The organism is Falsiroseomonas ponticola, assembly GCF_016805305.1.
In the GTDB taxonomy this organism is placed as follows: Bacteria; Pseudomonadota; Alphaproteobacteria; order Acetobacterales; family Acetobacteraceae; genus Falsiroseomonas; species Falsiroseomonas ponticola.
Genome location: NZ_JAERQN010000010.1, coordinates 111,749 through 165,473 on the forward strand (window position 1 = coordinate 111,749; position 53,725 = coordinate 165,473).

A 53,725-nucleotide genomic window follows, 5' to 3' on the forward strand; every position below is an offset into this window, starting at 1 on the left:
GCGGCGTTGAGCGTCGAGCCCTCCGGCAGCGGGCGCACATCCATCCCCGGCGGGAGTTCGAGGGGCAGGCGTTCGCGGCGTCCCGCCTGGTTGGTGCCGGCGGTGCGCCAGCGGATCCCGTTCACATCGACGCCCTGGTCATCGGCCAGGATGCCGCGCAGCCAGAGGCCGAGGGTCATCTGGTACTCGGGGATTCCGACGCGCCGGCCCTCCAGCCCCTTGGCCTCCGTGATGCCGGCATCGGCGCGGAGATAGATGCAGCCGTGGCGGAAGGCGCGGGAGACGAAGGCGGGGATGGCGTCATAGGCGGCCTCGCCCCGCGAGACCTGGATGAGCTGGGAGGAGAGCGAGAGCTCCGTCACGTCGAATTCGGCGCGGGAGAAGGCGCGGGGGAAGCTCTGCTCCGAGTGGATCGGCACCGGCACCAGGCGGATGCCGGGCAGTGTCACGCGCCCGTCGAAGAGGGCGCGGACGCGGTCATAGGGGGCGCAGGCAACGGTGAGAATCAAGCCATGTCTCCTGGGGGCAGCCTGCGGCCGCCGAAGGCGGACGAGCGGCCGGATGGCTGCCGCCGCTCATGCGGCGAAGCCAGGCGAAGCGCCGGCGTCTGAGGGCGGATCGGCGACGATCCGCGGAGCCAAGGGCATCAGGTCGGGCGGGCGACGCGGCGGCCGATCTCCTGCGCGATGCGGGCCTGCTCCGCCACGAAGGGCGCGAAGCGGTCGGGCGGCATGGCGACGCCCTCCAGCCCGAGGTTGTCAAATTGCTGCATCACCTCGGGGTCCCGCACCGCGCTCGCGACGGCGCCGTGCAGGCGGTTGACCAGGGCGGGGGCGGCGCCGGCGGGCAGCCAGAGGCCGAACCAGTTCACCACCTCGAACCCCGCCAGGCCCTGTTCCTGCAGGGTCGGCACATCCGGCATGCCCTTCCAGCGCCGCGCGCCGGTCAGCGCGATGGCGCGCAGCCGCCCGGCCTGCACGTGCTGAAGCGCGATCTGCGTGCCGACGAAAAACATGTCGATGCGGCCGGCGAGCAGGTCCGTCGTCGCCTCCGCCACCCCGCGATAGGGGACGGAGAGGATATCCGTGCCCGTCATGGTCTTCATGAGCTCGGCCGGGATGTGGCTGGCGGTGCCGTTGCCGGCATTGGCGTAGGTCAGCGCGCCGGGCCGTGCCTTCGCCAGCGCCACCAGCTCCGCCAGGTTGGTGGCGGGGACGGAGGGGTGGACCACCAGCGCCTGGCCGAAATTCTGCGCGGCCAGCGTCACATGGGTGAAGTCCCGCACCGGGTCGTAGGTCACGTTGTCATTGAAGGGCGGGATGTTGGTGTGGCTGGCCGTGGTGAAGAGCCAGGTGAGGCCATCCGGCGGCGTGCGCGCGACATAGGCGGTGCCGACCAGCCCGCCGCCGCCGGCGCGGTTTTCCGTCACCAGCGTCTGGCCCAGCGTCGCCGACATCTTGGGCAGGATGGCGCGCAGGATCAGGTCCGGCGGGCCGCCGGGGGGCGAGGGCACGACCACGCGGACGGGGCCGCGCGCTTCCTGGGCGCTCGCCGTGCCGGCCAGCAGCGTGGCGCCGGCGAGGAGGGATCGGCGTCGGATCATCGTCTCGTCCTCAATCCGCGCGGATGCCGGCGCGGGCGATCAGGCCGCGGAAACGCTCCAGCTCGCTGGCGATCAGCGCGCGGAAGGCGTCGGGCGTGCGGGGGGCGGCGTCCGCCCCTTCCATCACCAGGCGCTGCTGGAGGTCCGGGTCGTTGAGCTGGCCGTTCACCGCCTCATTGATCCTCGCGATGATCGCGGGGGGCGTGGCGGCGGGGGCGACCAGGCCGTGCCACTGCACCATCTCGTAGCCTGGCAGCGCCTCCGCCACCGGGTTGATGCCGGGGATGGAGGCGGAGGGGCGCGCGGCGCTCATGCCCAGCGCCACCAGCAGGCGGTCGCGCACGCCGGGCAGCACCACGGGCGCGCCGGCGAAGGCGACCTTCAAGCGGCCGGCGAGCAGGTCCGCCAGCATCGGGCCGTTGCCGCGATAGGGAACGTGGATGAGGTCGATCCCCGCGGCGTCGCAGAAGCTGGCCATGGTGATGTGGGAGGCGCTGCCATTGCCGGCGCTGCCATATTCCAGCGTGCCGGGCCGCGCCTTGGCCAGCGCGATGAACTCCGCCGTGGTGCGGGCGGGGACGGAGGGGTGGATGGCGAGCACGCCGGGCAGGGTCGCCACCAGCGCCACGGGGGCGAAATCCCGCAGCACGTCATAGGGAATGTTGGGGTAGATGAAGGGGTTGACGGCCAGCGTGCCGACATGGCCCCACATCAGCGTGTGGCCATCCGGCGCGCTGCGCGCCACCTGGGCCGCGCCCACCGTGCCGCCGGCGCCGCCGCGGTTCTCCACCACCACGGGATGGCCGCCGAGTGCCTGCTGGAGCTTCGCCGCCAGCGGCCGCGCCAGCAGGTCGTTCGACCCGCCGGGCGGGAAGGGGACGACGATGGAGATGGGCCGGGACGGCCAGGACTGCGCCAGCGCCCGGTCGCCGATCGGGATCGTCGCCAAGGCGGGGGCGGCGAAGAGCAGGGACCGGCGGGCAAGCATGCGAATTCCTCCTTCTATCCCGGAAGAATTGCGGAGGACCCCGGGCCAGGGGAAGCCCCGGGGCGGGGTGGAACGTGACGGGTGTGACATTTAAGTCGCTAACCCGTTTAAGCCGATTATGCCGATTAGCCGCCTTTAGCACCGTTTTCGGGGGGGGTGCCGGGCGCGATGGGGCTGGTGGCGGAAGGAACATAGCCGGAACAGGGCGCCCCTGGCCAGCCTTTTCCGCCGCCTACCCAGGCCGCCGCCGCGTTGCTAGCATCGCCGCCCCAACCTCACAGGTGCGCCCATGGCCAAGATGCGGATCGAGGGATCCTTCGTCGCCCTCATCACCCCCTTCAACGCCGATGGCAGCGTCGATTTCGGCGGCTTCCGCACGCTGATCGACTGGCACGCGAAGTCCGGCACCTCCGCCGTGCTGATCATGGGCTCGACGGGCGAGGTCTCCATGCTGACGCCGGATGAGCGGCGGGAGATCGTGGAGAAGACCGCCGCCATGAAGGTGCAGGGCATGAAGATGTTCTATGGCTGCACGGGCACCAGCACGGCGGCGACCATCGCCTACCTCAAGCACGCCAAGGCCGCCGGCGCCGATGGCGCGATCCTCGCGGCACCCGCCTATATCTGCGCACCGGAAGATGACATCGAGGCCTTCTTCGCGGAATGCGCGGATGCGGTGGAACTGCCCATCGGCATCTACAACAACCCGCCGCGGGTGAAGTCCGACCTGCATTGGGACCACCTGCTGCGGCTGATGAAGCACCCGAACATCGTGGTGCTGAAGGAAAGCACGACGCGCGTCGGCCAGGTGGCGCAGGTCTGCGCCGCGAACCCCGATGCGACGATCATGTGCTGCGACAGCCCGAACCTGGGGCTGGTCGTGCCGACCATGTCGCTGGGTGGCCATGGCACGGCGAACATGACGGGCAATATCGACCCGGCGGGGATGGCGCGGCTCTCCACGCCCTGGGCGACGCCGGAGCAATCCGTCGTGTTCCGGGAGACCTACCTGCGGCTGCTGCCGCTGCTGCACTTCACCTACAGCGCCATCAACCCCGTGGCCGTGAAGTCCCTGATGAAGGCGGTGGGCCTGCCGGCGGGCGACCTGCGGCGGCCGCTGACGGGCCTCAAGCCGGACCACCTGGCGCGGGGCGTGGCGATCGTGAAGGCGCTGGGCCTCGATGCGCAGTATGGCTGGCGCTTGCCCGGCCAGGTGATGCCGCTGGCCGCGGAGTAGCCATCCGGCGTGCCTGACGGGGCTGCCCTTTCCCGCGCGCCGCTGCTGGCGGCGCTGGCGGCCCCGGACCTCGCCGCCCTGGCGGCGGTGGCGGAGGCGCGGCGCGTGCCCGAGGGCGCCGCCCTGTTCCGGCGGGGGGATGCGGGCGATGGCCTCTGGGTGCTGACGGCCGGCGAGGTGCGCATCCGCGTGGAAAGCGCGGAGGGGGCGGAGGTGGTGCTGAACCACCTCGGCCCCGGGGAGGCGGTGGGGGAGGTGGCGCTGCTGGATGGCGGCGCGCGATCCGCCGATGCGGTGGCGGCCAGCGCCGTGGAGGCCGTGTTCCTGCCGCGCGAGGCCGCGATGGGCGTGCTGGCGCCGCGCCCGGATGCGCTGCTGCGGCTGCTGGGGGTGCTCTGCGGCAAGCTGCGCGCGGCGAGCCGCCAGGTGGAAAGCGCCGCCGATGGCGCGCTGCGCCAGGCCCGGCTGCATGACGCGGCGCTGGAGGAGGCGACCGACCGCAACCCGCTGACCCGCCTGCCGGGCAACCAGGCGGTGCGCCAGGCGGTGGAGCGGCTGGGCGCGGCGGCGCCGGTGCCGCGCGCGCTCTGCTACCTCGACCTGGATCACTTCAAGCCGTTCAACGACGCCTTCGGATTCCGGACGGGGGACGAGGCGCTGTTCCTCTGCGCCACCGTCCTGCGGCGGCATTTCGCGGGGGTGCCGGGGTGCTTCATCGGGCACATCGGCGGGGACGATTTCTTCGCGGGATTCGAGGAGGTGGAGGGGGCGGCGCTGGCGGCGCGGCTTTCGGCCTTCCGCGAGGCCTTCATGAGCGAGGCGGCGGGGGCGTTCTACAGCGCGGCAGACCGCGCCGCCGGGAGCATCGCGGGGAAGGACCGGGAGGGGCGGGCGCGGCGGTTTCCGCTGCTGGGGTGCTCGATTGCGGTGCTGGAACTGTGCGCGGGAGAGGGGGCGGGGGCGGAGGTGATCGGGGCGCGGATTGCGGGGTTGAAGACGGCGGCGAAGGGGGCGGTGGGGGGGATTGCGAGAAGCGGGGTGTGAGGGGGTGACTGTGGGTGGTCAGGCAATGTCTGGGTTGGGCGGGAAGCAGACGTTCCGGTGTCATTCAGAGACGGGCTGTAAGCCGCCCCCCCCTCGCTCCTCGGCCTGACACCGCACTTATCGGTTGCCGACGAAACGACCTCGTGGTGCGATGTGCCTGGCGCGGGAGGACGTTTTCCATGAGGTGGCTGGTCGCGTTGTTTCTTGTAGGCGCATCGCTTCAATGCGCGCCATCTTTCGCGCAGCAAGGCAACTCGTCCGGCATCGTTCGACTGCCACCAGTAGCGGGTAGTGGGAATGCAGTTTGTCCAGACGATGCAACACTTCGAGGAATGGACATTGTCCGGGGCACGGTCCAATGCTCAATCGACGGCAATGACTGCTATATCAGCATTGATACTGGACAAGGCGCCGGCATTCGACGGACCACAGACGCTCATCTGTGCTCCGCGTGGCTCGCGGTACCGCAGAATAGGCCGGCAAGCCCATTAGATCGCCTCCTCCGGGAGCACGCCGGATATTTTACACAGAATGGATACGTGCCGCTTTCCACCTCTGCCGGCGAGATGGTCGGAAACATATACGACGGTCGGACAAGGCGTTTGTTGGCGTTTGGGACTGACTGCTTTCCCGGGCTCTCGCCTCGGGTCGATTACCACGAGATCCCCAACATGAGCGGCTTCACTACCAGAGCTCTCGCCGCCTCCCTCGGGGTCGGCGACCGCGCTCAGGTAGCCGGAAGTGGCTTGGAGGATCGAAGGTATGAGATATCGTTTTCGGAGGCGCGCAGGGTATCCGCATCGCCCGTTCAGCTTCGCCTCGCGCTGCGGGAGCGTGGCATTCGCGAATGCGACTTCGCACGCGCCTTCCTGAACGCATTTAATCCAAACTCCTCATCTGCCAGGACGATGAGCTTCTTGAACACACGCGACGCGCCCATAGTCATCGGCGCAGTCATTTACGCGCGCCGCACCGTAAAGGTGTTCGCGCGCAGCCGCGCGGACGCGGAAGTGCAACTGACCCTCTTCCAGCGGTTCTTGCAATTTGTGGGACTACGGGCGGCCGTTAATCTTGCGCAGGGAGATCAAGTCGAAATCGTTGCGGATGGAGTGGTGCCGGTGGCGTATCAGCCTCTCTTTGCGGCAACGATCGCCGACACGGGTTGGCCGATCCGCGTGCAGGTGAACTTCGAGCCGGGGTCGGACAGCTTCCGGCGGGCTTTCCTCGATCAGATCGGGGTCGAGGACTAGGGCGCATCTCCTCACCTGCGGGCAACAGCGAGGTGCGCCGCCACCATCCGAGCGAAGTTGCCGCGCGAGAAGTCAGCGAAGGTCGCCCGCCGATGCCGCTTGCATGGCGGGTGCAATGGCTTCGGCGGAGACCGGGTTCGAGGCCTTGCAGACCTGCGAAGCTGGCCGGCGATCTCCTGACGGCTTGGGCCCGGGATCGCCGAGGGCCGCATGCAGGCAGTGCCGATTGCATCGGCCTCGGCACGCGTGCACTGGCGACACTGCGCGAAGCGGTCGCTCACCTTCGACAGCGCGAGGGCCAGCGCGAAGCGCATCAGGATCACCATGCTGCCGCGATGCTCATCGCGCCGACGTTGCGGCGAACTACCAGAGGGGCGCGCGCAACATCAAGACGATGGCGAACCGGCCTGCCCGAGCCCAAGGGCGACGAAAGAACCCATCACCGTGAACTTGCGTCTAGGTCCGCTTCGGGTCGAAAGCTGACGCTCCTCGATTGTCGAAAGGCGGCCCCTGGGCCCATGCTGCCCCCCAAAGGAGACGGGGGAAGCGACAAATGCGCAAGATGTTGACCGTCGCGTTGGCCGCCGCATGCTTAACGACCCCCACCGCCGCCCAGGACTGGCCCACCCGCCCCGTCCGCCTCCTCGTCGGCTTCCCCGCCGGCGGCCCCACGGACATCCCCGCCCGCATCATCGCCGACCAGCTTCGCGCCCGCCTCCCGCAGCCCGTGGTGATCGAGAACCGCACCGGCGCCGGCGGGCGCATCGCGCTGGACCATGTGATGTCCCAGCCGAGGGACGGGCACACGCTGCTGGTCTGCACCTATATCGATGCGCTCAACACGCTCGGCACCGCGCGGCCCTATCCGCTGTCGGACCTCGCGCCGATCTCCCAGATCACGCGCGCCTATTACGCGCTGGTGGTGCCGAACAGCCTGCCCGCGCGGGATGCGCGGGAATTCGCGGCGCTGGCGGCGGCGCGGCCGGAGGCGGTAGCCTTCGGGCATGTCGGCGGGGCCTCCATGCCGAACCTGGTGGCGCGGATCTTCGAGGGGCTGGTAGGCGCGCGGATGGTGGAGGTGCCGTATCGCGGCACGCCGCCGGTGCTGCAGGATCTCATCGCGGGGCGGTTGCAGCTCTTCGTCGGGCCGCTGGTGAACACCATGCCGCTGGCGCAGGCGGGGCAGGTGAGGGCGATCGGGATGACCAGCCCCGAAAGGCTGGCGGTGGCGCCGGAGGTGCCGACACTCCGGGAACAGGGGATCGACTTGGTGGCGCAGGGCTGGCTCGGCATGTGCGGGGCCAGCGGCATCCCGGCGCCGGTCGTCGCCACGGTGAACCGGCTGGTGGTGGAGGCGGTGGCGAGCCCGGAATACCGGGCGGCGGTGGAGGGGACCGGGGCGGGGGCGGTCTCCTCCTCGCCGGAGGCGCTGGGGCGGCTGATGGAGGAGACGGTGGCGCAGTACCGGGGGGTGATCCGGGGGTTCAACATCCCGCTGGACTGACGTCAGCCGCCCCGCTGGTCCACCGAAACTGAAGAAAATCCGCGATCCAGGCGGTCCAGTTGGAAGCGGGTGGGGGCGTCCTCGGGCAGCAGCGCGGCGAGGCGGGTGAAGGCGGCGCGGGCGGCGGCGGCGTCCCCGGCCCGCAGCGCGGCCATGCCCTCCTCCCAGGCGGCGCGGGCCTCCGCCGGGGCGTCCCAGGGGGAATGGACATCGACGGCGGCGGCGCGGCCGCGGGCGGCCAGGCGGCCGAGGTGGCGGAAGCGCTCCGGCGGCTGCGCGGCGGCGGTTTCCGCATCCAGCAGCACCGTGGTGCCGAAGATCTTGTTGGCCTGTTCCAGGCGCGCGGCCAGGTTCACCGCATCGCCATGCGCGGTGTAGTCCAGCACGCGGCCGCCGCCGACATCGCCGACGATCGCGACGCCGGTCGCGATGCCGACGCGCGTGATGCCGAAGCCCTCGGCCTGGTGGCGGCGGGCGAAATCCTGGCCGTATGCGGCCAGCGCGATGCCGCAGGCGGTGGCCTGGCGCTCATGCCCCGGCTGGTCCAGCGGCGCGCCGAACATGATGTGCAGCGCATCCCCCACCACCTTGTCGAGCGTCCCGCCATGGCGGCCGATGATCTCCGCGGCACCGGCGATGTAGGCATCGAGAAGGGCGATGAGGGCGGCGGGGCCGCTGCGCTCCACCAGCGTGGTGAAGCCCGCGATGTCGGTGAAGACGAAGCTCATCCGCCGCGCCTCGCCGCCGATGCGCACCAGGCCGGGTTCGCGGGCGATGCGGGCGACGAGGGCCGGGGGCAGGGATTGCGCGAAGCGGGCGACCAGGCGCGCGCGGCTGGCGCGCGTCGCGATGAAGGCGGCCAGCGCCGCGGCGCCGGCGGGGGCCAGCAGCGCGGCCAGCGGCAGCAGCGGGTCCGCCAGCAGCATGGTGCCCGACAGCAGCGCCAGCACGGCGGCCGGCACGCCCAGCAGCGCCGCGAATGCCAGCCCCGCGAGCGCCAGCGGCGGCAGGGCGGCCCCGGCGGCGGCGGCGGCCAGGCCGAGCGCGGCGGCGGCGGCGATCTCCGCGCCGGGCAGCCAGGCGGGGCGAAGGGGCAGCCACAGCGTCAGGGCCTGGGCCAGCGCCTCCGCCTGGATGCGGATGCCGGGCACCAGGGGGGCGAAGCCGGTCTCCCGCAGCGCGCCGAGCTCGGGGGCGGTGCCGCCCAGCAGCACGATCCGGCCCTGGATGGCCTCGGGCGGGACGCCGCCCGCCAGCAGCGCGGCGGCGGAGACGCCGGGCAGCGGCGCGCCGGGATGCAGGCGGATGGAGAGCGTGCCGTCCAGCGGCAGCGCCACGCCGGGCAGGCGCAGCGCGGGATCCGCCGCCGCCAGCAGGGGCGTCGATCCGCCGAGCGCCAGGCGCAGCGCCTCCAGCACCAGGCCCGGGCGCCATTCGCCGCCCGCCTGCACCAGCAGCGGCACGCCGCGCACGCGCCCGCCTTCGAGGGAGGCGGCCCCATGGCCCGGCGCGGCGCCGACCAGCGCGGGCAGGGCGGTGGCGGCGCCGGGGGCGGAGAGGGGCGCGAGGGCGCCGGGATCGCCGAGCAGGGCGAGGCCGCCGGGCGCGGCGGGGGGCGGCGTCGGCTCCGGCGCCAGCAGGAAGCCGATGGCAATGGGGGCGCGGGCCAGGGCGGCGGCGAGCGTCGCGTCATGGTCGGGCAGCGCAGCGGCACGCTGGCGGAGTGATTCGGACTCCTCCTCCGGCAGGCTCTCCGCCAGGCGGCGGGCGAGGGCGGCGGGGGCGGCGCGGTCCGGGCCCTCGAACAGGATGTCGGTGGCGATGGCGGCGGCGCCGTGGAGGCGATCGAGCAGCGCGGCGATGCGGTCCCGCGGCCAGGGCCAGGGGCCGAGGCTGGCCAGGCTCTCCCGGTCGATCGCCACCACCAGCACGGGGGGCGCGGGGCCGGGGCGGGGCCAGGCGGCGAGCAGCGCATCCAGCGCCAGGTCGCGGGCGGCGCCGAAGGGCGCGGGCAGCAGCAGGCGGAGCGCGAGGAGCAGCGCGGCGGTGGCGGCGCCCCAGCGGAAGGCCCTCAGGGGGAGAGGCCCACCTGCGCCAGGGCGCGGGCGATGCGGGCGGGCGCCCAGGGCGCCGGCGCTTCGGGCACGCCGCCGGTGATGTCGGTGCCGAGACCCGCGGGCAGCGTCACCAGGCGCCCGCCGGCGGAGACCGCGGCCTCGCCCCGCGCGACGAAGACGGCGAAGGTTCCGTCCATCTCGCCCGCCCAGAAGGCGGTGCCGCGCACGCCGATCAGCGCGGCGGGGGAGATGATGGCGACGGGGGCGCGGGGGGCGGTTTCGGGCCGGCTGAACCAGAGCGAGCCGGCGGCGCGGCGCAGCACGGTGCCGGCGCCGTCGCGGGGCGCTTCCGGCACGCTGTCCAGCAGCAGGCGGGAGAGGGCGCCGAGGCGGAGTTCGATGTCGCCGGCCAGCCGCGCCAGCAGCCGCGACTCGGCGCCGGTGACGAGCGTATCGCCCTCCCCCAGCGGGGCGGCGGGGGCGAGGGGGCGGGTGGCGCCGGGGCGTTCGGCGCGGGCGGTGCCGGTGACTTCCACCGCTTCCCCGATCCGGCGGGGCGCGGGGCCGGCGGCGCCGAGCAGCAGGGCGGCGGCGGCCAGGCCTCGGCGACGGAGTGGGTGCAGCATGGATGCAGCCTTGCCGTTGCGGGGGCGGAGTATCGCGCGGAAGGCGCGGCGCGGCCAGGGCTGCCGCTTGCGGGAGGGCGGCTTGCCGCTGCCCGGTTTTGTCGATAAAAATTCGGGGCGGGGGCGCTTTGCCGCCCAATCCGGCACGCCCCCCTCCTTCACGCCGCACTCCGTCACGAGGAACCGTCGCATGCGTCTGCTCAGCTTCATCGAGAACGGGCGCAGCGCGCCGGGCGTGCGGATCGGGGATGAGGTGGTGCCGGTGGGCGACCTCGCCGGCTTCCCGACGGACATGCTGGAGATCCTGGGCCTGGGGACCGAGGGCCTGGCGAAGCTGGCGGCGGCGGCCGCGGCGGCGCCGGCCTCCGCGCGGCGGAAGCTGTCGGGCCTGACGCTCGGCATGCCGATCCCGCGGCCGGGCAAGGTGGCCTGCATCGGGCTGAACTACGCGCTGCATGCGAAGGAGGGGGGCAACCCCATCCCGGACTACCCCGCGATGTTCCTGCGCGTGCAGACCAGCCTGGTGGGGCCGGACCAGCCCATGCTGCGGCCCAAGGTCTCCGACAAGCTGGACTACGAGGCGGAGCTGGCGATCATCATCGGCAAGCGCGCGCGCTGCGTGAAGCAGGCGGATGCGCTGGACTACGTCGCCGGCTATTCGCTGTTCAACGACGGCTCCGTGCGCGACTACCAGCGCAAGTCCACGCAGTGGACCATGGGCAAGAACTTCGACGCCACGGGCGCCTTCGGGCCGGAGATCGTGACGGCGGACGAGCTGCCGCCGGGCGCCAGCCCGCTGCGCATCTGCGCGCGCGTGGATGGCCAGACGGTGCAGGACAGCACGACGGGCGACATGATCTTCAGCGTCGCGCGCGCCGTCGAGATCATCTCCGAGGTCATGACGCTGGAGCCGGGCGACGTGATCGCGACGGGCACGCCGTCGGGCGTCGGCTATGCGCGCAAGCCGCCGCTGTTCCTGGCGCCGGGCAAGGTGGTGGAGATCGAGGTCGAGGGCATCGGCGTGCTGCGCAACACCATCGCGGACGATCCCGCCTTCGCCTGAGACCAGCGTCCGGGAAGACCGACCGGCGGCCGGCGTCAAGCCGGCCGAGGCCGCGACTGCGGCCCGCCGCCAGTGCGGCGAAGCCAAGCCGGCGGAGCCGGCGCATCACGCCGCAGGCGTGCCTTCGGCACGGCGTCTGAGGGCATGCCAAAGGCTTCGATCCCTTCCCCGCGCGCGCGGGGTGGGGATATGCTTCGCTCCCTCAACGAAGAACGATGATGGGGGGAGCGTGACCATGGGGCGCATCATCATGGGCCGCCGCGCCGTGTTCGGGGCGGCGTCGGGCCTGCTGGCGGCGCCGGCGTCGGGATGGCTGGCGGCGCCGGCCCTGGCGCAGGCGCCCTGGCCGGACAAGCCGGTGCGCATCCTGGTGGCCTTCCCGCCCGGCGCCAGCACGGATGTGCTGGCCCGCGCGCTGGCGAATGCGCTGGCCCCGGTGCTCGGCCAGCCCGTGGTGGTGGAGAACCGGCCCGGCGCGGGCGGCAACATCGCCACCGTCGCCGTGAAGCGCAGCGCGCCGGATGGCGGCACCTTCCTGGCCCATTCCGTCGCCTACGCCGTCAACCCATCCCTGTTCCGCAACGCGGGCTACGACGCGGTGGCGGATCTGGAGCCGGTGGCGATGCTGGCCAGCACGCCCAACATCATCACCGTGAACCCCGACAGGCTGCAGGTCGCGAATCTCGGCGAGCTGGTGGCGGCGGCGCGGACGCGGCCGCTGGACTACGGCTCCTCCGGCATCGGGACGACGACGCATCTCGGCATGGAATTGCTGTTCCGCAGCCTGGCGCGGGTGGAGGTGCAGCACGTCCCCTTCGGCCCCGCCCAGGCGGTGACGGCGGTGGTGGGCGGCCAGGTGCCGATCGGCAGCACCAGCCTGCCGCCGGCGCTGCCCATGGTGCGGGATGGCCGCCTGCGCGGCATCGCCGTGACCAGCCTGCGGCGCGACCCCGCGCTGCCGGAGGTGCCGACGGTGGCGGAGCAGGGCTATCCGGGGTTCGAGGCGCTGACCTGGTTCGGGCTGATGGCCCCGCCCGGCACGCCCGCCGCCATCACCGACCGCATGAATGCCGAGATCAACAAGGCGCTGACCGCGGCGGAGACGCGCGGGCGGCTGGATGCCATGGGCTTCGTGCCGGATGCGCGCAGCCGCGCCGCCTTCGCGGCCTATCTGGGGGAGGAGGTGACGAAATGGGCGGGCGTGGTCCGCGCCTCCGGCGCCTCCGCGGAATGAGGGAAGGCGGCCGGGCTTAACCGGCGCTTCACCGCTGCATGGCTAAGCCGCCTGGCCCAAGCGCCAGAAAGGCCAATCCATGTCCGAACGCCCCACCCGTGGCCCGCGCCGTGCCGGCCGTGCCGCGTGGCTGCTGCTGTCCGTCTCCGCCCTTGCCATCCTCGCCGCCGGGCCGCGCGATGCGGCGGCGTCGATCGCCACCTTCTTCGACAGCATCGCCGAAGGCCGCACGGATTTCGACAACCGGGTGACGGCGGCCGGCGGCACGGTGAACATCGACCTGCTGAGCGGGCTGACCACCAACCAGACGAGCTGGGCGCGCAGCGCCTTCACCATCACCTCCGGCGACGGCACCACGCGCAGCACGCGCACCTCGAGCTTCCAGAACATCCAGGGGCCGAGCGGCACCTTCAACAGCGGGGATGCCATCCGGATGGAGGCATCATCCGCGAACCCGCCGGGCAGCGGCCTCGTCTTCACCTTCGCCACCCCGATCAACGCCTTCGCGGTGGAGCTGGAGGGCTGGGCGACCTGCTGCTACCCGAGCGCGCTCTACATCGCCTTCGATGGCGGCACGCCGATCCTGATCGGCAGCGCCAACCAGCGATCCGACAATCCGGGCGATGCGCGCTACGGCCAGGTGATGAACATCGTCGCCGCCATCAGCGACAGCGGCACCTTCACCACCGTCGCCTTCTATGGCGAGGCGAGCGGCGACACGATGTTCGGCGGCGGCACCGTGCGCTACGCGGTGGTGCCGATCGGCGGCCTGTCCGGCGGTGGCGGCGGCGGCGGCGTGATCGATGGCAGCCGTGCCTCCTTCAACGAAGGCGACAGCGCCGCGCAGGCCGGCACCGTGACCTTCCGCGGCGGCACCTTCCGGCCGACCGCCCGCGTGGTGCTGGTGCAGCCCGTGGTGGTGGAGGCGACGAACGGCGTCATCGACACCTCCCAGGGCGCGGTGGTGCTGATGGGCAACATCACCGGCGACGGGCAGCTGCAGGTGACGGGCGGCGGGCTGCTGACGCTGCAGGGCGAGGTGCAGAACAGCGGCGGCGCGCAGGTGCAGCAGGGCACGCTGTCCGTGCAGGGGCAGTTCGCGGGGCCGGTGGTGGTGATGGCGGGCGCCACGCTGATGGGCGGCGGCACCGTCGGCGGCCCCACCACCATCGAGGGCACGCTCTCCCCCGGCAGTTCGCCGGGGATCATGACCTTCACCGCGCCGGTGACGCTGGGCGCGGGGTCCACCACGCGGATCGAGATCGACGGGCCGGGCACCGGCACCGGCAACGGATCGCATGACCAGATCCTGGTGACGGGCGCGGGCAACACGCTGACGGCGGGCGGCACCATCGCGCCCGTGCTGCGCGGCATCGGCGGCGCGGCCGACAACACCTTCAACCCCGTCATCGGCCAGCGCTTCCGCGTGATCCAGGCGGAGGGCGGGCTGCTGGGCAGCTTCGCGGGGCTGACGCAGCCCGCGGATGGCCTGCCGGCCGGGTCGCGCTTCGATGCGATCTACGGCGCCAATACGCTGGACCTGGTGCTGACGCCGGCGCGCTACGCGGATCTCTCCGCGCTCGGCGTCGGGCAGCGGGTGAACCAGCGCGCCACCGGCGCGGCGGTGGATGCCATCCGCCCGGCGGCCGGGCCGCGGATGACGGGCGACGCGGCCGATGTCTTCGGCGCGCTCTATGCCCTGCCGGCCAGCGCCATCCCCGCGGCGCTCGACCAGCTCTCCGGCGTGGTGCATGCGGATGCGCTGGCGGCGTCGCTGGCGCATCGGCGGCTGTTCGGCGCCGCCACCGGGCAGCGCATGGCGGCGATCCGCAGCGGCGATGCCGGGCTGGTGGCCGCGCAGGGCGCGCTGGCGCCGCGCGTGGCGCTGGACAGCGCGCGCATCGCGCGGATGTCCGCCATGCCCGGCGCCGGCGTCGGCGTGGATGGCCTGGGCGGCGATGGCGAGGAGGCGCGCGCGGGCGATGGCGGCGATGGCGCCTTCGGCCTGGCGGGCTGGTCCCTCTGGGGCCGGGCGCTGGGCAGCTGGGGCAGCACGGGCAGCGACGGCATCGCGCCGGGCTACAGCCGGCAATCCGGCGGCGCGCTGGTCGGCGCGGACCGCGCCTTCGCGCCCGGCCTCGCCGGCGGCATCGCGCTGGGCTTCCTGCGCGGCCAGGTGGATGGCGATGGCGCGACGGGCGAGGTGCGGATCGAGAGCTACCAGGCGAGCCTCTACGGCGTCTATGCGCCGCCGACGGAGGCCGCCTGGAAGCCCTTCCTGGACGTCACGCTCGGCACCGGGCTCAGCCGCTACGATGCGCGGCGGACCATCGCCTTCGGCACCCTGTCGCGCCGCGCCACCGCGGACAGCCAGGGCACGGATGTGACGGCGGAGGCGGGCATCGGCGTGTCCACCCGGATCGAGGGGATCGAGGTGGAGCCGCGGCTGCACCTGCGCTGGGACCGCATCGCGCGGCGCGGCTTCACGGAGACGGGGGCGGGGTCGCTCAACCTGGCCGTCGATGGGCGCACGGCGGATGCGCTGCGCGCGGGCATCGGCATCTCCGCCGCGAGGAGCTTCGAGCTGGGCGATGGCGTGCGGCTGCGGCCGGAGGCGCGGATCGGCTATGCGCGGGAGATGCAGGACGGGCTCGGCCGGTCCACGCATCGCCTCGGCGGCGCGGCCTTCGGCGTGGAATCCGCGCGCCTCGGCCAGAACGGGCTGAGCGGTGGCATCGGCATCACCGCCTTCCGCGGCGACCGCTTCGCGGTGGTGGCGGATTACGACGCGGTACGCAGCGACCGCGGCACCGACCATGTCGCCACCATCGGGCTGCGCTGGGTGTGGTGATCAGCGCGCGTACTTCCTCTCCATCGCGCGCTCAGCGCGCGTACTTCCTTTCCATCGCGTAGTAGGCGTTGAAGCCGACGCGGTCGTAGAGTTCCTCGAAGGGCAGCAGCCGGTCCGGGCCCGGGTGCTGCCCTTGCGCCATCAGGGCCAGCGCATCCTGCTGCGCGCGGATCACCACGTTCAGCAGCGTGACGCCGAGCAGCAGGATGTCGTAGCCGATCGCCTCCGCCTGGGCGGGCGTGAGGAAGGGGCGGCCGGGCTTCTCGACCTGGGCCAGCATGGTGGGCGTGCTGCCGGTGACGCGGTGCAGCGCCTCCATCTCCTGCGTCGATTGCGGGGCCTCGAAATAGACGATGTCGGCGCCAAGCTCGGCGAAGGCCTGGGCGCGCCACAGCGCCTCCTCCAGCCCGACCGCGGCGCGGCTGTCGGTGCGGCCGATCACCAGCAGGTCGCCGCCGGCGCGGCGGATGGCGTCGCGCGCATCGAGCGCGGCGCGCAGGCGCATGATGGCCTCCTCGCGCGGCGCGACCTCCAGCCCCTGGGCGAAGCCGCAGCGCTTGGGGAAGACCTGGTCCTCGATCATCACGCAGGCGAAGCCGGCCTGGTGGTAGCCCGCGATGGTCCGGCGGACATTCACGGGATTGCCGAAGCCGGTATCGGCATCGCCGATCACGGGGATGGGGCTGGCGGCGCAGACCTCCCGCCCCGCATCCAGCATCTCCCGGTAGGAGATCAGGCCCGCATCGGGCAGGCCGAGCCGGGCGGCGGAGACGGCGTAGCCGGAGAGGAAGGCGGCGGGCAGGCCGGCGCGGGCGATGAGGCGCGCGCCCATCGCATCATGGCAGCCCGGCACCACGGCGATGCCGGGCGCGTCGAGCACCGCGCGCAGCCGCGCGGCGGGGGAGGGGACGGGCCCCTCTTTCTCCGGGTCGAGCATGGTCGTTCTCCTCCGTCCGGCCATGCTGGCAGCGGCGCCGGTGTCGTGGAAGTGTCACGCCAGGGCCGCGCGCGGTTGGTCTAGATGACCGGCCGTGCAACGAGGGAGCGCGCCGTGAGGTTCGAGGTGATGGAGATCGAGGGGCAGGCCCGGAAGATCGTGCTGGGGGGGCGGCTGGATACCGGCACGGTGGGGGAGGTGGAGACCCCCTTCACGGCGACGCTGGCGGCTTCCGGCCGCGGCGCGGTGCTGGACCTGACGGGGCTGGAGTTCCTGTCCTCGCTGGGCATCCGGCTGCTGCTGTCGGGCGCGCGGGTGGTGGCGCGGCGTGGCGGAAAGGTGGTGCTGTTCGGCGCCCAGCCGATGGTGGCGGAGGTGCTGGTGGCCATGGCGCTGGACCAGGTGCTGCCGCTGGTGGCGACGGAGGAGGAGGCGCTGGCGAGGCTGGCGGCCTGATGCTGCGGCTTTCCGTCCCCCCCGGCCTGGCGGCGATCGCGGCCGCGCAGGCGGCGATCGAGGCCTGGGCGCGGGAGGCCGGGCTTTCCGCGGCCGCGACCTATCGCCTGGCGCTGGTGGCGGAGGAGCTGCTGGCCAACCTGGCCATGCATGGCCGATTCGCGGGCGAGCCGCCGGCCGCCCGCCTGAGCGTGGAGGCGGCGGAGGGGGGCGCGGTGCTGGTCATCGAGGATGCGGCGGCGCCCTTCGACCCGTGGGAGGCGCCGGTGCCGGCGGCGCCGTCCCTGGCGGATGACCGGGTGGGGGGGATGGGGCTGGCGCTGGTGCGGAAGATGGCGGCCAGCCTGGAATACGGCCCGGCCGGGGCGGGGTGGAACCGGACCCGGGTGGGCATTGCCGGGGGGTGAAGGCACCGACAACTGGCCGGCTTGTCGGGGCGACTGTCATCGAAGCTTCATCGAACTGCAATCGGCTGGTCGTCTCCGGCGCCTAGAAGCCGCGTGACCGCGGCGCCCTTCTCAGCGCGCGGAGCACAGATTGCGGAGAGAGACACGTGGACAGGCGGCATTTCCTGCTCGGTACCGGCGCGGCCCTCGGGGCCGGCCTGCTTCCCGCGCGGCACGCCCTGGCGCAGCAGGCGGCCATCACGGGCGCGGGCGCGACCTTCCCCAACCCGGTGTACCAGAAATGGGCCGAGGCGGCCCGCGCGGCGACCGGCATCGCGGTGAACTACCAGTCCGTCGGCTCCGGCGCCGGGATCAACCAGATCCGCAACCGCACGGTCGATTTCGGCGCGACGGACGCGCCGCTGACGGCGCAGCAGCTGGCGGAGGGCAACCTGCTGCAATTCCCCTCCGTCATGGGGTCGCTGGTCGCGATCGTGAACATCCCGGGCATCGAGAACGAGCAGCTGAAGCTGACGGGCGAGGTGATCGCGGACATCTACCTCGGCAAGATCACGCGCTGGAACGATGCGCGGATCACGGCGCTGAACGCGGGCCTGGCGCTGCCGAACCTGGCGATCGCGCCGGCCTACCGGGCGGACGGGTCGGGCACGACCTTCGTGTGGGTCAGCTACCTGTCGGCCGTGTCGGAGGAGTTCCGCAACCGCGTCGGCGTCGGCACCTCCGTCCGCTGGCCGGCGGGCACGGGCGCGCGGGGGAATGAGGGCGTGGCCGGCACGGTGCGCAACATCCGCGGCGCCATCGGCTATGTCGAGAATGCCTATGCCATCACGAACCGGCTGGTGACGACGCAGCTGCGCAACAAGGCCGGCAACTTCGTGAAGCCGACGCATGAGGCCTTCGTCGCCGCGGCGGCGAGCGCCGACTGGAACGTGCCGGGCTTCGCGCCGAGCCTGATCGACCAGGGCGGCGCGGGCACCTGGCCCATCGTCTCCCCCACCTACATCCTGCTGCCGACCAACCCGCAGGACGCCGATCGCAGCCGCAACGTGATGCGCTTCTTCGACTGGGCCTTCCGCAACGGCGCGAACCTGGCGCAGGAGCTGGAATACATCCCGCTGCCGGGCACGGTGCATGACGTGATCCGGGCGGCCTGGCGCGACCAGGTGAAGGTCAACGGCCAGGCCGTCTGGACCGCCTGATCCCCGGATCGGAGACGGCGCGGCGGGGAGGGATCCCCGCCGCGGCGGGATGAGGAGCCTCCGCTTGCAGCAGTCCATCACGCTTTCCCCGAACGCGGTGCCGAGGCCGGCGCGGCGTTCGGGCAATCTGGGCGACGCGATCTTCGCCGCCGCCTGCCATGCCGCGGGCGGCTTCGTGCTGCTGCTGCTGGGCGGCATCATCATCGAGCTGTTCATCGGCGGCCTGCCCGCCTTCCGCGCCTTCGGCCTGCCCTTCATCTGGTCCACCGAATGGGACCCGGTGCAGGAGGTGTTCGGCGCCGGCGTTTCCATCTACGGCACCATCGTGACGGCGGTGCTGGCCATCCTGCTGGCGGTGCCGGTGGCCTTCGGCGTCGCCTTCTACCTGACCGAACTGGCGCCGCCCTGGCTGCGGCGGCCGGTCGGCACGGCGGTGGAGCTGCTGGCGGCGGTGCCCAGCATCATCTACGGCATGTGGGGCTTCTTCCTGATCGCGCCGCTGATGGCGCAGCATGTGCAGCCCGCCGTGATCGACAGCATCGGCGAATGGCCGCTGATCGGGGAGCTGTTCCAGGGCCCGCCCTTCGGCACCGGCATCTTCACCGCGGCGCTGATCCTGGCGATCATGATCCTGCCCTTCATCGCCGCCACCATGCGCGACGTGTTCGAGCAGGTGCCGGCGGTGTACAAGGAAAGCGCCTATGGCCTCGGCTGCACGACGTGGGAGGTGATGAAGGGCGTGGTGCTGCCCTATACCCGCGTCTCCGTCGCCGGCGGCATCATGCTAGGGCTGGGCCGCGCGCTGGGTGAGACGATGGCCGTGACCTTCGTGATCGGCAACGCCAACCGGATCTCGAGCTCCCTGTTCGGGCCGGGCAACACCATCGCTTCCGTCGTCGCGCTGGAATTCGGGGAGAGCGAGACGGGCAGCCTCAAGCTCTCCGCCCTGCTGGCGCTGGGCTTCATCCTGTTCGTGCTGTCCTTCGTGGTGCTGGCGCTGTCGCGCTGGCTGCTGCGGTCGCGGATCAAGGGGTAGCGCCGATGAGCATGACCATGGCATCCGGCCCCGCCAAGGACCGCACGGTGGCGGCGGCGCTGGGGCGGCGGCGCAAGCGCGCGGACCTGATCGTGCGCAGCCTGTCCTACGCCGCGACGGCGATCGGGCTGGTGTTCCTGGCTTCCATCCTCGTGACCCTGTTCTACAAGGGCTTCGGGGCGATGAACCTGTCCGTCTTCACGGAGGTGACGCGGCCGCCGGGTTCGCAGGGCGGGCTGCTGAACGCGATCGTCGGCAGCCTGATGCAGGTGGGGCTGGCGACGCTGATCGGCACGCCGATCGGCATGCTGGTGGGCACCTACCTGGCGGAATATGCGCGCGGCTCGGCCTTCGGCAACGCGGTGCGCTTCGTCAGCGACATCCTGCTCTCCGCGCCCTCCATCCTCATCGGCCTGTTCGTGTACCAGCTGCTGGTGCTGCCCTTCGGCGGCTTCTCCGGCTGGGCGGGGGTGGCGGCGCTGTCCATCATCATCATCCCGATCGTGGTGCGCACGACGGAGGACATGCTGGCGCTGATCCCGAACACGCTGCGGGAGGCGGTGATCGGGCTTGGCGCGCCGAAGTGGAAGATGATCGTGCTGGTGTGCTGGCGGTCCGCGACGTCCGGCATCATCACCGGCGTGCTGCTGGGCATCGCGCGCATCGCCGGCGAGACGGCGCCGCTGCTGTTCACCAGCCTCGGCAACAATGCCTGGTCCACGGACCTGACCGGGCCGATGCCGAGCCTGCCGATCACCATCTATTCCTACGCCGGATCGCCCTTCCAGGACTGGATCGAGCTGGCCTGGGCGGGCGCGCTGCTGATCACGCTGGCGGTGCTGGCCTTGAACATCCTGGCGCGCAGCGTGCTGCGGCGCCGCACATGACGGGACCGAAACCCATGAGCTCCACCGACGCGCCGGCCGCGCCCGCGCAATCCTTCGGCGGCATGCAGGCGCGATCCTCCGCCGCCATCAACCAGGCTTCCCGCATCTCGGTGCGCAACCTCGACTTCTTCTACGGGACGAACAAGGCGCTGAAGGGCGTGAACCTGGAACTGCCGGACCGGCAGGTGACGGGCATGATCGGGCCTTCCGGCTGCGGCAAGTCCACGCTGCTGCGCGTGCTGAACCGGATGTACAGCCTCTATCCCGGCCAGCGGGCGGAGGGCGAGGTGCTGATGGAGGGGCGCAACATGATCGCGCCCGATGTCGACCTGAACGAGCTGCGCTCCAAGGTCGGCATGGTGTTCCAGAAGCCCACGCCCTTCCCGATGACGATCTACGAGAACATCGCCTTCGGCATCCGGCTGCATGAGCGGCTGACCAAGTCCCAGATGGACGACCGGATCGAATGGGCGCTGTCCCGCGCCGCGATCTGGGGCGAGGTGAAGGACCGGCTGCAATCCAGCGCCATGGGGCTGTCGGGCGGGCAGCAGCAGCGGCTGTGCATCGCGCGCACCATCGCGGTGCGGCCGGAGGTCATCCTGTTCGACGAGCCGACCAGCGCGCTCGACCCGATCTCCACCCTGAAGATCGAGGAGCTGATCGACGAGCTGAAGCGCGACTTCACCATCTGCATCGTGACCCACAACATGCAGCAGGCCGCGCGCTGCGCCGACCAGGTGGCCTTCTTCTACCTGGGCGAGCTGGTGGAGGTGGCGCCGGCCGCGCAGCTTTTCACGGCGCCGCGCGAACGCCGCACGCAGGAATACATCACCGGCCGCTTCGGCTGAGCGGGAGGGCAGGATCATGCCGATGGACAAGGGCGAGCATATCGTCCGCAGCTACGACGAACAGCTCCGCCGCCTGCGGGACATGGTGGCCCGCATGGGCGGCCTGGCGGAGCGCCAGGTGAATGACGCGACGGTGGCGCTGACGCGGCGCGATGCCACGCTGGCGGCCGAGGTGATCGGCCGCGACGCGGCGCTCGACCAGCTGGAGCGGGAGATCGAGGCCTTCTGCATCCGCATCCTGGCGACGCGCCAGCCCATGGCGGGCGACCTCCGCTTCATCGTCGCGGCCATGAAGGTGGCGCACAACCTGGAGCGGATCGGGGACTACGCCCGCAACGGCGCCAAGCGCAGCATCGTCATCTCCCAGCAGCCGACCATCGGCAGCCTGAACGGCTTCACCCGCATGGCGCGGCTGGTGCAGGAGAACCTGAAGCTCGCCATCGATGCGCTGGTGAATGACGATGCGGAGGCCGCGCAGCGCGTCTGGGCGGCGGATGAGCCGGTGGACGATGTCTACAACGGCATCTTCCGGGAGATGCTGACCTTCATGATGGAGGATCCGCGCAACATCACCGCGGCGACGCATCTGCTGTTCATCGCCAAGAACCTGGAACGCATCGGCGACCACGCGACCAACATCGCGGAGACCGTGCATTACGCCGTGCGCGGCGACAGCCTGCCGGAGGACCGGCCCAAGGCCGATGCCTCCGCCTACGCCGTCGTCCGGCCACCCGAGTGAGGGAGACCGCCATGCCCGACGCCCTTGGCAGCCTGGCCAAGCCCACCATCCTGGTGGTGGAGGACGAGGCGCCGCTGCTGACGCTGCTGCGCTACAACCTGGAGAAGCAGGGCTTCCGCGTGGAGGAAGCGACCGATGGGCAGGAAGCCCTGCTGCGCGTCGCGGAAGGCAAGCCGGACCTGATCCTGCTGGACTGGATGCTGCCGCAGCTCTCGGGCCTCGAGGTCTGCCGCCAGATCCGCCGGCGGCCGAACACGCGCGACCTGCCGATCATCATGGTGACGGCGCGCACCGAGGACCAGGACGCGGTGCGCGCGCTGGATACCGGCGCGGACGACTACATCGCCAAGCCCTATGTCATGGACGCGCTGCTGGCGCGCATCCGGGCGCTGCTGCGGCGATCCGGCGCGGTGCCGGTGAAGGGGCGCCTGACCTATGCCGACCTGGTCATGGACCAGGACGCGCATCGCGTGACGCGCGGCAACCGGTCCCTGCATCTCGGCCCGACCGAATACCGGCTGCTGGAGTTCTTCCTGAGCCATCCCGGCCGCGTCTTCACCCGCGAACAGCTGCTGGACGCCGTCTGGGGCCGCGACATCCATGTGGAGCCGCGCACGGTGGACGTGCATATCCGGCGCCTGCGCAAGGCGGTGAACGGGGAGGGGGAGGCGGACATCATCCGCACCGTCCGCTCCGCCGGCTATGCGCTGGATGTGGAGGAATAGGAATGGCGGACCGGTCGCTTGACCGGTCCGAGCGCCCGAATGGGCGCCGCCGCTTTTGCGTCACGCCGCAGGCGTGCCTTCGGCACGACGCGTCTGAGGGGCCCGAAGCGGTCACGCGCGGGGCCATTGCAAAGCTCACGGCTCGTCCGGTGCGCGGTAGAGGGAGGTGAGGGCCAGGCGGCGCAGCGTGTTGCGGGCCAGGGCCTCGATCTCCCGCCGGTCGGTGGTATCGGGGTCCACCGTCATCCAGGCCGCGGACAGGCGGCGCCAGAAGACGGAGATGTCGAGCAGCCGGTCGCGATAGCCATCCTGTTCCAGGATGAGGCGCGTCGGCGCTTCCAGCGGCAGGGGGCGGCGCATCGCCTCCTCCGCCGCCGCGGTGATGGCGGCGCTGGCCTTTCGCGGGCGGCTGATCTGCGGCAGCAGATTGTCCATGGCGCGGGTCAGCAGGCCGCCGCCCACCCAGCCGCGATCGGCGCCGAGCGTCTGGCGCGTGCGGATGACCACCTTCTCCATCGCCGCGTAGTCGGGCTGCGCGGCGGCGGTGGCCAGCACGCGGGCATGGGCATTGGCCAGGCGCTGCAGGCGGCGCGCCAGCGGCGCCACCGTCGCCATGGGGAAGCCGAAGCGGGTGATGCAGCGGGCGACCGCGGCCTCGAACATCCCGGGGCCGGGGGGGACGCGGCGCATCGCCTCCGCCAGCGCCTGCCCTTCCTCCCCGGCCTGGCCGGCGAGCCGTTCGACCATGGCGGTGGTGGCGGCGTAGAGGTGGTGCTCCTCCGGCACCTCCTCCTCCTCATCCAGCAGGGGGCCGGGCAGGGGGTCCCCGGGGATGATGCGTTCCACGCAGCGCAGCGCGGCCGGCACCAGGCGCAGCAGGCGGAAATCGCGGCTGCCGGGGGCGAGGTCGAAGAGCTGGTGCGCCGTCTCGATATCCACCAGCAGGCGGAGATGGGCGAAGGACCGCACCACGGCGATGCCGCCGCTGGCATCGCGTTCGAATCCGAGCCCGGCTTCGTGCATCCAGGGGGCGTGGAAGGTGAAATGCGTGGGGGGCCAGACCTCCCCGGCCTCGGCGCCGGGGAAGGCCACGGGGTCGAAATGCCGCGGGTCCGGCAGCGCCGGCCGCGATGGCATGGCGACGGCGCCAGGGGCCTCGGCGGCCGTGGCGTGGGAGACCGGCAGGGGGCTGGCTTGATCGGGCACGGTCGCAAGATGCGGGACGGAAGGTTAACGGAAGGTGGCGACACAACCGGAATGCGAGTGGCGTTTCCGTGTGGTCGAAAACGCCCCGGCCGGGCGCCCCGTGATTGACGGGCGGCGGGCGCCGGGTGACCAATGCGGCAACACACCTGGGGAGCCTTGTTCCATGAATCGCCGTGGCTTCGGCCTTGCTGCCCTTCTCGTCCTGCCCCTGGTGGCCGCCTGCGCGCCGGCCGATCCGATGGGCGCGCAACTGGCCGCGCAGCCCGTCCGCGTGGTGTTCTTCGAGGATGACAGCATCGGGCTGAGCGACGAGGCCAAGTCCGTGATCCAGGACGCGGTGGCGGTGGCGCGGCGCTATCCGGGCACGCCGGTGCGGGTGCTCGGCTTCTCCGCGCCCGAGCCCGGCCTGGCGCCGACCGTGGCGCTGTCCCGCGCCCGGGCGGAGCGGGTGGTGAACGAGATGGTGGCCGCCGGCGTGCCGCGCGCGCAGATCACCCAGCAGGGCCGCGGCGCCGTCGCCTTCGATGCCGCGCCGGTGCAGAGCCGCCGCGTCGAGATCCATATCGGGCCGAACTGAGGCCGCCGGCGGCGGCGGGCCGGGATGCGGGGCATGGCCCTGTATGCCGGGCGTGGCGCATCGGCCATGGGCCCTGGTGGCGGCCTCGGCCGCCGCCTTGCCATGGTGGCCTGCGGCGGATCCGCGCCGGCCACCGATCCGCGCGCGGATCGGAAGCTGACGAAGCGCCCCCGGCATGGCAGAGGATGCCATGCCCGATGACGGCCGATTCCCCCCCGTAACCAGACCGCCCATGGAAGCCAGCACGGACCCGGTGGAGGTCCTTTCGCGCGTCTTCGGCCATCCCGGCTTCCGCGGGCGGCAGGAGGAGGTGGTGCGCCATGTCGCGGGCGGCGGCTCCGGCCTGGTGCTGATGCCGACGGGCGGGGGCAAGTCGCTCTGCTTCCAGGTGCCGGCGCTCTGCCGGGAAGGGGTGGGGGTGGTCGTCTCGCCCCTCATCGCGCTGATGGAGGACCAGGTCGCGGCGCTGCGGCAGCAGGGCGTGGCGGCGGCCGCGCTGCATTCCGACCTGCCGGAGGGCGAGGCCCGCACCGTGCTGCGGGACCTGCATGCGGGCGACCTGAAGCTGCTCTACGTCTCCCCCGAAAGGCTGGTGCTGGAGGGGATGCTGGCGCGGCTGGAGGAGCTGCCCATCGCGCTCTTCGCGGTGGATGAGGCGCATTGCGTCAGCCAGTGGGGGCATCACTTCCGCCCCGAATATCGCGGGCTCGGCGTGCTGTCGGACCGCTTCCCGCGCACGCCGCGGCTCGCCCTGACGGCGACGGCGGACCAGCGGACGGTGGAGGATATCCGCCGGCAGCTCGGCCTGCAGGACGACCCCGTGTTCCGCGGCGGCTTCGACCGGCCGAACATCCGGATCGAGGCCGTGCCGCGGGAGCAGGAGCGCGCGCAGCTGCGCGCCCTGCTGCGGGAGGAAGCCGGCCCCAAGGGCAGCATGGTCGGCGCCGGCATCGTCTATTGCGGCACCCGCAACAAGACCGAGCAGACGGCGGAATGGCTGCGGGCCGACGGCTTCGATGCGCTGGCCTTCCATGCCGGGATGGATGGGGAGGCGAAGCGGGACGCGCATCGCCGCTTCGCGCGCGGCGACAGCGTGGTGATGTGCGCGACCATCGCCTTCGGCATGGGGATCGACCGGCCGGATGTGCGCTGGGTGGTGCATCTGGACCTGCCGAAATCGCCGGAATCCTGGTACCAGGAGATCGGCCGCGCGGGGCGCGACGGGCTGCCGGCGCGCGCCCTGCTGCTGTACGGCGCGGGCGACATCGCGCTGGCCCGCCACCGGATCGAGGAAAGCCCGGCGGCGCCGGAGCAGAAGCGGATCGAGCGCCAGCGCCTGGACGCCATGGTCGCGATCGCGGAGGCCGCGACCTGCCGCCGCCAGATCCTGCTGCGCTGCTTCGGGGAGGATGACATCCCGCCCTGCGGCAATTGCGATGTGTGCCTCAGCCCGCCGCGGCTGTTCGACGGCACGGTGGCGGCGCAGAAGATGCTCTCCGCCGTGCTGCGCACGGGGCGGCGCTTCGGCGTGGGGCATGTGGTGGACGTGCTGCGCGGGAAGATGACGGAGAAGGTGGCGCAGTTCGCGCATGACCGGCTGCCGACCTTCGGCGTCGGCAAGGACCTGTCCGAATTCGCCTGGCGCGGCGTGGCGCGGCAGCTGGTGGCGCGCGGCGCGCTGGACGTGGCGGTGGAGAACCATGGGGAACTGGTGCCGACCGATGCGGCGCGGCCGATCCTGAAGGGGGAGGAGAAGGTGCTGCTGCGGGAGGAGGTGCTGCGCGCCGGCACCGCGCCGGCGGGCCGCGCCAGCCCGCGCGGCGGCGGCGGCGCCCCCCTGGGCGACCGGGTGTTCGAGGCGCTGCGCGACTGGCGGCGGGGCGAGGCGCAGGCGCAGCAGGTGCCGGCCTATGTCATCTTCCAGGACCGGACATTGGCGGAGATCGCGCAGGCGCGGCCGCGCAGCCTGGACCAGCTGGCGGCGATCCCGGGGGTGGGGCGGACCAAGCTGGACCGCTACGGGGACGAGGTGCTGCGGGTGCTGCGGGGGTGTGACTGAAGCACTATCCGATCAGGCTGAATCAGCTTGATCGGATTTCGTGCTTCAGAAGCAATAACTTTCAGAGCACGAGATCCGTCCAACTGGACGGATCGTGCTCCGGCTACTCCGCCTTGATGCCCCTGCTGCGGATCACGGCCAGCCAGCGGCGCCTCTCGCTGGCGAGAAACGGACGAAACTCCTCGGGCGTCATGACCTTCGGGAAGACCGCGCCGGCGCGGAGCTGGGCGATGAGGTCGGGCTGGCGCATCGCCTCCGCGATGCCCTGGTGCAGGCGCTGGACGATCTCCTCCGGCGTGCCGGCGGGGGCGAACATGGCCAGCAGGGTCGTGCCCTCGAAGCCCGGCAGCGCGGCTTCGGCGATGGTCGGGATCTCCGGGGCCAGCGGGCTGCGCTCCGCGCTGGTGACGGCGGCGCCGATGACGTCGCCGTTGCGGATCAGGGGCAGCGCCGTCACCGCCTCCACGAAGGCCATCTCGACCTCCCCGGTGATGACGGCCTGCACGGCGGGGGCGCCGCCGCGATAGGTGACGTTCTCCACCTGGATGCCGGCCCCTTCCAGGAAGAGCTCCGTGATGATGTGGGCGGAGCCGCCGGCGCCGGAGGAGGCGTAGCTGAGGCGGCCCGGCGCCGCCTTGGCACGCGCGATGAGCGCGGCGGTGTCGCGCATCCCGTGCTTCGGGCTCAGGCAGAGGAAGAGGGAGGAGGTGCTGACGGAGCCGAGGGGAGTGAAATTGGCTTCCTCGTCATAGCCGCGCTGGGGGTAGAGGTGGCCCGACATGGAATAGGTGCCGCTGCCCGCGAAGAGCAGCGTGTAGCCATCGGGGCGGGAGCGGGCGACATGGGCGGAGCCGATGGTGCCGCTGGCGCCGGGGCGGTTTTCCACCACGAAGCTGCCGCCGAGGATGCGGCCCAGCTGCTGCGCGACCAGGCGGGCGACGGTATCGGTGGAACCGCCGGGCGCGAAGGAGACAACGATGGAAACGGGGCGCGTGCCGGGATAGGGCGCCTGGGCGCGGGTCGCCGCGGGCAGCAGGGCGAGCGTGGCCGCGCCGAGGCTGCGGCGGGTGAGGTTGTGCATGACGTTTCCCCCGTGATGGCCCGGATGGTAGGGGCGGCGGCGAGGGGGCTCAATCCGGGGGCGGGATGGATCGGCTGAGGGGATGGGCGCGGGCGCTGAAGCGGCAGGCGATCCTGCTGTGGCTGGCGGCGCGCGATGCGCGGGTGCCCTGGGCGGCGCGGCTGCTGGCGGCGGGGATCGCGGCCTATGCCTTCTCCCCGATCGACCTGATCCCGGATGTCATCCCGGTGCTGGGGCTGCTGGATGAGTTGCTGCTGCTGCCCGGCCTGGTGTGGCTGGTGCTGCGGATGATCCCGCCGGGGCTGAAGGCGGAGCTTTCGGCGCGGGCCACCGCCCTTGCCGAGCGGCCGGTGAGCCGGGCGGGGGCGGTGGCGGTGGTGGCGCTGTGGGCCGTGGCGCTGGGCCTGGCGGCCTGGTGGTGGCTGGGCTAAGTGACCGTTTGAGAACACTGGCGGGTCGGTTTCGCTGGGCTTTTCCGCCCCTGGTGCGTCTCCGGACTTGCCGATGCAACCAGCATCGGCCGCGCCCGGCTCCTGCCAGGGCCGAAAAATCCCTCGCGAACCCTCAGCCGCCAGCATTCTCAAACGGTCACTAAGGCTCAGCCCTGGCGCCAGGCGGGGAAGGGGTCCTGGAAGCGGCCCCAGGCCTTGGGGCCGCCGCGCATCTCGTCCTCCGTCAGCAGGCAGGCATCGAGGGCGCGGCGCAGCGCGGCTTCCGCCATGCCGATGCCGATGAAGACGATCTCCTGCCGCCGGTCGCCGAAGGGTTCCTGCCAGTTCGCCATGACGCCGCGGCGCCAGTCCGGGTTGTCGGGCCAGCGCTCCCGCGGCTGGGCAGCCCACCAGAAGCCCGCGGCCTCATGCCGCCCGACCGCGCCGGCCAGCTGCCAGGACCCCGCCCAGGGCATGCGGGTGGCGAGCCAGAAGAAGCCCTTGGCGCGGATCACGCCGGGCAGGTCGCCCTCGATCAGGCGCTTGAAGCGGGCGGGGTGGAGGGGGCGGCGGGCGCGCCAGACGAAGCTGGTGATGCCGAATTCCTCGCTTTCCGGCAGGTGCTGGCCGGAGAGCGCCTGTGCCCAGCCGGCGGCCTGGGAGGCGCTGGCGAAGTCGAAGCGGCCGGTCTCCAGCACATGGCGCAGCGGCACCTGGCCCTGGACGCAGGCCAGGATCTCCGCCCGCGGGTTGAAGGTGGCGAGGATGCCGGCGAGGCGGCCCATCTCCTCCGGCGTCACGCGGTCCGCCTTGTTCACGACGATGACGTCGGCGAATTCCACCTGCTCCACCAGCAGGTCCACCAGCAGGCGCGTATCCTCCTCCCCGGTCGCCTGGCCGCGGGCGCGGAGGCTGTCGGCGCTGCCGTAATCCGCGAGGAAGGCGGCGGCATCGACCACCGTCACCATGGTGTCGAGGCGCGCGATGTCGGAGAGGGAGAAGCCGTCCTCTGTCCGGAAGTCGAAGGTGGCGGCGACGGGCATCGGTTCGCTGATGCCGGTGCTCTCGATCAGCAGGGCGTCGAAGCGGCCCTCCCTGGCGAGCTTCGTCACCTCCTGCATCAGATCCTCCCGCAGCGTGCAGCAGATGCAGCCGTTGGACATCTCGACCAGGCGTTCCTCGGTGCGGGAGAGGTTAGCTGTGTTGCCGACCAGGGCGGCGTCGATGTTCACCTCCGACATGTCGTTGACGATGACGGCGACGCGGCGGCCTTCCCGGTTCGCCAGGACATGGTTCAGCAGCGTCGTCTTGCCGGCGCCGAGGAAGCCGGAGAGCACGGTGACGGGCAGGCGGCGATCGGCGCTCATGGCGCGGGGAACCGGCCGGGCTCGTCGAGGCAGAGGACGAGGCGGAGCGGCGCGTCATCGGGGTTGGGGGGCGATCGGTGGATGCAGCCATTGCCCGCATTGCCCGGCCAGGCCTCCCTCTTCAGGACCGCGACATCGCCGGTCGCGAGGCGTTCGGGCGCCATCATCAGATGGGCGGGGTCCAGCCGGCGGGCCAGCGCCGCGCCGCCGCCGAGGTCCAGCCATTCGGTGCCGGGGCCGGCATAGGTGCAGAGCAGGCGGAGCCCGACCGCATCGGCGTGCCAGCGATGGCAGCCGCGGCCGAGCAGCGCCTCCAGCCGGATGCGGACCCGGTCCTGGCCGACCAGGGCGGCGAAGGTGGTGGCCAGCGCGGCGATGTCGGCGCGCAGCAGGTCCGGCAGCGGGACCTGGCGGGCGAGGGCGGCGAGGGCCGCTTCCGGCGCATCCTCCGCGATCGCGACGAAGGGGCCGCGGGCGAGGAGCGGCGTGAGGCCGGCGAAGAGGCAGACCGGCAGCGCGCGGCGCCAGGCCGCGACATTGGTGCCCGCGCGCAGGACGGGGGCGAGGCTGGCCATCGCGGCCAGGGGGGAGGGGGGATCGGCGTGGTCGAGCGGCATGGCGGGGCGTCCGAATGGTACAGTATAACATAACGGAACGGCCCCGGGCTTCAAGGCGGCGATGACGCGCGCGTGACTCGACGCGGGCGGGTGGGCGGGAATAGTAAGGCATATGACTAACCATCAGCCGGCGCTGGACCGCGCCTTCCATGCCCTGTCGGACCCGACGCGCCGCGCCATCGTCGCGCGGCTGGTGCAGGGGCCGGCTTCCGTTTCCGACCTGGCGGCGCCCTTCGGCTTCGCCATGCCGACGCTGCTGCAGCACCTGCGGGTGCTGGAGGGCAGCGGGCTGATCGGCACCAGCAAGGCGGGGCGGGTGCGCACCTGCCGGCTGAACCCGGCGGCGCTGGCGGAGACGGAGCAATGGCTGGCGCGGCAGCGCGCGGCCTGGGAGGGGCGGCTGGACCGGCTGGAGGCGCTGGCCCTGCAACTGCACAAGGAGGAGAACGGCCATGGCTGACGCTGCCCAGGACCTCGACCTGGTCTTCACGCGGGTGGTGGCGGTGCCGCCGCGCCTGGTCTGGCGCTGCTGGACGGAGCCCGCGCTGCTGGTGCGCTGGTTCACGCCGCATCCCTGGAAGACGATCCATGCGGAGGTCGATCTCCGCCCCGGCGGCATCTTCCACACCGTGATGGAAAGCCCCGAGGGCAAGGTGATGGATGAGCCGCCGGGCTGCTGGCTGGAGGTGGTGCCGCATTCGCGCCTGGTCTGGACGGATGCGCTGCTGCCGGGCTTCCGGCCGCGGCCCAACCCCTTCGTCACGGCCGTGCTGACCTTCGAGGCGGTGGCCGAGGGCACGCGCTACACCGCGCGCGTGATGCACAAGGATGGCGCGGACCGGGAACGCCATGCGGCGATGGGCTTCGAGCATGGCTGGGGCGCGGCGCTGGACCAGCTGGTCGGGATCGCGCGCGGGCTGGAGGCTTGACCGCCTGACGGGCGCCCCCGATCTGCCGCCCACGCAACGACGGGAGAGGCGGGATGGCGATCGGCAGGCGGATGGTGATGGGGGCGGCGGCGGGGTTGCTGGCCTCGCCCGCCCTGGCGCAGCCGGCCAGGCGGCCGCGCGGGCCCTTCTGGCCGGGCGGCGCCAGGCTCGCCATCGGCGTCTGCATGATGTTCGAGGCCGATGGCGGCCAGCCCGCCATGTGGCAGAACGGGCCGCCCGGCACGCCCCAGGCGGGGCAGCGCTTCCCCAACCTGCCGATGATCCAGGGCCGCACCTATGGCGCGAAGGAGGGCGTGCCGCGGCTGCTGGACCTGTTCGACCGGCTCGGCATCCGCGTCTCCTCCTTCATGATCGGGGAGAGCATCCGCCGCTATCCGGAGCTGGCGCGGGAGATCGTGGAGCGCGGGCATGAGGCCGGGGGCCGCACCATCCGCCACGCGCCGCAATACCATCTGCCGAAGGAGCAGGAGCGCGACTTCCTGCGGGAGGGGTTCGAGGCGCTGCGGAATGCGACCGGCCTGTGGCCCAAGGGCTTCAACGCGCAGGGGCTGCAGGGCAGCGTGAACACCAATGACCTGCTGCAGGAACTCGGCCTCATCTACTCCATCGACGACCGGTCCCGCGACGAGCCCTGGATCCAGGTGGTGAACGGGGACAAGGAGCTGTGCCTCGTGCCCTATATGGGGCACGTCAACGACCTCAACTTCTTCCAGAACCAGCAGCGCAGCCTCGACGATTACGAGCAGATGCTGCGGCAGGAATTCGAGGTGCTCTACGAGGAAGGTGCGACGCGCCGGCGGATGATGAGCGTGCCGCTGCATGATTTCGTCGCGGGCCGGCCGGCGGTGATCCCCTCCGTCCAGCGCTTCCTCGACTGGGCGGGGAAGCACCCCGGCGTGTGGTTCGCGCGGCGGGACGAGATCGCGGAATGGGCGCTGGGGCCGGGGCGGGCGCTGACGCCGCGGGATGCGCCGGTGCTGCCGGGCTAGCGTCTCCCGGCGAAGCCCCGGCGGGGTGCCGGCCCTGGCGGGGCCGGCGACCGGGCCTCATGCCTCCGGCTGGCCCTGCCCCGCCAGCCAGGCCCAGAAGGCCCCGGCGGCCGGCGCCGGATGCGCGCCCGATGGCCTCGCCAGGTGGTAGGCGCGGGGGCTCGGCACGCGGAGCGGCACGGCCTCCACCAGCCGCCCGTCGCGCAGCTCCTCCGCGATCAGCGCGCTGCGCCCGAGGAGCAGGCCGAGGCCCGACACCGCCGCCCCGACCGCCAGGTTGAAGTCGTTGAACACCGTGCCGCTGGCCGGCAGCAGCTCCGGCCGCCCCGCCGCCGAGAGCCAGTGCCGCCAGAACGCGTCCGAGGTGTCGTGCAGGAAGGGCAGTGCGGCCAGGCCCTCCACCGTGCGGGGGCGCCCTTCCAGCAGCGCCGGCGCGGCGACCGGCACAAGCTCCTCGCGCAGCCAGGGCCGCATCTCCACCCCCGCCGGCGCCGGCCCCGCGGTGTAGCGCACCGCCACGTCGAAGCCCTCCCGCGCCAGATCCACCAGGCGCGTCTCCGCTACCGGCACCACCGCGATGCGCGGATGCGCCGCCTGGAAGCGCGGCAGGCGCGGCAGCAGCCAGCGCGCCCCGAAGGAGGGCGTGACACTCACCCGCACGACCCCGGCCCCCGCGATGCCGCCATCGCGCCGGCGCAATTCGCGCGTGGCGCCGAGCACCAGGGCCAGCGCCTCCGCCGCCGCCGCGTGCAGCCGCCGGCCCGCCGGCGTCAGCGCCACGCCGCGCGCGCCGAGCGCGAAGAGCGCCACGCCGAGGTCGCCCTCCAGCGCCGCCATCTGCCGGCTGACGGCGCCGGGCGTCAGGTGCAGCGCTTCTGCCGCGGCGGAGAAGGAGCCAAGGCGCGCGGCGGCGTCGAAGGCCTCCAGCGTGTCCATCGGCGGGGGGCGGAGGCGGGGAGCTTTGCGCATCGCGCACAGCTTTGGTGACAGCTTCTCGTTTGCGCAACGCGGCGCCGCGGGGCACCCCTGGGCGCCATGTCCAGCTCCGCATCCCCGGGCGGCGCGGCGGGCGCCACCGCCTTCGCCTGCGTCGCTGTCACCGTCCTTCTCTGGGCGAGTGCCTTCCCGTCGATCCGCGCCGCCCTCCAGGCCTTCCCGCCGGCCGAGCTGGCCGCGCTGCGCTTCGCCGTGGCGTCCCTCGCCCTCGGGCTCCATCTCGCCTGGGCGCGCCCGGCGCTGCCCGGTCGCGCCGACCTTCCCCGCATCCTCGCCGCCGGGGGGCTCGGCATCGCCGCCTACAACCTCCTGCTCAACAGCGGGTCGCGCGTCGTCGATGCGGGCACGGCGAGCTTCCTGGTCAACACGGCGCCGGTCTTCGCCGCCATCCTCGGCGCGGCCCTGCTGGGGGAGCGGCTGCGGCCCTGGGGCTGGGTGGGCATCGGGCTGAGCGTCGCGGGCGTGGCGCTGATCGCGGCCGGGCGGGGCGAGATGGGCTTCGGCGCGGGCGCGCTGCTCGTGCTGGCCGCCGCGCTCTGCCAGGCCGCGCAATTCGTGCTGCAGAAGCCGCTGCTCGCGCGCCGCGGCGCGCTGCCGGTGACGGCCTGCCTGCTCTGGGCCGGCACGGCGATGCTGCTGCCCTTCCTTCCCGGCGCGCTCGCCACGGCCGCCTCGGCCCCGGCGGAGGCGCTGGGCGCCGTGATCTTCCTCGGCCTCGGGCCGGCCGCGCTGGCCTATGTCGCCTGGTCCCACGCGCTGTCGCGCCTGCCGGTGGGGCGGGCGGCTTCCTTCCTCTACCTCGTGCCGCCCGTCGCCACCCTCATCGCCTGGGCCTGGCTCGGCGAGGCGCCGGGGTGGGGCGCGCTGGCCGGCGGCGCCGTCGCGCTCGCGGGCGTCGTCCTGGTCAACACCATCGGCCGCGCGCCGGCCGCCCCGCCATCCGCAACCAGGGAATCCTGACCATGGCCGAAGGGCTGCGCGTCGCCGTGGGCGGCGCCACGGGCAATGTCGGCGCGGCGATGCTGCGCGTGCTGGAGGAGCGGGACTTCCCCGTGGCCGAGGTGATCCCGCTCGCCTCCGCCGCCTCCGCCGGGCGGCAGGTGCCGTTCCGGGGTGAGGCGCTGGCGGTGCGCGACCTCGCCCGCTTCGACTTCCACGGCACCGACCTGCTGCTGCTCTCGACGGGTGCCGCCAATGCGCGGGAGACCGCGCCGCGGGCGGCGGCGGCGGGCTGCATCGTGATCGACAACTCCTCCGCCTTCCGCATGGACCCCGCCGTGCCGCTCGTGGTGCCGGAGGTGAATCCGGACGCGCTTTCGGGCTGGGCGGCGCGGCGCATCCTGCCCGTCGCCAATTGCTCGACCATCCAGCTCGTCGTCGCGCTGAAGCCGCTGCATGACGCGGCGGGGCTGCGGCGCGTGGTGGTCTCGACCTACCAGTCGGCCTCCGGCGGCGGGCGGCGGCTGATGGAGCGGCTGCTGCCGCCCGCCGGCGCCGCGACGGTGGATATGCGCGGCCTGGAGCAAGAGGCGCGCGCGGCGCTGGCGCGGGGTGGCGACACGCCGCTGCCCTTCAATGTCGTGCCCCATATCGACGTCTTCCTCGAGGATGGGCGGACCAGGGAGGAGTGGAAGATGGAGGTCGAGACGCGCAGGCTCCTCGGCCTGCCCGACCTCCCGGTCTCCGCCACCTGCGTGCGCGTGCCGGTGCTGGTGGCGCATGCGGAGGCCGTCACCGTGGAGCTCGAACGCCCCCTGCCGGCGGAGGCGGCGCGCGCGCTGCTGGCCGCGGCGCCCGGCATCCGCGTCGTGGATGAGCGGCGGGCCGGCGGCTACGCGACGCCGATCGAGGTGGCGGGCCGGGACGAGGTCTTCGTCTCCCGCCTGCGGGAGGATCGCGCCCTGCCGAACGGCCTCTCGCTCTGGGTCGTCGCCGACAATGTGCGCAAGGGCGCGGCGCTGAATGCCGTGCAGATCGCGGAGGCGCTGCTGCGCCGGGGCGATGCCTTCGGCGGGCGTGCGGCGGCGTGAGGGGCCGGCGGCCGCCTCTACCCCGCCCGCAGCGCCCCCTCCGCCACCACCAGCCGGCGCCCATGGAACTGCGCGACCGCGGGGCGGTGGGCGATGGAGAGCACGGCGGTGCCGGGCAGGCGTTCCGCCACCAGGCGGTACAGCGCTTCCTCCCCCGCCGGGTCCAGGCTGGCCGTCGCCTCGTCCAGGAAGAGGAAGTCGGGCTTCACCAGCAGGGCGCGGGCGATGGCCAGGCGTTGCTGCTCGCCGCCGGACAGGCGACGGTCCCAGGCATCCTCCTCATCGAGCCGGTCCAGCAGATGGGGGAGGCCGGCGGCGGAGAGGGCCTCCCGCACCGCATCCTCGGACACCGTCGTGGCGTCCAGCGGGTAGCAGACGGCGCGGCGGAGGCTGCCCAGCGGGAGGTAGGGGCGCTGCGGCAGGAAGAGGGCGCGGGCGCCGTCCGGGACATGGGTGGTGCCCCGGCCGAAGGGCCAGATGCCGGCCAGCGCGCGGAACAGCGTGGACTTCCCGCTGCCGGAGGCGCCGGTGATCAGCACGGCCTCCCCCTTCTCCAGCCGGAGCGACGCATCGCGCAGCAGCACGCGGCCGCCGGGCAGGCTGATGGTGACGTCGTCCAGCACCACGGCGGCATCGGCGCCGGGGGTGGCGCGGACGCCATCGGTGGCGGCGCGGGCGGCCTCGATGGCCTGGCGGAAGCCGGTCAGGCGTTCGACGGTGGCGCGCCATTCCGTCAGGCGGGCGTAGTTGTCCACGAACCAGGAGAGCGCGCCCTGCACCTGGCCGAAGGCGCTGCTGGTCTGGATCAGGCCGCCCAGCGGGATGCGGCCGGCGAAATAGGCGGGGGCGGCGACGACGATGGGAAAGATGCTCGCCACCTGGGTGAAGCCCGCGGTGAAGAAGGTGAGGCGCTTGGTGGCGGTCATGATCGCCCACCAGTTCTCCGTCAGCGCGCCGAAGCGGGCGAGCAGGCCGCGCTTCTCATCGGCCTCGCCCTGGTGCAGCGCCACGCCCTCCACATTGTCCCGCAGCCGGACCAGGGCGTAGCGGAAATCGGCCTCGACCCGTTGCTGGAGGAAGTTGAGGCGGATCAGCGGCCGGCCGATGAGATGCGCGATCCAGGTGCCGAGCACGGAATAGAGGATGGCGACCCAGACCATGTAGCCGGGGATGGTGATGCCGAAGACCTCCAGCGGGCCGGAGAGCGACCAGAGCACGAGGATGAAGGAGAGCAGCGTGACGACGCTGTTCATCAGCCCGAGGCCGAGCGAGAGCGTGTCATCCACGAAGAGGCGGAGGTCGTCGGCCAGGCGCTGGTCGGGGTTGTCGGTGGCGGGGTCCGTCAGGGCGATGCGGTAATAGGCGCGGTCGGCCAGCCAGCGATCCAGGTAGTCCCGCGTCAGCCAGCGGCGCCAGCGGATCTGCAGCGCCTGGCGGAGATAGAGCTGGTAGACCGCGATCAGGATGTAGGCGCAGGCGACGACGGTGAAGCCCGGGAACCAGGTGCCATCGGCCTCCCCCCCCAGGAAGAGCAGCGCCCAGAAGGTGGCGGCGTCCTTCTGCTCCAGCGTGTTGTAGAAGGCGCGCTGCCAGTAGGTCAGCACCACCGTCATGCCGACCAGGGACAGGTTCAGCACGATGACGGCGGCCAGCAGCAGCAGCCCGCGGCCGCGCTCCTCGCTGACCCAATAGGGGCGGGTCAGCGTCCAGGCGTCATGGAGGAAGGAGCCGAGGCGTCGCATGGGCGGGAATCCAGAGGCCGGACCCCGCCATTATCAGGGGGCGCGCAGCGCCCCGTCCATCCGCGCGCGCCATTCGGCGATGCGGCGCTTGTTCACGCCGAAATCGGAATAGCCGATCAGGCTGCGGGAATAGAGGAAGAGGCCGGAGCCGCCGGGCAGGGGCACGATCTGCCCCGCCACGATGTCCGGGAAATTGGCGAAGCGGGTGCGCACCACCCATTGCACCTGCCGCCGGTCCGGCCATTCCGCCAGCTTCCAGGTCCGCGCCTCCCCTTCGCCCAGCATGCGCAGCGCGGCCCAGGCGGCTTCCGGGGAGACGGGCAGCAGCGGCGTGGTCTCATGCCGCTCCGCCGTGGCGCCGGCGGGGGCGGCCAGGTGGGCGTTGGGGGAGGGGGGCAGGACCAGGCCGTTGAAGTCGATCGGCTCCGCGGGTGGCAGCCCGGCGGTGCCGCGGCCCATCAGCAGGGAGAGGGTGCTCATGATGCGGACTTTCGCAGGCGGATGACGCCACGGATCTCCGCGGCGGGATCGACGGGCTTGCCCTTGCGCAGGATCTCCACCTGGCCGGAGCGCGCCAGGCGGATGGCGGCGGCGCGGACCGGGCCCATCAGGCGGCGCCAGGCATCCTCCTCCGGCGCCAGGGCGCGCGCGACCTCGCTCGGGCAGATGCTCTTCTCCGGGCCGCGTTCGGCGGTCTGGCGGAGGATCTCGGCCTCCAGCGCCTCGGTCGCCGTCATGGCACGAGCCAGGTGGCGGCGAGGGTGCCGGCCGCGTCCCAGTCGAAGCGCGCGCGGCGATGGCCGCTGGCGGCGAGGTGGAGGGATTCGAGGCGGTCGAGGTGCAGGATCACCACGCAGAAATGCGGCCGGCCCGCCGCGCTGTCCAGCGGCGCGGCGGGGGGTGCCGGCACGGGCTGGCCGGGGGCGGGCTGGATCGCGTAGCACATGCGGCTGAAATCGCGGCTGGTGGCCCAGGCTTCCCCGGCCACGGCATCGTCCCGGTGCAGCGTGGCGCGGCCGGACAGGCGGAGCTGGAGCTGCGCGCCGGCATCGTAGAAGAGCAGCGCCGCGCGGGGCTCGGCCGCGAGTTCCGCCACCTTGCCCGCGCGCGCATCGGTGTGCAGCCGCAGCCTTCGGGCCGCGGGATCCAGCCCGCGCAGCACCACGGTGCGGGATTGCGGCGCGCCATCGAGGCCGATGGTCGCCAGCGCCGGGGTGTGGAAGGGATGCCGGCGATCCGCCACGCCGCGCGCGACCAGGGCGAAGGCCCAGGCCAGCGTGTCATCGAGCGTGGCGGGTGCGGCCGGGCGGTCCGCGCCGCCGCGGCTCATTGCCTCCGGATCGCGGCGGCCAGCGCCGCGCCGCTATCGACCGCGGCCTCCGCCCGGGCGGCGATTGCCCAATCCCCGCCGGCGCCGAGGCCGGTGGCGGGGTCCCAGAGGCAGGGGGCGCCGAGCGGCGTTTCCACCAGCGCGTAGCGCCAGCGATGCGCCAGGCAGATCAGCGGCGGCGGCAGGGGCTGGCCGACCAGCTTCTCCAGCGCATCGCGCAGCATCTTCGCCACCACCACCGGGCGGCGTTCCAGGTGTTCGCGGGACCAGGCGGGGCCGGCCTGGACCACCCAGTTCTCCTGCTCCGCATTGCGGCCGGGCTTGGAACTGTCCCGCGCCGCCCAGCCGATGGGCCCGCCGGTCAGGCGCAGCGTATCGGGCAGGGGCAGGCGGGTCGGGAAGGCGATCATCAGCGTCCAGCACGGCGCCATGACGACGCCTTCCAGCACATGCGCCAGGTGCGGCGCGGGGCCGGCCAGCAGCGGCACGGCCTGGGGCGCGGGGATGGCGAGGGCGACGGCATCGAAGGGCCCGTCCTCCTGCGGCGGGACATCGGGGGCGGGGGCGCCGGGCGTGATCAGCGCGGCATCGTGGTGGCGCAGCGTCCAGGCGCCGGGGCGGCCGGCGATCTCCACCACATGGCGGTTCACCACGATGTCGAGCCCATCGGCCAGGCCGCGGCAGATGCTGGCCATGTTGGGCTGGCCGACGCGGCGGGTGACGTCCGGCCAGGTCTGCGCGCGCGTGGCATCCAGCACCGCGGCGAAATGGGCGCCCTTCGCGGTCAGGTACTGGGCGCCGTGGTCGAAGGAGTGGTTGACACCCTCGACCTCCACCCGCCTGGTCGCCATGCGGCCGCCGGGGCGGCGGCTCTTCTCGAACAGGCGCACGCGCGCGCCATGGGCTTCGAGGGTCTTGGCGCAGGCCATGCCCGCAAGGCCGGCGCCGACGATCGCGATGTTCTGAGGGACCATGCCTGCGTGTATGGCGTGGCCGGAGCCGGAGGCAAGGGGCCGTCAAGGGGGGTGGGCGCCCAGCGCCCCGAATCCTGGGGCATCGGCCCCGGCGGGGCCGACCCGCCTTCCTGGCGTGGGTCGCCGCGACTCCATCGGGCGGGTTTGTTGACCGCTTGTTAATCACCTCCCACTGAATGAGCAGATGGTTGGTGCTTTCGCGCCACAGCCCCCTCCCGGCCGGGTGCCTCACGCAGTCGTGGCACCGCCCGGCCATCCCGCGCGCCGATCGCGGCGCTAGGTTGCGTGTGGAAAAGGGGACGCCATGGCATCGGCCCGGCACGTTCTGCTCGTCGAGGATGACCCGCTGGTCCGCATGACCCTGGTGGAGGGGCTGTCGGATTCGGGGTTCGAGGTGCTGGAGGCGGAGGACGCCGAGATGGCGCTGCGCGTCCTGGCGCACCACCCCGAGATCGCGCTGCTGCTGACGGACATCAACCTGCCGGGCGCGGATGGCTTCGCGCTGGCGCGGGCGGCGCGGGTGCTGCGGCCGGACCTGCCGGTGGTCTATGCCTCCGGCCGGTTGCGCCAGGCGGAGCCGGGGCGCGGCCTGGCGGGCGCGCCCTTCCTGGCCAAGCCCTTCAGCGTGGCCTGCGCCGCGGCGACCATCGCCGGCGCCATGCGGGCTTCGAACTAGCCCGCCCGGGCCAGCACCGCGTCGATGAAGCCCTGGGTGGCGCCGAGATAGCCGGCGGGGTCGGTCAGCCGGGCGATGCCGGGCTGGTCCAGGTGGTCCGTCACGCGCGGATCGCGGGCGAGGGCGGTGTCCAGCGTCACGCCCTCCGCCAGCGCCACGTCGCAGGCGTGGTGGACCACGTCATGCGCCACGCCGCGGCCGAGCAGGGGGGCGAGGCCCATCATCACCGCCTCCGCCACGATCAGCCCGCCGGAGGCATCGAGGTTGCGGCGCATGCGGGCGCCGTCCACGACCAGCCCCTCCGCGATCAGCAGCGCCTGGGCCATGGCGCCGTGCGCGTGCAGGAAGATGGGGGCCAGGGCCAGCTGCTCGATCTGCATGGGGCCGGCGCCGCGTTCATGGTCATGCGCCATGGCGCCCAGCACCTGCGGCACCAGCGCCTGGGCGGCGCGGGCCTGGGCGATGACGTATTCGCAGGCGATGGGGTTGCGCTTCTGCGGCATGGTGGAGGAGCCGCCGCGGCCGGGGGCGGCGGGTTCGCTGGCCTCCGAGACCTCCGACTGCATCAGCAGCATCACGTCGGTGGCGGGCTTCGCCAGCACGCCGCAGAGCATGCCGAGCCAGCAGGCGGCTTCCGCCGTGCCATCGCGCACCACATGCCAGGGGATGGCGGGCAGGGCGAGGTCGAGTTCCTTCGCCAGTTCCGCCGCGCAGGCCTGGCCCTTGTCGCCGAGCGAGGCGAGGGTGCCGACGGCGCCGCCGAATTGCAGCTTGAGGATGCGGGGCAGGGCCTGGGCCAGGCGTTCGCGCATGGTGACCAGCGGGTCGAGCCAGAGCGCGGCCTTGTAGCCGAAGGTGATGGGCAGGGCCTGCTGCGCATGGGTGCGCCCGGCCATGACGGTGTGGCGATGCGCGCGTGCCAGCTTCGCGAAGGCGGCGATGAGGCGATCGAGGTCGGCGGCGATCAGCGCGAAGGCGTCGCGCATCTGCAGCACCAGGGCGGTGTCCACGATGTCCTGCGTCGTGGTGCCCCAATGCGTCCAGCGGCCGGCATCGGGGCCGGCGGCGGCGCTGAGCTGCTTGACCAGGCCGACCACGGGGAAGCCGGTGTTGCGGGTGGCGGCGGCGAGCGCGGAGATGTCGAGGATCTCGACGCGCGCGGCGGCGGTGATGGCGGCGGCGGCCTCCGCCGGGATCATGCCGAGGCGGGACTGCGCGCGGGCGAGGGCGGCTTCGGTGTCCAGCATGCGCTGGAGGAAGGCGCGTTCCCCCATGGCGGCGCGCATCGCGTCGGTGCCGTAGACGGCGCCGAAGACGGGGCCATCGGCGGGGGAGACGGTCATGGGGAGTGCTCCGGTTGGGGGCGGAGCGCGTGACCCCCACCCCGACCCTCCCCCGCAAGCGCGGGGGAGGTAGCCTCAGACGTCGAGGAAGACGGTCTCGCCCTCGCCCTGGAGGACGATGTCCAGGGTCCAGACGCCGGCGCCGGCGGGCTTCGCGACCAGCGTCGCGCGGCGGGCGGGGTCTTCCACCATCGTCAGGACCGGGTCGGTGGCGTTGAGCGACTCGCCCTCGAAATAGGCGCGCGTCACGACATGCTTCATCAGCCCGCGCGCGAAGAGCGTGACGGTGATGTGCGGCGCCTGGGTGGCGTTGCCGAGGCCGGGGACGGGGCCGGGCTTCAGCGTGGTGAAGCGGTAGCGGCCCTCGGCATCGGTGGCGCAGCGGCCGAAGCCGTGGAAGCCGCCCTCATAGGCGCCGTCGGGGCCGGCCTGCCAGATCTCCACCAGCCCATCGACGACGGGCGCGCCATCGCCATCGGTGATGCGGCCGGTCAGCGTGATCCGTTCGCCTTCGGCGCCCGCATTCGGGCCATCGGCCCGGAGCAGGTCGGCCCATTCCGGGAAATCGATCATGTGCCAGTAGGGGCCGGCGGTCTGGTGCGCGGTCGCGGGTGTCATGGCGCTTGCCCCCCTCAGGCGTTCTCGAAGGGCGTCGCGTCGCGGCCCCGCAGCACGATGTCGAAGCGGTAGCCGAGCGCCCATTCGGGCTTCGTCACCTCGAGGTCGAAGGTGGAGACCAGGCGGTTGCGCGCGGCCTCATCCGCCGTGGTGTTGAAGATGGGGTCGAGCGCCAGCAGCGGATCGCCCGGGAAGTACATCTGGGTGATCATGCGCTGCGCCCAGCCCGCGCCATGCAGGCCGAAATGGATGTGGATGGGCCGCCAGGCGTTCCAGTGGTTCCGCCAGGGATAGGCGCCGGGCTTGATGCTGGTGAAGGAATAGCGGCCCTCGCTATCCGTGAAGATGCGGGCGCGGCCTTCGAAATTGGGGTCGAGCGGCGCGTCATGCTGGTCCCGCGGGTGGTGGTAGCGGCCCGAGGCATTGGCCTGCCAGACCTCCACCATGGTGTTGGCGCAGGGGCGGCCATCCTCATCCGTCACGCGGCCGGCGACGATGATGCGCTCGCCGAGGGCTCCCTTGCCGCCCACCTGGCTCATATCGGCCTGGGTGGCGTAGAAGCGCTGGTCGAAGCGCGGCGCGCTGGTCTCGGTCAGCGTATGCGGCACGCGCAGCAGCGCCTGCTTCGGGTGGCGCTTGTGGGTGCTGCCATAGGACGGGGCGTCATAGGGCGGCTGGGTCGCCGGGTCGGGCCGGCGGTAGGGGATCGGGTCGCTCATCACCCTTCCTTGAGGACGTTCTTGGCGATCTTAAACGCGGAATTGGCCGTTGGCACCCCGGCATAGGCGCCGACCTGCAGCAGCACCTCCCCGATCTCCTCCGGCGTCACGCCGGTGTTGCGGGTGGCGCGCACATGCAGCTCGAACTCCTCATGCCGTCCCAGCGCCGCCATCATGCCGAGGCAGAGCAGGCTGCGGGTGTGGCGCGGCAGGCCGGGGCGGGTCCAGACGCCGCCCCAGACATTGGCGGTGATCCATTCCTGGAAGGCGGCATCGAGCGGCGTGATGTTGGCGCTGGCGCGGGCCACATGCGCCTCCCCCAGCACCGACTTGCGGATGGCGAGGCCGGCATCGTAGCCGGGCGCGGGGGCGAAGGCGGCGAAGTGGCCGAGGATGGCGGCGGTGGTGTCGGCCTCACGCTCGAAGGTCGGCAGGTGGCCGCCTTCGGGGATCTCGACATAGCGGCTGCCGGGGATGGCGGCCTGGATGGCGCGGGACATCTCGGGCGGCGTCGCGATGTCCATGGTGCCGCAGGCGATGGTGGTGGGGCAGGTGATCCTGCCGGCCACGTCGGCGGCGCGCGCATCGCGCAGCGCGGCGGCGGAGCCGGCATAGCCGCGGCGATCCGTGCGCAGCAGCATCTGGCGCAGGCCCTGGGAAGAGGCGAGGGAGGGATCGACCACCCAGCGCGGCATCACGACCTCCACCAGCGCCTGGGTGCCGACCTTCAGCACCGCGTCGATGCGATCCTGCCAGGCCTGGGGCGGCGGGAATTCCAGCGCGGTGTCCATCAGGATGAGCGAGGCGACGCGATCCGGCGCCAGCACCGCGAGTTCCATCGCGATGCGCCCGCCGATGGACAGGCCCAGCACATGCGCCTGCCGGATGCCGAGCGAATCGAGCAGCGCGACGGCATCGCGCGCATGCAGCGCCATGGAGTAGTCGCCATCGGTGACGCCGGACATGCCGTGGCCGCGCATGTCCATGCGGATGACGCGGTAGTGGCGCGACAGCGTCGCGGCCTGCGGATCGAAGACGTGCAGCGACGTGCCGATCGAATGCAGCATGAGGAGGGGCGGCGCTTCCGCCGGACCCTCCACCACCGCATGCACCACGATGTCCCCGAGTTGCAGAAACATCCTGTTCCCCCGCCCTGCCCTGACCCGTGCGTATCACTTCGTTGCGCGGGACGGGAGAGACCTGGGGGGTAGTTCCAGACCCGTTTTGAATTCGTCGAGTGTCAGACGCGCTCCAGCACCATCGCGATGCCCTGGCCGACGCCGATGCACATCGTCACCAACGCGTAGCGCTGCTGGCGATGATGCAGTTCCGCAACCGCGGTCTGCACCAGGCGCGCGCCGCTCATCCCCAGCGGGTGGCCGAGTGCGATCGCACCACCGTTCGGATTCACGAATTCGGCATCATCGGGCAGGCCGAGGTCGCGCGTGACGGCGAGCGCCTGCGCGGCGAAGGCTTCGTTCAATTCGATCACGGCGATGTCGGAAAGCGAGAGCCCCGCCTTGGCGAGAACCTTGCGCACCGCGGGCGCGGGGCCGAAGCCCATGATGCGCGGCGCGACGCCGGCCGTGGCCGCCGCGACGACGCGCGCGCGCGGCGTCAGCCCCGACTTCGCCGCCATCGATTCGCTGGCCAGGATGATGGCGCAGGCGCCGTCATTGACGCCGGATGCATTGCCCGCGGTGACGCTGCCGCCTTCCTTGCGGAAGGGCGTGCCGAGCTTGGCGAGCGCCTCCATCGTCGTGTCGGGGCGGGGATGCTCGTCCCTGTCCACGATGATGGGGTTGCCCTTCCGCTGCGCGATGGAGACGGGGACGATCTCCTCCGCGAAGCGGCCGCGCGCCATGGCGGCGCCGGCGCGCTGCTGGGAGCGGTAGGCGAAGGCGTCCTGGTCCGCGCGGTTCACGCTGAAATCCTGCGCGACGTTCTCCGCCGTCTCCGGCATGGAATCGATGCCGTAGGCCGCCTTCATCTTCGCGTTCACGAAGCGCCAGCCGATGGTGGTGTCGTAGATCTCGGCCGCGCGGCCGAAGGCCTCGGTGGACTTGCCCTGCACGAAGGGGGCGCGGGTCATGCTCTCCACGCCGCCGGCCAGCATCAGCTCGGCCTCGCCGGCCTTGATGGCGCGGGCGGCGATGCCGACCGCATCCATGCCGGAGCCGCAGAGGCGGTTCACGGTGGCGCCCGGCACGCCTTCCGGCAGCCCGGCCAGCAGCAGGGACATGCGGGCGACGTTGCGGTTGTCCTCACCCGCCTGGTTGGCGCAGCCGAAGATCACGTCATCCACCGCCGCCCAGTCCACGCCGGCGTTGCGGGCCATCAGCGCCTTCAGCGGCACGGCGCCGAGATCGTCCGGGCGGACATCCTTGAGCGCGCCGGCATAGCGGCCGATGGCGGTGCGGGCGGCGTCGCAGATGAAGGCGTCGGCCATGGTGGGGGTCCCTCCGTTCGTGGCGCGTTGGTGCCGCCGCGGGGCCCTGCCGTCAACCGCGGGAGGGGGCGAACCCTGGCGGTTGCCGCGCGTTCGGGGCGCGATGCGCATGGAAGGAAGCGGTGGATGAGCGGTTCGACGGAGCGCGGCGGCGGGTCCAACACCAGCGTGCAGCCCGAGCACAAGCCGGACCCGGGCCCGGCCCCGGTCGGGCCCGCGGTGCATGAGCCGCCGCAGCGCCCGGTGGAGGGGCCGACCGACCCCGGCCCGGCGCCGCCCGGCCCGGCGGTGCATCCGGAGCGGAGCTAGCCCGCCCCGCCGCCCGCGCCCTATCCTCCCCGGCGATCCTGGGGGATGGGGCGATGCGCAAGGGGTACAAGGACCTGCTGGCCGAGGCCGAGGCGGTGATCGAGACGGTGCCGGCCGGCGAGGCGCTGGCGCTGAAGGCCGATCCCGGCGTGGTCTTCGTGGACCTCCGCGACCCGCGGGAGATCCAGCGGGAGGGCCGGATCCCCGGGGCCTTCCACTGCCCCCGCGGCATGCTGGAATTCTGGATCGACCCGGCCAGCCCCTATGCCAAGCCGGTCTTCCAGGAGCCGAAGCGCTTCCTGTTCTACTGCGCCAGCGGCTGGCGATCCGCCCTGGCGGCGAAGACGGCGCGGGAGATGGGGCTGGAGCGCGCGGCCCATCTGGGCGGTGGCATCACCGCCTGGAAGCAGGCGGGCGGCGAGACGGAGATCCCGCCGCCGCGGTGATCATCCCGTCAGCAGGTTGACGAGCCACAGGCTGATCCCGGGGAACACCACGCAGAGCACCAGGCGCAGCACGTCCATCGCCAGGTAGGGCATGACGCCCTTGTAGATCTGCGCGATGGGCACGTCCTTCGCGAGGCCCGAGACGACGAAGACGTTGAGGCCGATGGGCGGCGCCGTCAGCCCGATGCCGACGACGACCAGCACCAGGATGCCGAACCAGATCGCCGTCTCCTCCGTCGTCAGCCCGAAATCGAGCGCGGTGACGACGGGGAAGAAGACCGGCAGGGTCAGCAGGATCATCGCCAGCTCATCCATCACCGCGCCGAGGATGATGTAGGCGACGAGCAGGATGACGAGGACGCCGTAGGGCGGGAAATCCTGCTCCGTGATCCACAGCGCCAGCAGGTCCGGCGCCTGGGACAGGGCGAGGAAGGTGTTGAACACCTCCGCCCCCAGCAGGATGGCGAAGATCATCGCCGTGGTCTCGGCCGTGGCGAACAGGCTTTCCTTCACCTGGCGCGGCTTCAGCGTGCCGCGCAGCACGCCGACGGCGAGGGTGGCGATGCAGCCGACGGCCGCACTCTCCGTCGGCGTGAAGACGCCGCCATAGATGCCGCCGACGACGACCAGGGCGATCAGCAGCACGGGGATGACGTTGAGGAAGGCCTCCCGCCGCTCCGCCGGGCTCGGTGCCTCCCCGGGCGGGCCGAGTTCGGGCTTGAGCTTCACGACGATGGCGATGGCGATGAGGTAGAGGATCGTCGCCAGCAGGCCGGGGACCAGCGCCGCCATGAAGAGCTTGGCGATGTTCTGTTCCGTGCTGATGGCATAGACCACCAGGATGACGCTGGGCGGGATGAGGATGCCGAGCGTGCCGCCGACCGCGACGGTGCCGGCGGAGAAGCCCGCGGGGTAGCCGAAGCGGCGGAGTTCCGGCAGCGCGGCGCGGCCGAAGGTGGCGGTGGTGGCGACGCTGCTGCCGCAGACCGCGCCGAAGCAGGCGCAGGCGCCGATCACCGCCATCGCCATGCCGCCGGGCTTGCGGCCGATCAGCGCATTGGCGGCGGCGAAAAGGTCCCGCGCCAGCCCGCCACGCTCCGCCAGCGCGCCCATCAGGATGAAGAGCGGGATGACGGAGAGGGTGTAGTTGGCGAAGAGGTGGTAGGGCGTGGTCTTGAGGTAGTTGCCGAGCGCGGTCCAGTCGAGGATGTGGACATAGCCGCCGATGCCGACGATGAGCATGGCGAGCCCGACCGGCGCGCGGATCGCGATCAGGCCGAGCAGCACGGCGAAGCCCGTCGCCGCCAGGACGAATTCCGGTGCCATCAGCCCTGCCCCCGCAGGTGCCGCGGCACCCACCACAGCGCGGCGATGCCGGTGGCCGCGAAGCACAGCGCGCCGATGCCGATGGCCCACCAATAGGGCAGCGCCAGCAGCCCGATGGTGCGGGTGCCGGAGGCGAGGGTATCGAGCGAGCCGATGATCATGCGCTCCGCCAGCCAGAGCGTGATGGCGGCCCAGACCAGCGTCCAGAAGCCGTCCAGCCCATCATTCACCCGCTTCGGCAGCCAGGTGGTGAAGGTGTCCACCAGGATGTTGGCGCGCATCAGCGTGCCATAGGCGAGGAAGCCGAAGACGCCGATGCCCGTCGCGATCGGCACCATCTCGAAATCGCCGCGGATGGGCTGGCTGGTGGTCCAGCGCATCAGCACGCTGGCCGTCGTGATGCAGGCGCCCACCAGCAGGGAGACGCCGCCGGCGAAGGCGAGCAGCCGCGCGGCCGTGGCGATCGGCCCGCTGGGCGGGGCGGGGGGGCTGTCAGGCTCGGACAAGGCCGGCTCCTGTCTCGGGTGGGGGCCGGCCCTGCCGCGGCGGCATCAGCCGCCGTGCTTCGCGATCAGCCCGCGGGCATCGGCCAGCAGGCCCGCGCCATCGAAGCCGCGTTCGCGCGACGCGTTCAGCCAGTTGTCGATCACCGGGCGGCAGGCGACCATCCAGCGCTCCTTCTCCGCGGCGGAGAGCTGGACGATGCGGTTGTCCCGGCGGCGGGCGACCTGCTCGCGCACGATCGGGCCCTGTTCGTCCCAGACCTTGGCGGCCATCTCCGCCGCCAGCATGCCGGAATTGGCGTCCAGCACCGCGCGGAGTTCCGCGGGCATCGCCTCGTACTTCGCCTTGTTCATCGCGAGGATGAAGGAGGCGGCGTAGAGCGTCGGCGCGCCCACGATCTCCGTGTGGTTGCGCACGAGTTCCTGCAGGCGGATGGAGGGCACGACCTCCCACGGCACCACGGCGCCGTCGATGACGCCCTGGCTGACGGCCTCGGGCACCTGGGGGACGGGCATGCCGATGGGGGCGGCGCCGAGGGCGCGCAGCGCCTCGCCGGCCTGGCGCGTCGGGAAGCGCAGCTTCAGGCCGCGCATATCCTCCAGCCGCGTGACGGGCTTGTTGGCGTGGATGACGCCGCCGTCATGCGTCCAGATGGTGATGGGGTGCACCTCCCGGAATTCGTCGCGGAGGTGGGTCTGGTAGAATTCCCAGGTGGCCTTGGCGTTGGGGCCGGCCTTGGGGCTGCCGACGAAGGGCAGTTCGAAGACCTCGATGCGCGGGAAGCGGCCGGGGGTGTTGCCGGGCAGCGTCCAGACGATGTCCACCACGCCGTCGCGCGCCTGGTCGAAGAGCTGGGGCGGCGCGCCGCCGAGCTGCATGGAGGGGAAGATCTGGATGCGCAGCCGGCCCTGGCTTTCCGCGCTGATCTTCTGCGACCAGGGCATCAGGAAATGGCGGTGCACGTTGGACACGGCGGGCAGGAAGTGATGCAGCCGCAGCGTCAGTTCCTGCGCGGAAGCGGGGCGCACCAGCGCGGGCGAGGCCAGCGCGGCGGCGCCGAGGGCCGCGAGGTGGCGGCGATGGATCAGCATCCTGGAGCTCCCTGTCGATTTTCGTTTCTTGGACGCGGCGGAAGCCGCCGGCTGCGCAATCAATGCCCGCACATGCCCATCCAGGCAAGGCGGGCAATTGTATCTTGCATAAAGGTCAGGCGGCGCGGAGCGCGGCCGCCTTCGCCGCCACCGCCGCGGCATCGTCGCCCGGCTTGTAGATGGCGCTGCCGATCCCGAATCCCGCCGCGCCGGCCGCGCGCCAGGCGGGGATGGTGGTGGCGTCCATGCCGCCCACGGGCAGCACCGGCGTGCCCTTCGGCAGCACGGCCAGCATGGCCTTCAGCACGGCGGGGGAGGCGGCCTCCGCCGGGAAGAGCTTCAGCCCATCGGCGCCGGCGGCGAGCAGGGCGAAGGCCTCGCCCGGGGTGAAGAAGCCCGGCACGCAGAGCATCTGCTGCGCCTTGGCGGCGCGCACCACGGCGGGATCGGCATGTGGCGTGACGATGAGGCGCCCGCCCGCCGCGGCGATGCGCGCGCAATCGCCGGGGTCCGTCACCGTGCCGGCGCCGACCAGCGCGCGGTCGCCGAATCGCCTGGCCAGGCGGCGGATGCTCTCGATGGGGTCGGGGCTGTTGAGCGGCACTTCCAGCACGGGGATGTCGGCGGCGAGCAGCGCATCGCCGGTCGCCTCCGCCTCCTCCGGCCTGATGCCGCGCAGGATCGCCACCAGCGGGCAGCGCGCCAGCCAGTCCTTGAGCGTCACAGCCATCCGAGGCTCCCGCCGATATGGTGCAGCCCGGACGCGACCAGGTCCGGGTCATGGGTGGTGACGGCGATGCCGGCATCGCGCAGCGCCGTCGCGTAGAGCGCGGCGAGGCCGGCGGCGCCGACCAGCTGCACGTGGGTGGCGCCCTGCGCGGCCGAGGCGACCTCATGCCCGATCAGCAGGCCGGAGAGGTAGGACCGCGTCTCGCTCGCGGGCAGCCGGTCCATCAAATGGAGGGTGCGCGTGCCGAAGAGGTGGTGCAGCAGCCCGCCGGGCTGGCGGGCGCGGGCCAGGCCGCGGGCGAAGGCGGCGGGCTGGTCCGGCCCATCCTCCGCCGTGCGGGCCAGGATGGTGTGCTGCGACAGCGCGGCGAAGGCCTCGCCCGTCATCTGGGTGGAGAAGCCGGTGACGCGGCCGCCTTCGAGGCGCGCCCATTTCGAATGGGTGCCGGGCAGGCAGGCCAGCGCCGGCGCATCGCCGAGGAGGCGGGCGAGCGCGACCAGCTTCGTCTCCTCGCCCCGCATCACGTCGGGCACGCCGGATTCGTCGGCGCTGGTCAGGCCGGGGACCAGGCGCGTCTCCGCATCGGGAAAGGGCACGGGGATGGTGGCGCCGGCGATCTCCGCCGGGCCGGCGGGGCAGGGGAGGTAGGGTGCCTCCACCCAGCCCTGGCGGCTGCCGATCATGCCGCAGAGCAGCACGCGGGTCTCGCCCGCGGCGATCCAGGGGCCGATGGCATCCAGCAGCGCCTCCGCGAAGCGGCCGCCCGCCACCGTCATGATGCCGCCCGGGCGGTCCAGCCGGTCCGTCACCGCGCCGCCGGGCCCGATGCGATAGGCCCGCAGGCTGCTGGTGCCCCAATCCACGCCGATCATGCGGCCCCCTCGTTTCCCCACTCCCTGTCGATTGGCGCGCCCCCGCCCGGCTTGCAAGCCCATCGGGCCTTGCATCGCGCGGCGGTGAGGGCGGAGGATCACGCGACCGGACTTCCGATCCGGCTTGGGAGGACAGGACGTTGAAGAAAACCCTTCTCGCGGGGGCGGCGCTGATCGCGCTGGCCGCGGCGCCGGCGCAGGCGCAGCTCGTCGCCTCGGCCAATGATGCGAAGGCCAGGCTGATCAACGGCATGACGGTGATCGCGGCCAGCCCGCCCGCCGATACCGTCACGGTCTTCGATTTCTCGACGACGCCGCCGCGCCAGGTGGCGGAGGTGGCGGCGCCGACCTCCGTCGTCGGCCCGCCTTCCTCCGTCACGCTGACGCCGGATGAGCGGCTGGTGCTGGTGACGGCGAACCAGCGGATCGATCCCGCGGATGACAGCAAGACGGTGCCGCACAACCTGCTTTCCGTGATCGACCTGCGCGCGACGCCGCCCGCCGTGGTGCAGACGCTGGAGACGGGGCGGGGCCCGGCCGGCATCGCGGTGAACCGGGCCGGCACGCTGGCGCTGGTGGCGAACCGGGAGGCGGGCAGCGTCTCCGTCTTCCGCATCCGGGATGCGCGGCTGGAGGCGGTGGGCACGGTGGAGATCGGGCCGGCGGCGACCGGCGTCTCCGCCGTCGCCATCACGCCGGATGGGCGGCATGCGCTGGTGACGCGGGATGGCGACTTCTTCATCCATGTGCTGGCCATCAACGGTGAGAATGTGACGCGCACGAACCGCACCATCTCGGCCGGGCTCCGCCCCTATGGCATCGGCATCGCGCCGGACGGCACCTGGGCGGCGGTGGCGAATATCGGGCGCGGCGGGGGTGACGAGGACACGATCAGCCTCATCAGCCTGCGCGGCGACCCCGCCACCTGGCGTGTGGTGCATACGCTGACGGTGGGGCAGACGCCGGAGGGGATCACGGTCAGCCCGGATGGCCGGCTGGTGGCGGTGACGGTGATGAACGGGTCGAACAAGGCGGAGACCTCGCCCTTCCGGGGCCCTGGCCTGGTGCGGACCTATCGCGTGCAGGACATGCGCTTCGTCCCGGCCGGGGAGGGGCGTGTCGGCACCTGGTCCCAGGGTGCGGCCTTCAACCGCGCGGGCAATGCGCTGCTGGTCGGCAACATGGTGGAGCAGAGCCTCAACCTGTTCAGCGTGGCGGAGGATGGCGCGCTGGCCGCGGTCGGCCAGACGCTGCCGCTACCGGGTGGGAGCGCCGCGCTGGGCTCGGCGCCCCGCTGAAGACGGTCCAGGGCCGGCTCGGCCCTGGCCTGGGGGGTATCGGGGGGAGCGGCGCTCCCCCCGGGTCAAGGGAGGGGTATCGGGGGGAGCGGCGCTCCCCCCGGGCCACTTATTGCGGCGTGATGTTCGCCGCCTTCACCAGCGCCTCGTAGCGGGCGCTTTCCTCCCGCAGGAAGGTGTTCAGGGCATCGCCCGTCAGCGTGCTCGGCGTCTGCCCGATGTCGCGGATGCGGCGCTGCAGCTCGGGCGTCGCCATCGCGGCCGCGGCGGCGGCGGAGACGCGCGCCACGAAGGCGGGATCCGTGCGCGCGGGGGCGAAGAGGGCCTGCCACACCTCCATGGACATGCCCGCCGTCTGCGGCTGCTCCGCGAAGGTCGGCATGTCGGGCAGGAAGGGGTGCCGGCTGGGGGAGGAGACGCCCCAGGCGCGCACCTTGTCGTCCCGCACCATGGGCGCGCTGCTGGTCAGGGTGCTGATGGCGAGGTCGAGCTGGCCGCTCATCGTGTCGGTCAGCATCTGCGCGCCCATGCGGTAGGGCACGTGTTCCATCTTGAGCCCCGCCCGCTGCACGAGCAGTTCGCCGAAGAGGTGGAGCGAGGTGCCGGTGCCGGAGCTGCCGAAGCTGAAGGGCGCGGGGCGGGAGGCGCTGTCCGCGATGAGGTGCGCGAAGCTGGCCGGCAGGTTCGGGCGGCCGATGAGCAGCAGCGGCAGCGTCGCGATCATGTGGATCGGCGCGAAATCGCGCAGCCCGTCATAGCGGGTGGTGGAGGGGGTGACGAGCTGCGCGACGTTGATCGTGCTCTCGACGCCGATCAGCAGCGTGGTGCCATCCGGCGTGGCGCGGGCGGCGCGTTCGGTGGCGATGGTGCCGCCGGCGCCCGTCACATTCTCCACCACCACCTGGCGTTCCAGGCGGCTGCCGATCTCCGGCGCGATGAGGCGCGCGATCTGGTCCACATTGGTGCCCGGGCCGAAGGGGCAGATCAGGGTGATGGTGCGGGACTGTGCCCGCGCGGCGAGCGGGGCTGCGAGGAGGACGGGCAGCGCCAGGGCGGCGCGGCGGGAGAGGCGAGGCATGGGCGGGCTCCGGTTCAGCGTCGCCAGACTGGCATGCAAGAAGTGGGCAAGCGAGGGGCGGCTTGCGGGGGAGGGCCGGCGGGATTAAGCGTGGCGGCGGGCCACGCCCCCCCACCGGGGCGCATTCGCTTCTGGAAGGGAGCCACCGCCATGAGCACCAAGCCGGACATCCGTCCGTCGAACCCCCGATTCTCCTCCGGTCCCTGTGCCAAGCGCCCCGGCTGGTCGCTGGCCGCGCTGGATGGCGCGCTGCTCGGCCGCAGCCACCGCGCCAAGGACCCCAAGGCGAAGCTCGCCGAAACCATCGAACTCTCCAAATCCGTGCTGGGCATGCCGAAGGATTGGCGGCTCGGCATCGTGCCGGCCTCCGACACCGGCGCCGTGGAGATGGCGCTTTGGTCGCTGCTGGGGCCGAAGGGCGTCGATATCCTGGCCTGGGAGAGCTTCTCCAAGGACTGGGCGACGGATGTCACCAAGCAGCTGAAGCTGTCCGATGTGCGCGTCATCTCGGCGGGCTACGGGCAGCTGCCCGACCTGGCGCAGGTGGACAAGGCGCGCGACCTCGTCTTCGTCTGGAACGGCACGACGAGCGGCGTGCGGCTGCCGAATGCCGATTTCATCGCGGATGACCGCGAGGGGCTGGCGATCTGCGACGCCACCAGCGCCGCCTTCGCCATGGACCTGCCCTGGTCGAAGCTGGATGTCGTGACCTGGTCCTGGCAGAAGGTGCTGGGCGGTGAGGCCGCGCATGGGATGCTGGCGCTGTCGCCCCGCGCCGTCGCGCGGCTGGAGTCCCACAAGCCTGCATGGCCGATGCCGAAGATCTTCCGGATGACCAAGGACGGGAAGATCAACGAGGGCATCTTCAAGGGCGAGACGATCAACACGCCCTCCATGCTCTGCGTGGAGGATGCGCTGGATGGGCTGCGCTGGGCGCAGTCCGTGGGCTCGCTGAAGGGGCTGATCGCGCGGTCGGAGGCGAACCTGGCCGCCATCGCGGGCTGGGTGGCCAACAGCGGCTGGGCGGCCTTCCTGGCGGATGACGCGGCGACGCGGTCCTGCACCTCCATCTGCCTGAAGATCGTGGCGCCGTGGTTCACGGCCCTCGACGCCGAAGGCCAAGCGGCGGCGGCGAAGAAGCTGTCCTCCATCCTGGAGAAGGAGGGCGTGGCGCTTGACGCGGCGAACTACCGCGATGCGCCGCCCGGGCTTCGCATCTGGGGCGG

General features: G+C 72.4%; 56 protein-coding genes (2 of these 56 cut by a window edge). 28 read left to right on the forward strand and 28 right to left on the reverse strand.

The features are described from left to right. The 3 genes from JJI54_RS24380 to JJI54_RS24390 form a co-directional block, all read right to left on the reverse strand. Positions 1-509, reverse strand: partial view of a substrate-binding domain-containing protein gene (locus JJI54_RS24380; protein ID WP_203076018.1) — the 5' portion only. The gene continues 475 nt to the left of window position 1, outside the view; only the first 509 of its 984 coding nucleotides appear in the window; the start codon lies at positions 507-509; its stop codon lies off the left edge, out of view. Between the two features lie 137 nt (positions 510-646). Then, positions 647-1,603 carry a tripartite tricarboxylate transporter substrate-binding protein gene (locus JJI54_RS24385; protein ID WP_203076019.1) on the reverse strand — a complete coding sequence of 319 codons (957 nt, stop codon included), beginning with the start codon at positions 1,601-1,603 and terminating at the stop codon, positions 647-649. A 10-nt stretch (positions 1,604-1,613) separates the two neighbouring features. After that, entirely contained in the window at positions 1,614-2,591 is a 978-nt protein-coding gene (locus tag JJI54_RS24390) for a Bug family tripartite tricarboxylate transporter substrate binding protein (RefSeq protein WP_203076020.1), read from the reverse strand. Positions 2,592-2,880: 289 nt separating this feature from the next. Here JJI54_RS24390 and JJI54_RS24395 point away from each other — a divergent pair, with 289 nt between their 5' ends. The 3 genes from JJI54_RS24395 (at position 2,881) to JJI54_RS24405 (ending at position 6,122) form a co-directional block, all read left to right on the forward strand. Next, the gene (locus JJI54_RS24395) at positions 2,881-3,828 is read left to right on the forward strand and encodes a dihydrodipicolinate synthase family protein (protein ID WP_203076021.1); all 948 of its coding nucleotides are present in this window, start codon (positions 2,881-2,883) and stop codon (positions 3,826-3,828) included. A gap of 9 nt (positions 3,829-3,837) precedes the next feature. After that, positions 3,838-4,872, forward strand: a complete 1,035-nt coding sequence (locus tag JJI54_RS24400) for a cyclic nucleotide-binding domain-containing protein (protein ID WP_203076022.1) — start codon at positions 3,838-3,840, stop codon at positions 4,870-4,872. A gap of 671 nt (positions 4,873-5,543) precedes the next feature. Beyond that, positions 5,544-6,122 (forward strand): hypothetical protein, encoded by a 579-nt coding sequence (locus tag JJI54_RS24405; RefSeq protein WP_203076023.1) that lies wholly within the window; start codon positions 5,544-5,546, stop codon positions 6,120-6,122. A gap of 11 nt (positions 6,123-6,133) precedes the next feature. Here the strand turns inward: JJI54_RS24405 and JJI54_RS24410 are convergent, their stop codons facing one another. Next, entirely contained in the window at positions 6,134-6,448 is a 315-nt protein-coding gene (locus JJI54_RS24410; protein ID WP_203076024.1) for a hypothetical protein, read from the reverse strand. A gap of 227 nt (positions 6,449-6,675) precedes the next feature. On the opposite strand from JJI54_RS24410, the gene JJI54_RS24415 reads away from it, so the two are divergent. Continuing rightward, positions 6,676-7,626 (forward strand): Bug family tripartite tricarboxylate transporter substrate binding protein, encoded by a 951-nt coding sequence (locus JJI54_RS24415; protein WP_203076025.1) that lies wholly within the window; start codon positions 6,676-6,678, stop codon positions 7,624-7,626. Positions 7,627-7,628: 2 nt separating this feature from the next. Here JJI54_RS24415 and JJI54_RS24420 read toward each other — a convergent pair whose 3' ends face one another. Together JJI54_RS24420 and JJI54_RS32415 are read right to left on the reverse strand one after the other, a co-directional pair. Then, on the reverse strand, positions 7,629-9,752 hold the full coding sequence (locus JJI54_RS24420; RefSeq protein WP_226382090.1) for an adenylate/guanylate cyclase domain-containing protein: 2,124 nt from the start codon (positions 9,750-9,752) through the stop codon (positions 7,629-7,631). Continuing rightward, on the reverse strand, positions 9,698-10,309 hold the full coding sequence (locus JJI54_RS32415) for a FecR family protein (protein WP_264177213.1): 612 nt from the start codon (positions 10,307-10,309) through the stop codon (positions 9,698-9,700). Before JJI54_RS32415 ends, JJI54_RS24420 begins: the two co-directional genes overlap by 55 nt. A gap of 190 nt (positions 10,310-10,499) precedes the next feature. Between JJI54_RS32415 and JJI54_RS24425 the strand changes: the two genes are divergently transcribed. The 3 genes from JJI54_RS24425 to JJI54_RS24435 all read left to right on the forward strand — a co-directional run bounded on the left by JJI54_RS24425 (position 10,500) and on the right by JJI54_RS24435 (position 15,457). After that, positions 10,500-11,372: a fumarylacetoacetate hydrolase family protein gene (locus tag JJI54_RS24425; protein WP_203076027.1), complete on the forward strand. Its 873-nt coding sequence runs from the start codon at positions 10,500-10,502 to the stop codon at positions 11,370-11,372. A gap of 235 nt (positions 11,373-11,607) precedes the next feature. Beyond that, the gene (locus tag JJI54_RS24430) at positions 11,608-12,606 is read left to right on the forward strand and encodes a tripartite tricarboxylate transporter substrate binding protein (RefSeq protein ID WP_203076028.1); all 999 of its coding nucleotides are present in this window, start codon (positions 11,608-11,610) and stop codon (positions 12,604-12,606) included. Positions 12,607-12,685: 79 nt separating this feature from the next. Then, positions 12,686-15,457: an autotransporter family protein gene (locus JJI54_RS24435; RefSeq protein WP_203076029.1), complete on the forward strand. Its 2,772-nt coding sequence runs from the start codon at positions 12,686-12,688 to the stop codon at positions 15,455-15,457. A 31-nt stretch (positions 15,458-15,488) separates the two neighbouring features. Here the strand turns inward: JJI54_RS24435 and JJI54_RS24440 are convergent, their stop codons facing one another. Continuing rightward, complete coding sequence (locus JJI54_RS24440; protein WP_203076030.1) at positions 15,489-16,394, reverse strand: isocitrate lyase/PEP mutase family protein; 906 nt, start codon at positions 16,392-16,394, stop codon at positions 15,489-15,491. A gap of 114 nt (positions 16,395-16,508) precedes the next feature. On the opposite strand from JJI54_RS24440, the gene JJI54_RS24445 reads away from it, so the two are divergent. From JJI54_RS24445 to phoB, 8 genes are all read left to right on the forward strand, one after another. Then, positions 16,509-16,850, forward strand: a complete 342-nt coding sequence (locus JJI54_RS24445) for an STAS domain-containing protein (protein ID WP_203076031.1) — start codon at positions 16,509-16,511, stop codon at positions 16,848-16,850. Further along, complete coding sequence (locus JJI54_RS24450) at positions 16,850-17,257, forward strand: ATP-binding protein (RefSeq protein ID WP_203076032.1); 408 nt, start codon at positions 16,850-16,852, stop codon at positions 17,255-17,257. The genes JJI54_RS24445 and JJI54_RS24450 overlap by 1 nt, the downstream gene beginning before the upstream one ends. Before the next feature lie 146 nt (positions 17,258-17,403). Further along, on the forward strand, positions 17,404-18,456 hold the full coding sequence (pstS, locus tag JJI54_RS24455) for a phosphate ABC transporter substrate-binding protein PstS (protein WP_318987571.1): 1,053 nt from the start codon (positions 17,404-17,406) through the stop codon (positions 18,454-18,456). Between the two features lie 49 nt (positions 18,457-18,505). Next, positions 18,506-19,492, forward strand: a complete 987-nt coding sequence (gene pstC, locus JJI54_RS24460; protein ID WP_203076033.1) for a phosphate ABC transporter permease subunit PstC — start codon at positions 18,506-18,508, stop codon at positions 19,490-19,492. A gap of 5 nt (positions 19,493-19,497) precedes the next feature. Beyond that, positions 19,498-20,379 carry a phosphate ABC transporter permease PstA gene (pstA, locus tag JJI54_RS24465; protein ID WP_203076034.1) on the forward strand — a complete coding sequence of 294 codons (882 nt, stop codon included), beginning with the start codon at positions 19,498-19,500 and terminating at the stop codon, positions 20,377-20,379. A 62-nt stretch (positions 20,380-20,441) separates the two neighbouring features. Continuing rightward, complete coding sequence (gene pstB, locus JJI54_RS24470; RefSeq protein ID WP_203076156.1) at positions 20,442-21,227, forward strand: phosphate ABC transporter ATP-binding protein PstB; 786 nt, start codon at positions 20,442-20,444, stop codon at positions 21,225-21,227. Between the two features lie 16 nt (positions 21,228-21,243). Then, positions 21,244-21,966: a phosphate signaling complex protein PhoU gene (gene phoU, locus JJI54_RS24475; RefSeq protein WP_203076035.1), complete on the forward strand. Its 723-nt coding sequence runs from the start codon at positions 21,244-21,246 to the stop codon at positions 21,964-21,966. An 11-nt stretch (positions 21,967-21,977) separates the two neighbouring features. Then, a complete protein-coding gene (gene phoB / locus JJI54_RS24480; RefSeq protein ID WP_203076036.1) occupies positions 21,978-22,691 on the forward strand; it encodes a phosphate regulon transcriptional regulator PhoB in 714 nt (237 codons plus the stop codon). Positions 22,692-22,826: 135 nt separating this feature from the next. Here the strand turns inward: phoB and JJI54_RS24485 are convergent, their stop codons facing one another. Beyond that, positions 22,827-23,897: a hypothetical protein gene (locus JJI54_RS24485; protein ID WP_203076037.1), complete on the reverse strand. Its 1,071-nt coding sequence runs from the start codon at positions 23,895-23,897 to the stop codon at positions 22,827-22,829. A gap of 163 nt (positions 23,898-24,060) precedes the next feature. On the opposite strand from JJI54_RS24485, the gene JJI54_RS24490 reads away from it, so the two are divergent. Then, complete coding sequence (locus tag JJI54_RS24490; RefSeq protein ID WP_203076038.1) at positions 24,061-24,474, forward strand: OmpA family protein; 414 nt, start codon at positions 24,061-24,063, stop codon at positions 24,472-24,474. A 232-nt stretch (positions 24,475-24,706) separates the two neighbouring features. Beyond that, positions 24,707-26,533 carry a DNA helicase RecQ gene (gene recQ, locus JJI54_RS24495; RefSeq protein WP_203076039.1) on the forward strand — a complete coding sequence of 609 codons (1,827 nt, stop codon included), beginning with the start codon at positions 24,707-24,709 and terminating at the stop codon, positions 26,531-26,533. Positions 26,534-26,636: 103 nt separating this feature from the next. Here recQ and JJI54_RS24500 read toward each other — a convergent pair whose 3' ends face one another. Next, positions 26,637-27,614 carry a Bug family tripartite tricarboxylate transporter substrate binding protein gene (locus JJI54_RS24500; protein ID WP_203076040.1) on the reverse strand — a complete coding sequence of 326 codons (978 nt, stop codon included), beginning with the start codon at positions 27,612-27,614 and terminating at the stop codon, positions 26,637-26,639. Positions 27,615-27,679: 65 nt separating this feature from the next. On the opposite strand from JJI54_RS24500, the gene JJI54_RS24505 reads away from it, so the two are divergent. Then, entirely contained in the window at positions 27,680-28,045 is a 366-nt protein-coding gene (locus JJI54_RS24505) for a YkvA family protein (RefSeq protein ID WP_203076041.1), read from the forward strand. Between the two features lie 167 nt (positions 28,046-28,212). Here JJI54_RS24505 and zigA read toward each other — a convergent pair whose 3' ends face one another. Together zigA and JJI54_RS24515 are read right to left on the reverse strand one after the other, a co-directional pair. Beyond that, complete coding sequence (zigA, locus tag JJI54_RS24510) at positions 28,213-29,412, reverse strand: zinc metallochaperone GTPase ZigA (RefSeq protein ID WP_203076042.1); 1,200 nt, start codon at positions 29,410-29,412, stop codon at positions 28,213-28,215. Further along, the gene (locus JJI54_RS24515) at positions 29,409-30,029 is read right to left on the reverse strand and encodes a DUF1826 domain-containing protein (protein WP_203076043.1); all 621 of its coding nucleotides are present in this window, start codon (positions 30,027-30,029) and stop codon (positions 29,409-29,411) included. Before JJI54_RS24515 ends, zigA begins: the two co-directional genes overlap by 4 nt. 112 nt (positions 30,030-30,141) lie before the next feature. Between JJI54_RS24515 and JJI54_RS24520 the strand changes: the two genes are divergently transcribed. From JJI54_RS24520 to JJI54_RS24530, 3 genes are read left to right on the forward strand one after another with little or no spacing between them, the layout of a single operon-like run. Then, the gene (locus JJI54_RS24520; RefSeq protein WP_203076044.1) at positions 30,142-30,489 is read left to right on the forward strand and encodes an ArsR/SmtB family transcription factor; all 348 of its coding nucleotides are present in this window, start codon (positions 30,142-30,144) and stop codon (positions 30,487-30,489) included. After that, complete coding sequence (locus JJI54_RS24525) at positions 30,482-30,958, forward strand: SRPBCC family protein (RefSeq protein ID WP_203076045.1); 477 nt, start codon at positions 30,482-30,484, stop codon at positions 30,956-30,958. Before JJI54_RS24520 ends, JJI54_RS24525 begins: the two co-directional genes overlap by 8 nt. 53 nt (positions 30,959-31,011) lie before the next feature. Next, positions 31,012-31,968, forward strand: a complete 957-nt coding sequence (locus tag JJI54_RS24530; protein ID WP_203076046.1) for a polysaccharide deacetylase family protein — start codon at positions 31,012-31,014, stop codon at positions 31,966-31,968. A gap of 57 nt (positions 31,969-32,025) precedes the next feature. On the opposite strand, the gene JJI54_RS24535 is transcribed toward JJI54_RS24530, so the two are convergent. After that, a complete protein-coding gene (locus tag JJI54_RS24535) occupies positions 32,026-32,937 on the reverse strand; it encodes a LysR substrate-binding domain-containing protein (RefSeq protein ID WP_203076047.1) in 912 nt (303 codons plus the stop codon). Positions 32,938-33,003: 66 nt separating this feature from the next. On the opposite strand from JJI54_RS24535, the gene JJI54_RS24540 reads away from it, so the two are divergent. Continuing rightward, a complete protein-coding gene (locus JJI54_RS24540) occupies positions 33,004-33,924 on the forward strand; it encodes a DMT family transporter (RefSeq protein WP_203076048.1) in 921 nt (306 codons plus the stop codon). Between the two features lie 2 nt (positions 33,925-33,926). Then, positions 33,927-34,994, forward strand: coding sequence for an aspartate-semialdehyde dehydrogenase (locus JJI54_RS24545; protein WP_203076049.1), 1,068 nt, complete (start codon positions 33,927-33,929; stop codon positions 34,992-34,994). 17 nt (positions 34,995-35,011) lie between these two features. Here the strand turns inward: JJI54_RS24545 and JJI54_RS24550 are convergent, their stop codons facing one another. Genes JJI54_RS24550 through JJI54_RS24570 form a run of 5 tightly spaced genes read right to left on the reverse strand, consistent with a single transcriptional unit; the run spans position 35,012 to position 39,040 of the window. Beyond that, positions 35,012-36,736 (reverse strand): ABC transporter ATP-binding protein/permease, encoded by a 1,725-nt coding sequence (locus tag JJI54_RS24550; RefSeq protein ID WP_203076050.1) that lies wholly within the window; start codon positions 36,734-36,736, stop codon positions 35,012-35,014. A gap of 33 nt (positions 36,737-36,769) precedes the next feature. Further along, positions 36,770-37,216 carry a DUF1499 domain-containing protein gene (locus JJI54_RS24555; protein ID WP_203076051.1) on the reverse strand — a complete coding sequence of 149 codons (447 nt, stop codon included), beginning with the start codon at positions 37,214-37,216 and terminating at the stop codon, positions 36,770-36,772. Further along, entirely contained in the window at positions 37,213-37,473 is a 261-nt protein-coding gene (locus JJI54_RS24560; RefSeq protein ID WP_203076052.1) for a DUF3253 domain-containing protein, read from the reverse strand. The genes JJI54_RS24555 and JJI54_RS24560 overlap by 4 nt, the downstream gene beginning before the upstream one ends. Next, positions 37,470-38,066 carry a pyridoxamine 5'-phosphate oxidase family protein gene (locus JJI54_RS24565; protein ID WP_203076053.1) on the reverse strand — a complete coding sequence of 199 codons (597 nt, stop codon included), beginning with the start codon at positions 38,064-38,066 and terminating at the stop codon, positions 37,470-37,472. Before JJI54_RS24565 ends, JJI54_RS24560 begins: the two co-directional genes overlap by 4 nt. Beyond that, on the reverse strand, positions 38,063-39,040 hold the full coding sequence (locus JJI54_RS24570; RefSeq protein ID WP_203076054.1) for an NAD(P)/FAD-dependent oxidoreductase: 978 nt from the start codon (positions 39,038-39,040) through the stop codon (positions 38,063-38,065). The genes JJI54_RS24565 and JJI54_RS24570 overlap by 4 nt, the downstream gene beginning before the upstream one ends. Positions 39,041-39,344: 304 nt before the next feature. Here JJI54_RS24570 and JJI54_RS24575 point away from each other — a divergent pair, with 304 nt between their 5' ends. Next, the gene (locus tag JJI54_RS24575; protein WP_203076055.1) at positions 39,345-39,716 is read left to right on the forward strand and encodes a response regulator; all 372 of its coding nucleotides are present in this window, start codon (positions 39,345-39,347) and stop codon (positions 39,714-39,716) included. Here JJI54_RS24575 and JJI54_RS24580 read toward each other — a convergent pair. From JJI54_RS24580 to pcaF, 5 genes are all read right to left on the reverse strand, one after another. Continuing rightward, a complete protein-coding gene (locus JJI54_RS24580) occupies positions 39,713-41,059 on the reverse strand; it encodes a class-II fumarase/aspartase family protein (RefSeq protein ID WP_203076056.1) in 1,347 nt (448 codons plus the stop codon). The genes JJI54_RS24575 and JJI54_RS24580 overlap by 4 nt on opposite strands. A 75-nt stretch (positions 41,060-41,134) precedes the next feature. Beyond that, positions 41,135-41,677, reverse strand: coding sequence for a protocatechuate 3,4-dioxygenase subunit alpha (pcaG, locus tag JJI54_RS24585; RefSeq protein WP_203076057.1), 543 nt, complete (start codon positions 41,675-41,677; stop codon positions 41,135-41,137). 14 nt (positions 41,678-41,691) lie between these two features. Then, positions 41,692-42,396, reverse strand: coding sequence for a protocatechuate 3,4-dioxygenase subunit beta (pcaH, locus tag JJI54_RS24590; protein WP_203076058.1), 705 nt, complete (start codon positions 42,394-42,396; stop codon positions 41,692-41,694). Continuing rightward, entirely contained in the window at positions 42,396-43,535 is a 1,140-nt protein-coding gene (pcaDC, locus tag JJI54_RS33190; protein ID WP_203076059.1) for a bifunctional 3-oxoadipate enol-lactonase/4-carboxymuconolactone decarboxylase PcaDC, read from the reverse strand. Before pcaDC ends, pcaH begins: the two co-directional genes overlap by 1 nt. A gap of 101 nt (positions 43,536-43,636) precedes the next feature. After that, complete coding sequence (gene pcaF, locus JJI54_RS24600; protein WP_203076060.1) at positions 43,637-44,845, reverse strand: 3-oxoadipyl-CoA thiolase; 1,209 nt, start codon at positions 44,843-44,845, stop codon at positions 43,637-43,639. A gap of 126 nt (positions 44,846-44,971) precedes the next feature. On the opposite strand from pcaF, the gene JJI54_RS24605 reads away from it, so the two are divergent. Continuing rightward, positions 44,972-45,154 (forward strand): hypothetical protein, encoded by a 183-nt coding sequence (locus tag JJI54_RS24605; protein ID WP_203076061.1) that lies wholly within the window; start codon positions 44,972-44,974, stop codon positions 45,152-45,154. Positions 45,155-45,207: 53 nt separating this feature from the next. Then, the gene (locus tag JJI54_RS24610; protein WP_203076062.1) at positions 45,208-45,600 is read left to right on the forward strand and encodes a rhodanese-like domain-containing protein; all 393 of its coding nucleotides are present in this window, start codon (positions 45,208-45,210) and stop codon (positions 45,598-45,600) included. Here the strand turns inward: JJI54_RS24610 and JJI54_RS24615 are convergent, their stop codons facing one another. The 5 genes from JJI54_RS24615 to JJI54_RS24635 form a co-directional block, all read right to left on the reverse strand. Continuing rightward, a complete protein-coding gene (locus tag JJI54_RS24615; protein ID WP_203076063.1) occupies positions 45,601-46,926 on the reverse strand; it encodes a TRAP transporter large permease in 1,326 nt (441 codons plus the stop codon). It abuts the gene before it with no gap. Further along, entirely contained in the window at positions 46,926-47,432 is a 507-nt protein-coding gene (locus JJI54_RS24620) for a TRAP transporter small permease (protein WP_203076064.1), read from the reverse strand. The genes JJI54_RS24615 and JJI54_RS24620 overlap by 1 nt, the downstream gene beginning before the upstream one ends. Before the next feature lie 45 nt (positions 47,433-47,477). Then, positions 47,478-48,521 carry a TRAP transporter substrate-binding protein gene (locus JJI54_RS24625; protein WP_226382070.1) on the reverse strand — a complete coding sequence of 348 codons (1,044 nt, stop codon included), beginning with the start codon at positions 48,519-48,521 and terminating at the stop codon, positions 47,478-47,480. A gap of 115 nt (positions 48,522-48,636) precedes the next feature. Next, positions 48,637-49,251, reverse strand: coding sequence for a 2-dehydro-3-deoxy-6-phosphogalactonate aldolase (locus tag JJI54_RS24630; RefSeq protein WP_203076065.1), 615 nt, complete (start codon positions 49,249-49,251; stop codon positions 48,637-48,639). Further along, positions 49,242-50,123: a 2-dehydro-3-deoxygalactonokinase gene (locus tag JJI54_RS24635; protein WP_203076066.1), complete on the reverse strand. Its 882-nt coding sequence runs from the start codon at positions 50,121-50,123 to the stop codon at positions 49,242-49,244. Before JJI54_RS24635 ends, JJI54_RS24630 begins: the two co-directional genes overlap by 10 nt. Positions 50,124-50,263: 140 nt before the next feature. On the opposite strand from JJI54_RS24635, the gene JJI54_RS24640 reads away from it, so the two are divergent. Beyond that, a complete protein-coding gene (locus tag JJI54_RS24640; protein ID WP_203076067.1) occupies positions 50,264-51,421 on the forward strand; it encodes a YncE family protein in 1,158 nt (385 codons plus the stop codon). Positions 51,422-51,530: 109 nt separating this feature from the next. Here the strand turns inward: JJI54_RS24640 and JJI54_RS24645 are convergent, their stop codons facing one another. Next, positions 51,531-52,499, reverse strand: a complete 969-nt coding sequence (locus JJI54_RS24645) for a Bug family tripartite tricarboxylate transporter substrate binding protein (RefSeq protein WP_203076068.1) — start codon at positions 52,497-52,499, stop codon at positions 51,531-51,533. A gap of 150 nt (positions 52,500-52,649) precedes the next feature. On the opposite strand from JJI54_RS24645, the gene JJI54_RS24650 reads away from it, so the two are divergent. Further along, positions 52,650-53,725 carry the 5' portion of a phosphoserine transaminase gene (locus tag JJI54_RS24650; protein ID WP_203076069.1) on the forward strand. Its footprint extends 97 nt past the window's final position, so only the first 1,076 of its 1,173 coding nucleotides appear in the window; its start codon is at positions 52,650-52,652; its stop codon lies beyond the right edge, outside the window.

Coding starts and splice junctions, on each gene's coding strand:
- JJI54_RS24520 (WP_203076044.1), top strand. CDS start 30,142: ATGACTAACCATCAGCCGGCGCTGGACCGCGCCTTCCATGCCCTGTCG.
- JJI54_RS24385 (WP_203076019.1), bottom strand. CDS start 1,603: ATGATCCGACGCCGATCCCTCCTCGCCGGCGCCACGCTGCTGGCCGGC.
- JJI54_RS24565 (WP_203076053.1), bottom strand. CDS start 38,066: ATGAGCCGCGGCGGCGCGGACCGCCCGGCCGCACCCGCCACGCTCGAT.
- JJI54_RS24645 (WP_203076068.1), bottom strand. CDS start 52,499: ATGCCTCGCCTCTCCCGCCGCGCCGCCCTGGCGCTGCCCGTCCTCCTC.
- JJI54_RS24605 (WP_203076061.1), top strand. CDS start 44,972: ATGAGCGGTTCGACGGAGCGCGGCGGCGGGTCCAACACCAGCGTGCAG.
- zigA (WP_203076042.1), bottom strand. CDS start 29,412: ATGAGCGCCGATCGCCGCCTGCCCGTCACCGTGCTCTCCGGCTTCCTC.
- JJI54_RS24450 (WP_203076032.1), top strand. CDS start 16,850: ATGCTGCGGCTTTCCGTCCCCCCCGGCCTGGCGGCGATCGCGGCCGCG.
- JJI54_RS24395 (WP_203076021.1), top strand. CDS start 2,881: ATGGCCAAGATGCGGATCGAGGGATCCTTCGTCGCCCTCATCACCCCC.
- pcaDC (WP_203076059.1), bottom strand. CDS start 43,535: ATGTTTCTGCAACTCGGGGACATCGTGGTGCATGCGGTGGTGGAGGGT.
- JJI54_RS32415 (WP_264177213.1), bottom strand. CDS start 10,309: ATGCTGCACCCACTCCGTCGCCGAGGCCTGGCCGCCGCCGCCCTGCTG.
- pcaG (WP_203076057.1), bottom strand. CDS start 41,677: ATGACACCCGCGACCGCGCACCAGACCGCCGGCCCCTACTGGCACATG.
- JJI54_RS24435 (WP_203076029.1), top strand. CDS start 12,686: ATGTCCGAACGCCCCACCCGTGGCCCGCGCCGTGCCGGCCGTGCCGCG.
- pcaF (WP_203076060.1), bottom strand. CDS start 44,845: ATGGCCGACGCCTTCATCTGCGACGCCGCCCGCACCGCCATCGGCCGC.
- pcaH (WP_203076058.1), bottom strand. CDS start 42,396: ATGAGCGACCCGATCCCCTACCGCCGGCCCGACCCGGCGACCCAGCCG.
- recQ (WP_203076039.1), top strand. CDS start 24,707: ATGGAAGCCAGCACGGACCCGGTGGAGGTCCTTTCGCGCGTCTTCGGC.
- phoB (WP_203076036.1), top strand. CDS start 21,978: ATGCCCGACGCCCTTGGCAGCCTGGCCAAGCCCACCATCCTGGTGGTG.
- JJI54_RS24560 (WP_203076052.1), bottom strand. CDS start 37,473: ATGACGGCGACCGAGGCGCTGGAGGCCGAGATCCTCCGCCAGACCGCC.
- JJI54_RS24415 (WP_203076025.1), top strand. CDS start 6,676: ATGCGCAAGATGTTGACCGTCGCGTTGGCCGCCGCATGCTTAACGACC.
- JJI54_RS24570 (WP_203076054.1), bottom strand. CDS start 39,040: ATGGTCCCTCAGAACATCGCGATCGTCGGCGCCGGCCTTGCGGGCATG.
- pstC (WP_203076033.1), top strand. CDS start 18,506: ATGAGGAGCCTCCGCTTGCAGCAGTCCATCACGCTTTCCCCGAACGCG.
- JJI54_RS24405 (WP_203076023.1), top strand. CDS start 5,544: ATGAGCGGCTTCACTACCAGAGCTCTCGCCGCCTCCCTCGGGGTCGGC.
- JJI54_RS24550 (WP_203076050.1), bottom strand. CDS start 36,736: ATGCGACGCCTCGGCTCCTTCCTCCATGACGCCTGGACGCTGACCCGC.
- JJI54_RS24515 (WP_203076043.1), bottom strand. CDS start 30,029: ATGCCGCTCGACCACGCCGATCCCCCCTCCCCCCTGGCCGCGATGGCC.
- JJI54_RS24540 (WP_203076048.1), top strand. CDS start 33,004: ATGTCCAGCTCCGCATCCCCGGGCGGCGCGGCGGGCGCCACCGCCTTC.
- JJI54_RS24390 (WP_203076020.1), bottom strand. CDS start 2,591: ATGCTTGCCCGCCGGTCCCTGCTCTTCGCCGCCCCCGCCTTGGCGACG.
- JJI54_RS24535 (WP_203076047.1), bottom strand. CDS start 32,937: ATGCGCAAAGCTCCCCGCCTCCGCCCCCCGCCGATGGACACGCTGGAG.
- JJI54_RS24505 (WP_203076041.1), top strand. CDS start 27,680: ATGGATCGGCTGAGGGGATGGGCGCGGGCGCTGAAGCGGCAGGCGATC.
- JJI54_RS24500 (WP_203076040.1), bottom strand. CDS start 27,614: ATGCACAACCTCACCCGCCGCAGCCTCGGCGCGGCCACGCTCGCCCTG.
- JJI54_RS24615 (WP_203076063.1), bottom strand. CDS start 46,926: ATGGCACCGGAATTCGTCCTGGCGGCGACGGGCTTCGCCGTGCTGCTC.
- JJI54_RS24545 (WP_203076049.1), top strand. CDS start 33,927: ATGGCCGAAGGGCTGCGCGTCGCCGTGGGCGGCGCCACGGGCAATGTC.
- phoU (WP_203076035.1), top strand. CDS start 21,244: ATGCCGATGGACAAGGGCGAGCATATCGTCCGCAGCTACGACGAACAG.
- JJI54_RS24490 (WP_203076038.1), top strand. CDS start 24,061: ATGAATCGCCGTGGCTTCGGCCTTGCTGCCCTTCTCGTCCTGCCCCTG.
- JJI54_RS24580 (WP_203076056.1), bottom strand. CDS start 41,059: ATGACCGTCTCCCCCGCCGATGGCCCCGTCTTCGGCGCCGTCTACGGC.
- JJI54_RS24425 (WP_203076027.1), top strand. CDS start 10,500: ATGCGTCTGCTCAGCTTCATCGAGAACGGGCGCAGCGCGCCGGGCGTG.
- pstA (WP_203076034.1), top strand. CDS start 19,498: ATGAGCATGACCATGGCATCCGGCCCCGCCAAGGACCGCACGGTGGCG.
- JJI54_RS24430 (WP_203076028.1), top strand. CDS start 11,608: ATGGGGCGCATCATCATGGGCCGCCGCGCCGTGTTCGGGGCGGCGTCG.
- JJI54_RS24575 (WP_203076055.1), top strand. CDS start 39,345: ATGGCATCGGCCCGGCACGTTCTGCTCGTCGAGGATGACCCGCTGGTC.
- JJI54_RS24630 (WP_203076065.1), bottom strand. CDS start 49,251: ATGGCTGTGACGCTCAAGGACTGGCTGGCGCGCTGCCCGCTGGTGGCG.
- JJI54_RS24410 (WP_203076024.1), bottom strand. CDS start 6,448: ATGGTGATCCTGATGCGCTTCGCGCTGGCCCTCGCGCTGTCGAAGGTG.
- JJI54_RS24610 (WP_203076062.1), top strand. CDS start 45,208: ATGCGCAAGGGGTACAAGGACCTGCTGGCCGAGGCCGAGGCGGTGATC.
- JJI54_RS24440 (WP_203076030.1), bottom strand. CDS start 16,394: ATGCTCGACCCGGAGAAAGAGGGGCCCGTCCCCTCCCCCGCCGCGCGG.
- JJI54_RS24625 (WP_226382070.1), bottom strand. CDS start 48,521: ATGCTGATCCATCGCCGCCACCTCGCGGCCCTCGGCGCCGCCGCGCTG.
- JJI54_RS24530 (WP_203076046.1), top strand. CDS start 31,012: ATGGCGATCGGCAGGCGGATGGTGATGGGGGCGGCGGCGGGGTTGCTG.
- JJI54_RS24525 (WP_203076045.1), top strand. CDS start 30,482: ATGGCTGACGCTGCCCAGGACCTCGACCTGGTCTTCACGCGGGTGGTG.
- pstB (WP_203076156.1), top strand. CDS start 20,442: ATGCAGGCGCGATCCTCCGCCGCCATCAACCAGGCTTCCCGCATCTCG.
- JJI54_RS24555 (WP_203076051.1), bottom strand. CDS start 37,216: ATGAGCACCCTCTCCCTGCTGATGGGCCGCGGCACCGCCGGGCTGCCA.
- JJI54_RS24635 (WP_203076066.1), bottom strand. CDS start 50,123: ATGATCGGCGTGGATTGGGGCACCAGCAGCCTGCGGGCCTATCGCATC.